This is a genomic window from Olleya marilimosa CAM030 (assembly GCF_000518485.1).
GTDB lineage: Bacteria > Bacteroidota > Bacteroidia > Flavobacteriales > Flavobacteriaceae > Olleya > Olleya marilimosa.
Map to the genome: position 1 here is coordinate 230,686 of NZ_JADR01000002.1, position 57,671 is coordinate 288,356.

Sequence of the window (57,671 nt, forward strand, 5' to 3'; positions counted from 1 at the left end):
TAATGCTTTTACATCTTTAGGAAAGCATGAACCACCATAACCTATACCTGGAAACAAAAATCGTTTTCCAATACGAGAGTCTGTTCCCATACCAATTCTAACTTTATCTACGTCTGCTCCTACTTTTTCACAAAAGTTAGCAATCTCATTCATGAATGTAATTTTAGCTGCTAAAAACGAATTTGAAGCGTACTTTGTCAGTTCGGCAGATTTTTCATCCATTACAATTATTGGATTACCTGATCTTACGTATGGTTTGTATAGCTTTTCCATTAGTTTTGTTGCACGATCACTACTTGATCCAACAACAATACGTTCTGGTTTTAAAAAGTCGTCTACAGCAAATCCTTCGCGTAAAAATTCCGGGTTAGAGACTACGTCAAAATCTACTGTAGCGTTTTTTGAGATAGCTGCATGTACTTTATCAGAAGTACCTACTGGAACTGTGCTTTTATCTACAATGACTTTGTAGTCTTTTATTAATTTTCCGATGTTATCTGCAACACCTAAAATATATTTTAAGTCTGCAGATCCGTCTTCATCTTCTGGTGTTGGTAATGCCAGAAAAATGATATCTCCATGCTCTAAACCTTCTTCTAAACTAGTAGAAAATTTAAGTCTATTAGCTTTAATGTTTCTTTCAAATAATACATCTAAATGAGGTTCGTAAATAGGAACCTCACCTGACTGCATTTGTTTTACTTTTTCCTGATCTATATCTATGCAAAGTACTTCGTTTCCTGTTTCTGCTAAACAGGTTCCTGTTACTAAACCAACATATCCTGTCCCAATTACTGCTATTTTCATTTGTATATATATTTAAACTATTTTTTTGTCAAAAATTTCAAAATCAGAATTCATACTTAAAAATTCAGGTACGATCTCTTTCATTTTTTTTACGATTTCATTTTTATTGTCTTCTTTAGCTAAAACAAATAGCTCATGAACGTCTTTGTTAATTTCTGTATAACTACAGTTTTCTACTTTTGCAATCATAATTTTACTATTGTAAGTAGGTAAAGTTGTTGACTTATCACTTAGCAACTCTTCATATAGCTTTTCTCCTGGTCTTAATCCTACAACTTTAATGTCGATATCTTTATAAGGTACAAAGCCAGCTAAACGGATAATTTTTTTAGCCAAGTCAATTATCTTAACAGCTTCTCCCATATCAAAGATAAAAATCTCTCCACCATTACCCATTGCGCCTGCTTCCAATACTAATTGGCAAGCTTCTGGTATGGTCATAAAATACCTAATAATATCTGGATGCGTTATAGTTAAGGGTCCACCTTCTTCAATTTGCCTTTTAAACAATGGTACAACAGAGCCATTACTACCCAAAACATTTCCAAATCTTGTGGTTACAAAGTTAGTTTTGTTTTTAGGGTCTGCCATTGCTTTAACTTGTAAAGCTTGGACATAAATCTCGGCAATACGTTTAGAAGCACCCATTACATTACTAGGGTTTACAGCCTTATCTGTTGAGACCATAACAAATTTTTCTGCTTTGAATTTATAAGATAAATCTGCTACGTTTTTAGAGCCCATAATATTTGCAAAAATGGCTTCCGATGGATGTTTTTCCATTAGTGGTACATGCTTGTATGCTGCTGCATGGTATACCACTTGCGGACTATTTTTTTTAAATACATCTTCTAAAACGTCTACTTTTCTGACATCACCAATAACAGCCTCAAAGTTTAGCTCAGGAAAATCGTGTTTAATTTCTTGTTGGATTTCGTATAAAGGCGATTCGGCTTGATCAAAAATCAATAGTTTGCTAGGTTTATAGCTAGCTACTTGTCTGACAATTTCGCTTCCAATAGATCCTGCTCCACCTGTTACTAAGATGCATTTATTAAAGATTTCTTTAGCAACTAATTTGTTATCTAATTTTATAGGTTCTCTTTCTAAAATATCTTCAATTTGTATTTTTTGGATTTGATTAGAAAGTGTAGTATTTTTTTCAATATCAGAAATTAAAGGCGCTCTAAAAACCTTGTAGTTAAACTCTAAACAGCTGTCTACGATTTTAATACTTTCCTCTTTTGTTAAAGTACTATCAGCAATTATTAATGCTTGTGCATTATATATTCTAAGTAAGACAGCTGTATTGCGTTTTAAATGAATAATTGGTAATCCTAAAATCTCTTTACTTCTATTTTTACCATCCTTATCAATAAATCCTAAAATTTTGTATCGAGAGGGTTTTTCAGATTTTAATGCACTAGCGATTGCGATTGCGTTTTCACCTGTACCATAAATTAAAACGTTTAATCTAGCTTCTTCGTCATTATAACGTTGGTACACTTCAAACACTTGTTTTACTAAAATCCTAAATAAGAATAAACCACAAAATGATACAATTGAATAAATGAATAGTTGCGGAATTGAGAATAACTCGTCACCAATTAAAAATAAATAACCGTAATAAAGTCCTAAAGCTGAAAGCAATGTAGCTATAGTAGCCAAGAAAAATTTGGCAGCATCTATAAAAGTAGAATGCCTTATAAGTCCAGCATAAGTCCTAAATAGAATAAAAAATAAGACATTAATGATGACTATGAGAAACTCTTCTTTAGAAAATCCTAAATTAAAAAAAGCTGCATTTTTAATTTTGCTTACAATAATTTTAGTAAAAAATAAGGAGATTATTAATATAAAACTATCAAAACAAAGGATTGCCCACCTTGGTAAGTAATTTATATTTTTAAAATCTATTTTTTTTTGACTAGATTCTAAAACTTGAAATAAAGCTTGTTTTAATTGTTTAAGCATTTGGATCTTTAATAAAAGTTAACAAATATCTTAAAATATAATGATAATATTACCAAATTTATATTTAAAGCCTTTACAACTCTAGTTTATGTATTAATTTATAAAAGCTTATTTAATGCTTTTTTAATTCTATCTAAATCGGTTTGCTGTAAATTTGATCCACTAGGTAGGCATAATCCTTTTTCAAAAAGGGTTTGACTTAAATGGTCACCAAAGTATAGCGCATTTTTAAAAATTGGCTGCATGTGCATAGGTTTCCATAATGGCCTAGTCTCTATGTTTTCAGCATCCATAGCTTCTTGAAATTGTGCTTTTGTAAAAGGTGCGTCTTCATGAATTAAAATACAACTTAACCAAAAATTTGAATAAAAATCTGCGTTAGGTTGTTTTTGTACTTCGACACCTTTTATATCCTTAAAAAGATTGGTGTAAAAAGCATTCATATCACGTCTTAAGCCAATGTGTTTATCCAATACCTCCATTTGGCCACGTCCTATACCAGCCGAAATATTACTCATCCTGTAATTGAAACCAATTTTGGAATGTTCATAATGTGGTGCATTATCCCTTGCTTGCGTAGCATAAAAAATAGTTTGTTTTTTATCTTCTTCTGTATTACAAACCATTGCTCCTCCTCCCGAAGTTGTAATAATTTTATTTCCATTAAAGGATAAAATTGAGAAGTCGCCAAAAGTTCCGCATTGTCTTCCTTTATAAGTGGATCCTAGAGCTTCTGCAGCGTCTTCAACAACAGCTATTTGATATTTATTAGCGACTGCCAATAGCTCATCTATTTTGGATGGCATGCCATATAAATGTACAATAATAATCGCTTTAGGTTTTACTCCGTTGGCTATCCTGTCTTTAATGGCTTCTTCTAAATGCTTTGGACACATATTCCATGTTTCTGGTTCGCTATCTACAAAAACTGGAATTGCACCTTGATAAGCAATTGGGTTTGATGAGCCACAAAAAGTAAAAGTTTGACAAATTACCTCATCGTTTAATTTTATACCTAGCTGCACTAAAGCTAAGTGTATTGCAGCAGTACCAGATGATAAGCACGCTACTTTTTTATCTTGGCCTAAATAATTTTCTAAATCGTTTTCAAAACCACTTACATTAGGACCTAAAGGTGCCACCCAATTAGTATCAAATGCTTCCTTAATATAATTTTGCTCTGTTCCTCCCATGTGTGGAGAAGATAGCCATATTTTTGTATTCATCATTTAATGAAATTTAATAGGTTTAGCTGGAATACCAACTGCTGTACAATTTGCTGGTAAAGATTTAGCAACAACTGCTCCTGCTCCAACAATAGTATTTTCTCCGATACTTAATTGATTAATGATTTTTGCACCTGTGCCAACGTAAACGGACTGATTGATGTCAACTTCTCCCGAAATATTTACACTAGGCATAAATGAGCTATAACTAGCTATTTTAGTGTCGTGACCAACTGTACAACATAAATTAAGTGTTATAAAATCTTCTAAATTTATATTACATGTTAAAATATTTCCTGCACAAATAATATTACCTTTTCCTAGTGATACATCGTCTTTAGAAATTAAGACAGATGGATGGATTAAATTAGGATAACTAACATTAGTGTTGTTAATACATGATATAATTTTTTGTTTTATCTCTGGCACTCCAATACCTATTGCTATATTTAGTTTGTAGTCAATTTTATTTAAATCGGTCAAACCTCCTAAAACTTTTAAACCGTTAATTAAGGTTCCCTTATCAATATTATCATCAAAAAAGCCAATCAAATCAAATTGATTTGACAATTGGTTAATACTATCAATTAAAGTTTTAACCTCTCTTCCAAATCCTCCTGCTCCTATTATTGCGATTTTTTCCATTTGAAATTATTTACCTGTAAATTTTGTTGTAGTTGCCTGATTAGCTGTATTTATACCTTCGGATTTAATTACTTTCAATATTGTTTTAAATAAAATTTTTGCATCTAGTTTAAAGCTAAGATGCTCTACATACCAAACATCTAATTCAAATTTTTTCTCCCAACTAATAGCATTTCGCCCATTTACTTGTGCCCAACCTGTTATTCCCGGCTTGACATCGTGCCTTTTACTTTGTATTGGATTGTAAAGTGTTAAATACTCTGGTAATAAAGGTCTTGGTCCAATTAAACTCATGTCACCTTTTAACACATTTATTAGTTGTGGTAATTCGTCTAGTGATGTTTTTCTTACAAATTTACCTAAATTAGTTAATCTTTTTTCATCTGACAATAGATTTCCTTGGTCATCCTTTTTGTCATTCATAGTTTTAAACTTTATGACTTTGAATAACTTTCCACGCTTACCTGGTCTAATTTGGTAAAAGAATGGCTGTCCGTTATTAAAATAAGAAAGTATTACTAAAATAATAATAAATATTGGACTAAAAATTATTAAACAGAGTAATGATACTATAAAATCAAAAAATGGTTTAAAGACGTTTTTATACATTTTGTTTTTTTGTGTTTTCAATAACTTTAACCACTTGTGGTACTAGGATAGACTTATCGTATTTAGTCTCGGCTAACTGTCTTGAGTTGATAGAAAATGAATTATATAAGTCTTTATCTTGCTCTAAAATCTGTATTTTTTTTACTAACTGCTGTGGACTAGTAATATCTGCATAAAAACCGCAATTATTATCCTCTATCATGGTTTTAGTCCAACCAGCAGAATTAACTATTATTGGCTTACCTGCAGATAAAGAATCAAACAATTTGTTGGGAGAATTAGTCTTTAAAATTTCAATATTAGCAAAACTTACAAGCGAGACATCACATGCATTTACAATTTCTGAAACTTCGATCAATCCTTTTGTGCCCAAAAACTTTACATTTTCTAACGCATTATCATTCACATATTTTTTAAAGGTTTCGAACATAGCTCCTTCGCCTAAAAACACAAAATCAATGGTTGTAATATTATTGTCTTTTGCATATTTTGCTGCTTCAAAAAGGTGTTCTAAACCGTTAGCCCTACCCATTGCTCCAAAATGAATACAATTAAACTTTTGTGGATTTAAACCTAAGTTTGTTTTTTGCTGGTCTGATACTGGTCTAGGAAAAAACTCATCAATCTTAGACATATTTGGTATCATACTAACTTTGGTGTGGTCTTTAATAAACTTTAACACCCCTTTTTCCATGCCTGGTGATAATGCAATAATATGATTAGCATTTTTATATATTGTTTTTTCAAAACCTACAGCTAATTTTATTAACAGTTTGTTTTTTAAAGCTCCCATTTGGATTGGCACTTCAGGCCATAAATCTCTAACTTCAAAAGTATATGGAATCTTTTTAAACCATTTACCTATTAATGCAGGAAAACCAACTGTTAAAGGAGTAGATGTTGCAAAGACTGCATCTACATTTTTTTCTTTTAACAAGTAATAACTTGACATAAACATAAATGACAAGAAAGACTTAGCTCTAGCTATAATTGATAAGTTATTAGAGTATGGTACGTTTAAGTATAATATTTTAATACCATCAACAACCTCATGCTTTTTTGAAGAATCCATATTGTTTTTAGTACTAATAACTAAAACATCATGGTTTTTTTTTATTAATTCTTTGGCTATCCAATAAGACCTAGTTCCACCAGATTCGGTTGGTTTTCTAAAATATTGGTGTATGTAGATTATTTTCATTTTTGTAAGCTTAGTTCATTATCATAATTAATAAATAGTATAGATATAATCATAATGACTATTGTATTAACACTTGTAAGTAAATTACCCGAAAATAGAGACGCAAAAATAAGACTAAATATTATGAAATTAGAATACTTAGTAGAACTTGTACAAAGATTTTTGAAGAACGAAACATATGCAACAACTCCAATAAGCCCAAAAAATAGGATTAAATCAAACAACTCTAACTCAACACGAATATTTGCAAATTTAGGTCCCCCAAAGATATAATTCAAAATGCCCCAATTTTCTTCAATATAAGGAATAAAATAGTTTTGTAAAAGCACATTCCTATATGATGTAAGGGATGTAAAAAAACCCTCTTCTAAATACACCCTATTAAATAACGAAAACTGCTTATAAAATACATCTTGAATTACATGTCTAAATAAAAAAATCGATAGTAAAATACCTGCTAAAAAATAGTACGTTATCTTTTGCTTCAACAATTTAATATTGTCAATAAAAAAATATGATAAGAAAATTAATGTTAATAAGGAGGCCTTTTTTGTTCCAATTAAAAAAGAGCACACAATGAGTAAAACTAAAATACTTCCTATTATTACGTCCTTTTTTTTACGATATAAAAAGTAGGCAACACATATTGCTATAAAATAAAGGTAACCAGCTTCGCTATGATATAAAAGTAATCCTTGAAATCCAAACCTAGTCCCTCCAAAAAAATAAGTTTTAAACACATTAAGATTTAATAAATAACCAATTAATATAGCAACAGAGTTTATTGCCATAAACCAAATAAAACCTTGTACTTGGTACTTTAAAACACTATATATTATTGTTTTTTTAAATAAAAAAACAAATAGCAACGCGAATAAACCACTTAAAAAATAGTGTCCATTAAATAATAAATTAGCCAAGTTTAGTGATGAACACAATGTTAATTGACTAACAATAAACGCAATGGACAGCAAAGCTAATGGTAGCATAAAATTATAATCCACTTTATGTTTATTATAAAAAACATAAGCACTAATTATAATTATTATTTTAAAAATAATACCAAATCTATAATAGGTTAAATTAGCTATATCGTGAGATACAAAAAGCTTTATAATAAAATCATGTGTAAAAAAAAGCAGTATAATGTTTTTTAATAAAAAAGCCTCATTATAAATTTTGTTCATTATTTTCCTCATTATAAATACTAATATGTCTATTTACAAAACTTTTCCAAGACAGGCTATTAGAGACTTTAATAACATTATTTTTATATTGATCTATATTACTATTAACAAGTAAACAGGCTTCTGCAAAGTCTTTAGCATTATGGCTTTTTGCCACCTGACCTACTTTATTAATATTTACATACATATCTAGTTGTCCATTAGGAGGTACCACTACAGGGACACCATAGGATCTGGCATCACTAACAGGTCCGCTGGCCGAAGGAAAACTATCACTATGTGTTGATAAAAAGATATCTGAAGCCTTAAAATTGTCTTCATATTCTTTTAAACTCAAATATTTTAGAGTCTTAGTTACTCTATTCTCTATTTTAGCCTCTTTTATTAGGCTTTCAATCTCTTCTAGCCTATAATCAGATAAACTTCCTGCTATAACAAAATGAAAATTATCTGGTAATTGTTTAATAGTTTGAATTGCAACCTCAATTTTTTTGTCACGTCTAATCATTCCTAAAAATGATATAATAGTTTTATCTAACGGTAATCCAAGTTCCGCTTTAAGCTTATTTTTATCGATTTGTGAATACGCATTACTTGGATAATCAATACCAGAAATTTTATTTTTTAATTTTGGAAATGATAAAACCAACCTATCCTTAATCCACTCTCCATGACATACAACATGAGCTGTTTTACTAAAACTTGTGTTAAGTAAACTTTTAACTAAATACTTGTAAACCGATCCAATAGAGAATGATTGCAAATTAAAATCTGAAGCATGTAATGTGTAAACTAGTTTTATAGGCTTATTTTTAAGTTTTTTAGCTAAATACCAATACGATATATATTCTGAATCAAGAATATGAACAACATCATAATTTTTAGTTTTTAAATATTTTACTAAATCTTTATGAAATTTAATACCATTAGAAACCCTGTCAAAACCCCTTTTCACCATCCCCAATTTACCATACTTGACATAGTTTTGCCTTGATACTTTAGAGAAGTTTAAATCACTTTTATGTATCCTATCTATGTCAATATTCGTGTCTGTTAAAATAGCATCATTCGGTACAAAAACATCTGTATCAATATCCTCTAGGTTTTTGTGTATATTTTTTAAATACACAGTTCCATGACCTGAACTACTTACACTCCCGCTTACTAATAAGACTTTCATGCTTTACTTTTTTTGATTGAATAATAATGACTAACAGACAATAATACAAAAAATATTTTGCGGAGGTCATACCCGAAGACACATTAAAGGGTACAAAATAAAATATAGCTAAATATAGCAATACATTGTTTTTATTATTAATAATAGCTTTAACCAAAATGTATATTATGAATAAAAAAAACAAAATTCCAAAAAAGTAACCACAGGTTATAAAATATTCTAGAAAAAAGTTGTGTGGAAGAAGTGAATCTTTATTTGGTGAAAAAGACAAATTAGGTAAAAAATTAATTTCTTGTATTAAATTTTCATAGATACTAAATCTAATCTGTACACTGCTTCCTCCACCAGATTTAATAGCATAGGTCATCCTTTTTAATGTTTCGATACCATTGTTATATGCAAAAATTTCAATTTTTTTGAAAATATAATCCCAATTCAAATAAATTAATAGCCCAATAAACGAGGCATACATAACACTTTTAAATCTAGAAACTAAAAGGTATATTAATAATGTAAAAACTAGCCCCACAAGCGCTTGCCTAGAACCTGATAACAATAATAAAAAAAAAACAATCCCAATACACACCCATTTATACCATTTAGATTTGATACCAAAAAGTAATATGGTTAAACCAGCCAATATATTACCTACATGCTGATACCTATTTTTAGATATTAATCCATTATAGTGTAAAAAGAAAATAAATAATCCTAGTATTATATAGGATAGCAATAGGTTTTTAAACGTTGTATTAATGTCGTGTTTATTAATCTCACAATAAAAAATATAACTCATCGGAAAAAAAAACAGAAACAAATACATTGCTGATTTTACACGCACCCCAAAGTCTAAACCTATTAAACCTCCAATCAATAATAATGATGCTAATATGCCTAAAAGCATGTAAAAGACAGAGGCTTCAAGGTTTATTATTAATTTTCTATTAAAAAATATATAAATTAAAAAAAAAGAAACAGGAACAATGTAAGTGACAAAACTAAATCTAAAAGAAAAAGAGTACAAAATCAGTGTTAACACAAAAATGTTCAGAAAAGATTTTTTAAATATGTTTTCTCTAAGAATACTAAAGAACTTCATTTTTCTTCTTATTTATAACGTTAGTAATTATATTTAATAATTCTGGTTGTTGTTTTAAATACCAAATCACTAATATAACGGATGCAATAAAGGCAAATATAGCGTCTAAATAAACATTATTAACTAGTAAAATAAGACTAATTGTAAAATTAAATATTAATATTGGCTTATAAATATATTTAAGCCATTCAAACGGATTTTTTACAATAACCTTAGCGGTAATAAAATTAAACATTGATGTTATAACTAATCCAATGTTTCCAATAATTACACCATAAAGACCAAAGGATTGACCCAATAAATATATACAGTACAATGCTAAAAAAGAGCCTAAAAGTTGCCAAAGCCCAATATGTTTAGTCTTTTTAATTGCCATAAGGGTATAAAACCCTGGTATACTTAAGGAGTTAAAAGCATAAATTACAATAGCTAGCTGGAAGGCCAAAATGGAATCTGGATAAACTTCTAAATTAATATCCATAATATCTTTTAACAAGACTCTATAAACAATAAGCATTAAAAGTGATGCAAAAAATATCAAAAAAGTATTAAACTGTATGGCGTGTTTATACTCTTTAACAAATTCATCTCTATGCGTTTTAACTTTTGTCCAATACTCAGTAAGTTTGGGTATTATTGGCTGTAATCCAACAGTTGCGATAGAACTAATATAACTAGTGATAGAAATTATTGCAGCATAAATACCTAAAATTTCTGGTGTTGTTATTTTACCAATGATTATTTTATCAAACTGAGTAAAAATAACACTTCCAAAATAACCAACCCAAGTTGTTCCAGAATAACTGATGATGGTTTTTGTGGTTTGATAATCAAAATGTGGTTTTATTTTAAAAATATTTAGCTTTTTAGAGGCTAAATAAATGTAAGTTATCAAGGTTAAAATACTAATTAAGAACATGTAAAATGTTAGGGTTACAAAGTCTTCTTCTAAAAAACTAAAAACTAGTAGGCCAACATTAATAACAAAAATATTAATAAATTTAATAATGTTAACCAACAAAAATTGATTGTAAGCTTGTATAATACCTGAAAACAAATGTTGAATTAACATAATTGAAGAGTATAATCCAATCCACCTTAAGGCAATAATTATATCATCACTGACTAAACTGTTATTTAAAAAAACATGTGCAATTTCTGTTGTAAAAAACAAAAAAGATATTGCTACAATTGCACTAAGTACAATATTAATTAAAAGCAAAACGGGGATTATCGTTTTAGTTTTATAGTCTACATCCTCCTTAGTTTCTAAAGCATTAATTTCTGACACAAAGTGCATTGTTGTAGAAGCAATACCCACATCAAGCATTAAGGCTATGTTACCAATAGAGGTAATTAAAGCCCAGACACCAAATTTTTCAACACCCATATAATTAACCATCAATGGGATGGTAAAAAGAAACAGAATAGCCCTACCTGCTCCTCCAAATATATTATATAGATTATTTTTAATACTCATTATTTAATTTTTGAGAATTTGTAACGTAATAGTAAAACAGTGAATTAAAGGCTGAAAAAAATATAATCCCGTTTAATCTTTCAAAAAATGTCTCTGTTAAAAACACAACCATTAATAACATTAAAAAAAAGAAATAAGCATAATTTTTAGTTTTTAAAGACAGAACCATATTATTAATTACTAAAACTAAAAATGCACAAAGTGTAATTAAACCACCAGACAACAATAAATAAAAATAGTTGTTATGAGTGTTTAGATTATTTTCGTACAATTCTATAAACTCCATGTCCAAATAGCAATTACTTAAATTATAACTTACATCTCCAATTCCGTAGCCTAAAAATGGATTATTTAAAAACAAATTGGTGTTGCATTGGTTTATAAAATATCTTACATCTATGCCACTTGTAGACACTGTAGCGTCCGTAAACCAAGCATACACTTTCTCTAGCTGTAGTACTAGCCTATAATTTAAAGAGAAATTATTCATCAATAAATAATAAAAACCAACTAAAAACGGAATAAATAATAACAGAAATATAATTCTTCCTTTTAATGTTTTGGTTTTTATAAAGAGGTATAAAGGAATAATGATAATATACGAATATACTACTGCTCTAGAATTAAGCATAAATAAGAACAAACTAAATACTACTATTAGTACTGTTGCTAATATTTTGTATGCGTTTTTATTTACATTATAACAATACTCAATCAATAAGATTATACTAGTCAATATAAAAGCACTAATGTACGTAGGATGCCAATCCTTGTAGGTGCCTGCATTTATTATTGATCTAAAATCAAAATTACTAGTAGCAACCTCTAAAACAGAGACGTTTTTTGACAGTTTAATGTACAAATAAATAACAGACAGCAGATTAGCTATTACAAATAATTTAGCTAAAATAATTAGTTGCTTTTTAGTAAGATTAATAAAATGAAAAATAATTATTGGAAATAATACAAAAGATAATTGTCTTGTAATGATTTTAAATCCTGTGTTTTTGTCCGATGTATAAATTATTGAAACTACTAATAGTAAAAAAAACAAACTATTTATTACCAACCCGTGAATAGTGCTATTTTTAATCGAATTAATTCCTGTTTTAAAATTTAATACTACACTAAAAATAAAAAAAAACAATATAATTTTAGAGTTTGTTTTAACCTCAAACATTGGAAAAAACATCAATAAACAAATAAGCAGAAAAGAAATTTTCTGCTTATTATTAATAATTTGGAATAAAACTGATTTCATTTATTGTGCTGTTTTATTCTTTATAAAAAACTTCTAATTTAGGCCTACTATCTACATCTACATGATTACTAGAGCAAAATCGTATACCTTTATAAGGCTTCTCTTCACTTTCCAATCTAAAAATGTAACCATAATTTGGATAGGTTTTATTAACTACATTTTTAACGTAATTAGTAACGTCTATTTTGTAGGGCTGCATTTTGTCTGTTGGTGCATCTATTAATATTTGATCGCTTTCCTCGCCTTCTGGTTGGTTCTCCCAATTAACATCTTTATTAATCCAAACCGATTTAGAACGTTGAATATAAAATGAATTTTTTTCTCCAAAATGTCCAGGTTCAATAGCTTTTAAATAAATAAAAGCTGAGTCTATTTTTGCAGTTTGAGGAATTGAAGCAAATCCGAAACGAATTAAAAAACGACTATCATTATCTATCGTGTCTTGAACTGAAATTGATAATAAATGTAATCTTTCTAAATGCGAATAGTTTCTAGTCTCATATGCTTCTGAAATCACTACATCTTTACCCGTTACTTCATCGGGTTGAAAAACAGCTTTTATTGTTTTGTCTTTATTACAAGAGCAAAAAAGCATAATAGAAAATAAAATTGTTGCTTTTAAAAACTTCATTTCGTCGTATTTAACTGTCTTTTTCTTGTTCTAAAAAAAATTGAAAGGTTTTTTCTAATCCTTCTTTTAAGTCTACAGAATGTTTCCACCCCAACTCGTGCATTTTAGAACTATCCATTAACTTTCTAGGCATACCGTCTGGTTTTGAAGTGTCTTTAACTATTTGACCTTCAAACCCTGTAATTTCTTTAATTATTTCTGCTAATTCTATAATTTGAACATCTTCGTCCGAGCCAATATTGATGTGTTGGTTTTCGTTGTAGTTATTCATTAAAAATAAACAAGCACTAGCTGCGTCATCAACATACATAAACTCTCTTTTAGCACTTCCTGTACCCCACATTACTACCTGTGCATCGTTATTTACTTTAGCAGTATGAAATTTTCTTAAAAGCGCTCCTATAACATGTGAATGTTCTGGATCAAAATTATCGTTTTCGCCATATAAATTAGGTGGCATAGCAGATATAAAATTTGTCCCGTATTGTTTGTTATAATATTCGCATAGTTTTATTCCTGCTATTTTTCCTAAAGCATAACCTTCGTTAGTTGGTTCTAATTTACCATCTAAAAGGTACTCTTCCTTCATAGGTTGTTGTGATAACCTTGGATATATACAAGAACTTCCTAAAAATAATAACTTAGACACTTTGTTTTGGTATGCTGCTTCAATGATATTGGAATTAATCATTAAATTATCATATAAAAACTCTGCTGGTCTTTCAATATTTGCTCCGATACCACCAACTTTTGCTGCAACAAGAAATACATATTCTGGTTTTTCGGTTTTAAAAAAACTATTAACCGCTTCTTGATTTTTTAAATCTAATTCAAAAGATCGTCTAAAAACAAGATTGTTGTAACCGTCTTTTTTTAGAGCTCGTACAACAGCTGATCCTAGCATACCATTATGTCCAGCTACATATATCTTAGCGTCTTTATGCATTTGAAAAAGATTTAAGGCAACTAATTAAACGGTCTACATGCTCTTTATTATCCTTTGAGTGATTTCCTACAAAAAAGGCTTCATCATGGATGTAATCAGCATTTTTTAATGTATTATGTACACTATAATCTAAATACTCGACTGCTTTATTTCTAACAAAGTTACCTGCAACTACTGGTCTTGCATCAATATTATTTTGATCCAAAAGCTTAACTAATTGGCTTCGTTTACCTATATTTTTTCCTTCTAAAATTATTGCAAACCCAAACCAAGAACTATCCTCTGTTTCTTCTTGGAATCTGTAACCTTCTAAATCGTTAATTTGAGATTTAAAGTATTTAGCATTTTCACGTCTTTGAGCAATAATATCATCTAATTTTTTTAATTGCTCAATACCTAATGCGCCTTCCATTTCGATTGGTCGTAGGTTATAACCTGGCATTATAAAGTTGAAACTTTCGTAAAAAGCATCTTCTTTTTTCTTATAAATTTTACTGTCTTTAGGCAGATTTCTAGTCCAACCGTGAGCTCTAATAGACAACATGTAATGATAAAGCTCTTCATTATCGGTTACAGTTACCCCACCTTCCATTGTACAAAGGTGGTGAGAGTAAAAAGTAGAAAAGGTTCCCATTTCTCCAATTGTTCCAGCTGATTTACCTTTATAAAAGGCTCCCATAGACTCACAGTTATCTTCTAACAGAATTAAATTGTGTTTTTTGCAAATGCTATTTAAAACGTCAAAATCATTTGGATTTCCAAGTAAGTTTACTGCAAAAATAGCTTTTGTATTAGGTGTTATTGCGGCTTCTACTTGAGTAACATCCATATTTAAAGTTTTTGCATCTATGTCAATAAACTTTAATTTCAAATTATGCTGTGATAATGGAAAATAGGTTGTACTCCAAGATACCGCTGGTACTAGAACCTCATCACCTGCGTTTAGTTTTTTTGAATAGACTAAAGCTGCGATTGCTAATAAATTAGCTGATGATCCAGAATTAGACATCACAGCATATTTTGAATTGAATTTTTTAGCAAAATCCTGTTCAAAAGCTTTTACTTTTTCTCCCATTGAAAAGAATCCAGATGCTATAACTTCGTTTAAAGCTTCAAACTCTTTATTGTCCCAAGTATTATCAGATAAGGTATATCTCATTATAGAAAATTTTTAATCAAATGATTTTTTAATTGTGTGTTCTTTTTTAGCTAATTGAAGGTCATGTTTCATCATGATTTTAACTAACTCTTCGATTGATGTTTTGCTAGAGTTCCATCCTAATAATTTATTAGCTTTTGATGGATCACCCAATAAGGTTTCAACTTCTGCAGGTCTAAAGTATTTTGGATCTACTTCAATTAATACTTTACCAGTTTTTTTACATTTTCCAATTTCCTCTACACCTTTACCTTCCCATACAATTTCAATTCCAACTTCTTTAAAAGATAATTCACTAAAGTATCTAATTGAATATTGCTTTCCTGTTGCAATGACAAAATCTTCTGGCTCTGGGTGTTGTAACATTAACCACATACACTCTACGTAGTCTTTAGCGTAACCCCAATCTCTTAAAGAGTCTAAATTTCCTAAATATAATTTATCTTGAGTTCCTTCCGCAATCCTAGAGGCTGCAAGGGTGATTTTTCTAGTTACAAATGTTTCACCACGTCTTTCAGACTCATGATTAAACAAGATACCATTAACAGCATACATGCCATAAGATTCTCTATAGTTTTTTGTAATCCAATACGCGTACATTTTTGCAACTCCGTATGGTGATCTTGGATAAAAAGGAGTCGTTTCCTTTTGAGGGATTTCTTGTACTTTTCCATAAAGCTCTGAAGTAGAAGCTTGATAGATTCTAGTTTTCTTTTCTAATTCACAAATCCTAACAGCTTCTAATAAACTTAACGTCCCTAAAGCATCTGTTTTAGCAGTATATTCTGGCAAATCAAAAGACACTTTAACATGCGATTGTGCTGCTAGGTTATAAATTTCATCTGGTTCAATTTGCTTAACTAATCTTATTAAGTTTGAAGTATCCGTCATGTCACCATAATGAAGTGTTATTTTTCTGTTTGAGTGTAGGTCTCTAATTAACTCATCAATATACAAGTGCTCTATTCTTTCGGTATTAAAAGAAGAACTTCTTCTAATAACTCCATGTACTTCATACCCTTTTTCAATTAATAACTCAGCTAAAAATGATCCATCTTGACCTGTTATCCCTGTTATTAGTGCTTTTTTTTGTTGCATTTTATTTCTGTTTTTTAACTAATTGGTTACCAACTTACCATAATTTGGGTCAAAGATATTGATTTTAAGCCGAAAACCAATTATTACTATTTTTGATTGAACTTTAATTAGGTAGTAATTAGAGTCTATGTTATCTAAATTAAGTATTAGTTTTGAATCATACACTACACTTTTTGCATTTTGCATCTAATTCAATACTTAATTCTAACTATTGATGCTTTATTAAATTAAAGTTTGTTAAAATGTTTTTTTAGACTTTTTTCCCAATTTAAAATATTTAAATCAAAAGTTTTTATAATTTTTGTTTTATCTAAAACACTATATTTTGGCCTAAGAGCTTTAGTTTTATATTGCTCTGTACTTATTGGTGTTAGCTTAATATTTGTATTTGTTAAATCAAAAATTGCTTTTGCAAATTCATACCATGTTGTTTCACCTAAGTTACTAAAATGATATAATCCATATTCTTTTTTTTCGCTAATAATTATTTTTAATATAGCTTCTGATAAATCATTTGCATTAGTAGGTGTCCCAAATTGGTCATTAACAACACCTAAAGCGTCCATTTTAGAGGCTAAGTTTAACATTGTTTTTAAAAAATTGTTTTTAAACTCTGAATATAACCATGAGGTCCTAATTATGTAATATTCTGATAATTTAGATTGTATTTCCTTTTCACCTTCCAGTTTTGTAGACCCATAGACTCCTAAAGGATTTGTTATATCAGTTTCTTTATATGCTACTTGTGCTTGACCATTAAAAACAAAGTCTGTTGAAACATGAATTAATGTAACTTTATATTTTTTAGAGGCTTCAGCTAAATTTTTAGCTCCTAAAGTATTTATATTATACGCAATATCACTTTCGTCTTCTGCTTGATCAACTGCGGTATATGCAGCGCAATTAATGCAATAATCAAAGTTATTATTACTAAAAACTTCATCAATTTGCTTACTATTAGTAACATCTAATCCTTTACTATCTAAAAAAACAAAATCTAAAGTTTTTTGCTCTTTAGATTTAATTTTTATACACGATCCTAGTTGTCCGTTTGAACCTGTTACAAGGATTTTTTTCATTTGTAAAGTGTTTTTATGGTTGGAAGGATTTTATCTTTTTCTGAAATTATAAATTCATCCTGTTTAAGTTTCCAATCTATATTTAGGTCTTTATCGTTGTATATTACTCCGCTTTCAGAATCTTTATTATAAATATTATCACATTTATAATTAAATACTGCTGTGTCACTTAAAACAATATAACCATGTGCAAATCCTCTAGGTACAAAAAGTTGTTTTTTGTTGTCCGCAGATAACTCTACAGCTATATGCTGTAAAAAAGTTTCGGAATCTGGTCGCAAATCTACTGCTACGTCTAGTACCAAGCCTTGTGTTACCCTAACTAATTTAGCTTGGGCAAATTCTCCTTGCTGAAAATGAAGTCCTCTTAAAGCGCCTTTATTAGAAAAAGCTTCGTTGTCTTGAATAAAATTTACGGATTTACCTATTAAAGATTCAAATTTGGCCTTATTATAACTTTCAAAAAAGTAACCACGATTATCACCAAAAATGGTAGGCTCAAAAATGAAACAATCTTTTAGATTTGTTTTAACTATCTGCATAAATTATTGTTTAACTAAACTAATTAAATGCTCTCCATAACCACTTTTAAGTAGTGGTGTTGCCAAGTCTATTAATTGCTGTTTAGATATAAATCCACTACTATATGCTGCTTCTTCAATTGCTCCAATTTTTAGTCCTTGACGCTCTTCTATTACTTGTACAAATTGAGAGGCTTGCATTAAAGAGTTAAATGTACCTGTGTCTAACCAAGCGGTACCTTTATCTAAGATAGATACTTGTAATTTACCTTGATTTAAATACGCTTTATTTACGTCTGTAATTTCTAATTCACCTCTATGACTTGGTTTGATGTTTTTTGCAATTTCTAACACACTATTGTCATAAAAATATATCCCTGGAACTGCGTAGTTTGATTTTGGTTGTTCTGGTTTTTCTTCAATTGATAACGCTTTTCCGTTATCATCAAAATTTACAACACCATAGCGTTCTGGATCTGTAACATGATATGCATACACGATACCTCCATCTGGATTTATGTTAGATTTTAATAAATCTGTTAATCCTGTTCCGTAAAATATATTGTCGCCTAAAATAAGTGCTACTTTATCTTGACCAATAAAGTCAGCGCCAATAATAAATGCTTCAGCTAGGCCTTTAGGCTCTTCTTGCACTTCGTATTGGAAATTACAACCTAATTGGCTTCCGTCTCCTAAAAGTTGTTTAAAAAGTGGTAAATGATCTGGTGTAGAAATAATTAATATTTGATTTATACCTGCACTTATTAAAGTAGACAAAGGATAATAAATCATTGGCTTATCATAAATAGGCATTAACTGCTTACTTAAAACCTTTGTTAAAGGATGTAGCCTTGTTCCTGATCCTCCTGCTAGTATAATCCCTTTCATTAACTATTATATTTTTTTAGGTACCAGTCAATTGTTTTTTTAATTCCAGACTCAAAATTTTCATCTGCTTTCCAACCTAACTCAGTTTCAATTTTAGAGGCGTCTATTGCATATCTTAAATCGTGACCAGGTCTATCTTTTACAAAAGTTATTTGCTTTTTGTAAGAGGTCTTACTTGGTACAAGGTCATCTAAAATTCCACAAATTACATCTACAATATATAAATTATTCCTTTCGTTTCTACCTCCTATGTTGTAAGTCTCTCCAGATTTACCAAAGTTAAATACTAAATTAATTCCTTTACAATGGTCTAGCACATACAACCAATCTCTTATATTTTTGCCATCTCCATAAATAGGTATAGCTTCTCCTGATAACGCTTTTCTAATAATTGTTGGAATTAGTTTTTCATCGTGTTGTTTTGGTCCATAGTTGTTAGAACAATTAGTTGTAACCACATTTAGACCATACGTATGAAAATAACTTCTTACTATAAGATCAGAAGCTGCTTTGGAAGCACTATAAGGACTGTTAGGAGCATAAGGTGTATCTTCTTTAAATAAACCGGTTTCGCCTAAAGTTCCATATACCTCATCAGTGGATATGTGATGAAATCTGTTATACTCTTTTCCTACTTTATATTGAAAAGGAGCAGACATCCAATAAGTTTTAGCGACGTCAATTAAATTGAAAGTTCCTGTAATATTGGTGTCTATAAAAGCACCTGGATTAGTGATTGAATTATCTACATGAGATTCTGCTGCAAAATGTATAACACCATCAAATTGGTACTTATCAAACAATCGCTCGATTAGACCTCTATCGCATATATCTCCTTTAACAAATGTATAATTTGGGTTATTTTCAACTTCTTTTAAATTAGTTAAATCACCTGCATATGTTAAGTTATCTAAATTAACTAGATTTATATTAGGGTTATCATTTAAAAAATATGACACAAAATTAGAACCGATAAAACCTGCTCCTCCTGTGACAAGAATTGTTTTATTCTTCATATTTTAAAGTAAACACAATTATTTTTCTAATCATGAAAAATAATATTAATAAAACTAACGATGCTATTGGGAAAATAATAGAATATTTTTCTTTCCAATGACTTGATATCTTTCCAACTTCTTGAAAGCTGGATATTACCTCGTATACTACATCTTCTTCAATTTTTTGTTCCTCTAACTTTTTTAATTCGTTTCTTATTCTCTGTTCTTCTTGTAATAGCTCGTATTCTCTAGTTTTTTGACCATCACTACCTGAGATAGATATATCGCCAATTTTAAAGCTTTTTTCTTTATTATTAGATTCTCTTTCAATAACATTTATATAAATATTTTGTAAATCTTTTACTTGTTGTAATTGATCTTCAAGATTCTCTTTTTGAATATTAATTAAATCATCACGCCTTTTCATGGCTTTATTTGAATAATTATTTACAAAAGACGTTAATATACCATCTTCCAAATCTTTAAATACATTAGCTTTTGAAGCATATGCTTTAATTAAAAAGAACTTTCCTGCATATTCACTTCTATTATTAATAAAGTCATCAAAAGAATATTCTTGAGCTCTAACACTATCTAGCTGCGCAATAAATTTCTCATATTGTAACAACTTGTCATTTTCTGTTTCGGGTCCAGGCTCGATACTAAATCCATTGATAGCATTTACAGTCTCTTTATCAATCTTAAAAATTTTTTGTAAGGATAGTGTTTCTCCATTGGCTATTAATGCATTAAAATAATTAATATTGTTTACCAATTGAAACTTAGAATTAAAATAAGGCTCTACAAGCATCTCGGCTTGATAAGCAGTGGGTTTTGTTTTCTCTAAAGCATAACCAATAACAGCTGCTACTAATATAATACCTGCTATAATTTTCCATCTACTTATAAAAAACCTAAGTGTATATATTATTACTGAAAATATATATTTAAGTATACTAAATATGCTATTTAGTAATTTATTAAAAGCGTTACCTATTAAGTTAAAAAAAACAATTAAATCAACTTCTTCGTTTTTTGATTTTATTTCTTTATCATTTTCACTCATTGTTAAATATTGTAATATTTAATAATTATTTATAATTGACTACATGCTTATAAAACTTTATAAAAGAGCCTACCATAGCTAGTAAAACTAATGCTATAAGAGGGAATATTATTTTATATTTTTTGTACCATACGTCTTCTAACAGTCCTTTTTCTTTAAATGAAGAGATTTTTTCAAATATTTCGTCATTAACAACTAGTTCTTTTTTAAGTCCATTTAATTGTTTTAAAATGTCTAATTCTTTTGTTAACAATTGGTCCTCTTTTGTTTCTGTCTTCTCTACTTGAAAGCCTAAAGAACTTCCTAGATTAGAAGATACTATATTCTTTTCTGACTCTTTTTGTAATACATCCAAGTACGCATCTTTCATCTTTCTAACTTCAACTAAAGATAATTCTAAGTTTTCTTTTTCTAAAATTAAAACAGAGTCTCTTTTTTTCTTTTCTATATCAGAAAAAACGTTGTTTATAGATTTAGACAAACCTCCTTCCAACTTTTTAAATATCTTATAGTTGTGGGAACGCGCTCTTAACAAAAACACATTAGCAGTATAAATATTTCTATTATCTATATAGTCTTCAAAAGTAATTTTAGTCTTTGTTGTACTATCTAAAGTTTTTAAAAACCCATTAAAGCTTTCTAATTGCTCATTTTTAGACTCTGGTCCTATCTCTACTTCAAATCCTATAAGAGATTTTGCTTCTGTTTCATTTATATCAAATTGAGACGTTAATTCTTCTGTATCACCAACTTCAATCAGCGAATTATAATATTTTATACTATTTATTAATTCATATTTTGATTGAAATTTAGGCACTACAAACATTTCAGAATAATAGACCTTTTCTTTTTGGGTATCTAATACATAACCTATAACGATTGCCACAACAGCAACTGCAAGTATAATTTTTATATTAATAAATATGGCTCTAATAAAAGCTATAAAAAGACCATAAATACCAACAAAAATTGACTTTATAAAAACTAATAGTTTATTAACCGTATTTCCGATTAAATTGAAAAAAACAATTAAATCTACTTCATCCTTATTGTTTTTTTCGGGTTGTAATTCTTTACTCATAGTTTTTTTATAATTAATTAAATATTTGTTGTAAAATCTTCCTAGTTATTAAGTAGGTTGGCTTTACTCCTGAAGTACCCAGTCCTCCAGAAGCTAACGTTCCACCAGATTCTAATGGATTATCACTAGCATAGTATGCGTATCTTACTTTTACATTTGGATTTATACTACCTCTAACTTTTGATGCTGCTTGTATTGCTTTTTGGTAATGTGCGCCTTCCATTTCAAGTCCAATAACATTCCAAGTAGAATTATAAAAAAACTTTAATATGTCTTTATTTTGAAGCGATGTTCCTAAAACGGTAATCATACTTCCTTCATATACTGCAACGCCTTGATTTTCCAGATCTGATTTATTTAACTCGTTTTTAAATGGATAATTATCTGCTGTTCCTTCAAAAATATGAGCAGAAGGTATCATTATATCTCCTTTTGACCCTTCTAAAATACCTGCTTTACCCATTATAGAAATAGACTCGATATTAAGATGTGTCTTAGCATCACCTTCTCTAAATGGTTTTAAAAACTCATCTATAGTTTCATAGGCTTGCTCTCCAAAAGCATAGTCCATTACAAAAAGTACTGGTGCTTCTGATTTTTTATCTTGTTTTGGTAAGTTTAAGTCTGTTTTTGATAAATCAAGTTTAGCAGTATCAAAAATCTGAACATCTATATTGGTTCCAGACGTGTCTGGAATAAAAATCATGCCTTGTTGCAGTGCTTTTTGGGTAACTTTGTTACGCAATGCTTTGTTGTCACTTTGACTTAAGGCTTCATACACTTTAAAAATCTCTGTTTTGGAGGTTTCAGCTTTTAATGCAATTGGCGAGTATAGTGTGTTCATTACACTATGTAAATTGGCACTAATAATATGGATTGGTCTTTCTAAAAGGCCTTCTTTTTTAAGTGTGTTTTTAATTGTATTAGCCCAAATCTCTCCATGTATATGGTGTCCTAATCGTTCTCTTAAAACTGGACTAAACGTGACTGTACGTTTGTTATTATTTACAACCTCATCAATTGCTAATTTACCTAACCAATAAACAATATGTAATAAACGCTCTGGTTTATTTGGCAATGCAAAAACGTTATAAACAGTTGACAGCTCTTTAAACGTGCGTCCTAAAATATTTGCGGTATGCGTGATTGCAATTTCACGTTCTTTTTGCGTTAATTTTTTCTTGTTTAATACTGCTGCTTCTAGCTTTTGCCAATCTCTTGTAGTTGCACCATTTTCATCAATAATTACACGCTTACTAATTTTATGAGACTCGACAAATAAAAAAGTTAAATGCGTTAAAATATCATAAATCTCAGAGCGACCTCTAGTGATTTCAATATTCATTTGCTCATCATCTATACGATAGCAGTTTCTTCTTCGTTTAGGCGGAATTATAGCTTCAAAGTGAGAATCCTTATAGCCTTCATCACTAGTTAGATTAATAAAACGACACTCTTCAATACCGTGTGGTAATCTATCGATGACGTAAAGTAATCCTTCTAACTCTGCTTTTTCTTCAGATATAGACCCATAAATTTCTGGTCTTAGTACCAATAATGCCTCACGCAGTGTCTCTCCAGACACACCCATTGGCTTATAAAACCCTCTGTTAAATAGGTGACGCATAGTAATATACATACGTTCTATTGCATTTGAGCTTTCTTGAGCTCTCGTTCTTTCATGTTGTTTTATCATACTACTCATGTAATGTGTTTAATGGCCAAAGATAATATTATTTAGCTAAAATGTGTGGTTTTAAAGCGTCAGCTATTTTACGGTCATTAGCTAGACGTGGTATTTTATTTTGACCACCTAATTTACCAATAGATTTCATGTAATTTTGAAATCCATTTTTGTTTACCTTACTAATTTTTAAAGGTTGTAATACTTTTCCCTCTATCAAATCTAAGTAATAACTGTTTTGTTTTTGTAACGAGTTGTCTATTTTTTTTGCTAAAGCAGAAATATCCTCTGGTTCATTTTCAAATTCTATAAACCATTCATGATACGGTAATCCTGATTCTGGATTAATTTGTGGTGCAACTGTAAACTCATTAATACTAATATTTGTTCCTTCTGTTGCCTCTTTCATGGCTTGTTCTACCTCTTTACCAATAACGTGTTCGCCAAAAGCAGAAATAAAGTGTTTTATTCTTCCAGATACAATTACTCTATAGGGTTTAGTATCTGTAAACATTACAGTATCTCCAATATTATATGCCCACAAACCAGCATTTGTAGATATAATCATAACATAATTTACACCTACTTTGACATCTTTTAATGTGATACGTTTTGGGTTTTCATCAAAAAACTGGTCTGCCTTTACAAACTCGTAAAACATACCAGAGTCTAATTGTAATAACATCCCTTTTTGATCTTGTTTATCCTGAAATGCAAAAAAACCTTCGCTAGCTGGATACAACTCAATACTATCCACTTTACGACCTATTAAGTTTTCAAATTTTGCGCGATAAGGTTCAAAATTAACGCCTCCAAAAATAAATAGGTTGAAATTTTTAAATATGTCTCCTACTTTTTTACCTGTTTTTTGTTGCAGTTTTTCAAAATACATTTGTACCCAAGAAGGAATTCCGGATATGATTGACATGTCTTGATTAACTGTCTCTTCTACTATTGCTTCTACTTTAGTTTCCCAATCCTCAATACAATTAGTTTCCCATGATGGCATTCTATTTTTTTGAAGATATTTAGGCACAAAGTGCGCAACAATACCTGATAGTCGACCTAGTTGTATCCCATTTTGTTCTTTTAAAATTGGGCTTCCTTGTAAAAAAATCATTTTTCCGTCAACAAACTTCGCGTTTCCTGTTTCATGTATATACAGTAAAATAGCATTTCTAGCTGCATTGACATGGTTAGGCATACTGTCTTTAGTTAACGGAATATATTTTGCACCTGAAGTTGTACCTGAAGTTTTTGCAAAATATAATGGTTTTCCTGGCCACAAAATATTCTCTTGACCAGCTACAACCTTGTCCACATAAGGTTTAAGGTCTTCATAATCCCTAATTGGTACACGTTTTACAAAGTCTTGATAATTATTAATACTAATAAAGTCGTGATCAATACCAAATGTAGTACTTGTGGCTTGGCTAATAAGGTCTTTAAACACTTTATCTTGTGTTTGGATTGGGTTATTAGCCCATTTTTGCACTTTTTTATAAATGCGTTTTGCAAATGGTTTAGCTAAAGCTGCTTTTATTGATGGCATTATTTAAAATCTATAAAATTAGTTGGATTTACTGGATAACCGTCACTCCATAATTCAAAATGAAGGTGTGGACCTGTAGATAACTCGCCTGTATTTCCTGCTGTAGCAATCACTTCACCCGCTTTAACCAAATCACCTTGAGACTTAGTTAATGTGGCATTATGCTTATACACCGAAATTAGTCCTTGACTATGTTCTATTATAATTACATGACCTGTTTGAGCTGTCCACTCAGCAAAAATTACAGTTCCATCTGCAGTAGATTTTATTGGTGTGTCTTTAGCGACGACAACATCCACAGCATAATGTTTAGTTTTAACGTTATAGTTGTCGCTAATTGTACCATTTACTGGAGGAAATAACACAAAATTTGCTTTAGATGTAGCGGTTTCAAATAAGCTATATTTATCTTCTTTATCTACTTTTTGTCTAAGAATAGAATCTTCTTTAATTGGATTTAAGTCAATTTGACTAGCCTCCAGTTTAGCAGCTTGTATTATAGAGTCTTTATTAAACTGAACTGTACTGACTTCGCCTTGCAATACTTGCTTGATTGAAGCAAAATACTTTTCGTTTAAATCAATAGCACGTTGTAAAGAATCAGTCTTAAAACTTAGTTTAACAGCTTTCTTTTTAAGTGTCGTTGATGAGTATCCAGGAATATATTCCTTTAAAGGTGTAAAGGCAATTAAGATTGTTGTAGCTACAATTAGTATAATTGCAGATATTGTTCCTAGTATAAACACGTTTAAACGTGTTAAATTTAGCGATAGACGCTCTTCAAAAGTGTCATCGTTTAAAATAACTAGACGATACTTGTGAAGTAGTTTCTTCTTAATTTTTTTAGATTTTTTTTCTGATTTTGCCATATTAAAAACAAAAGTAAATAAAAATTTGTGCTAACATCTTTAGCTAAAGCTAAAGTTAGTGTTTTAACGTTATTATTAAAGTTTAATTATTAACTTTGTGGTCTAAATTTTTAGTTATGATTTCAGCAAATATATTTTTAGGTATGCCAGGACCAACATCAATGATAATAATTGTGGTAGCGATATTGCTTTTGTTTGGTGGAAAGAAAATTCCAGAATTAATGCGTGGACTAGGTAGCGGAATTAAAGAGTTTAAAGACGCTAGTAAAGACGAAGAAGACAATAAAGATAAAAAGTAATCTTACTTTATTATAAAAAAAGCCAATGCATTGCATTGGCTTTTTTTATAGCTTATAATTACTTTAATTAATTTTTAATGATTTGATAATAGACTCTAACTCTAAAATATAATCACGTTTATTAACTGAAGGTGCAAAAGTAAAACCTTCTAATACTACATAACGGTTATTAATTTTATCTTCTACCATATAGTTTACAAATGGTCCTGCGTTATATGTGCCTTCAATATCCCAAGTGCTTCTTACTTCGTAAGTAGGCTTGTTATCAATTATAGTTGTGAATAAAAAAGGTGTATAAGCTTCTTCTGTTTTCATGTAAGACCCATCTATTGGTCCAGGAATATACTTTTTACCCACACTATCTCTAATAGTTATAATTTGCTGTGTAATATCACCTTCTTTATCAATTGCATCTAAAGGGACTTGATAAACCATGAAATTATTAGTTCCGGTTGTTAAGTTTTTTCTAACCCAGAAAAAATCACCATCTTCTTTAGCTATTCTGTATATAGATGGAAACTTAATAGAGATTCCTAATTTTTTTTCAATGTTATTATTTGTATGCAGCGAGTTATTAGTTAAGGCTTGACGCGCTTCAATTTCTTGATTTTTAAACGTATCTAAAATTTTATCTTTATTATTCTTTAATACCTCAATTAGCTTAGTATCATTTGGTCCAGATACAACTATAACTTTTTGTGGTTGTGCATAGGCATCTGTTGCTATTTTAATTTCGGACTTGTCGCTTTTTTCTATTTTTAAAACAATTCTGTTTTTTGCAGCAAATCCAGAGAATACTTGTGGCGGAATTTGATTAATATCAAACATTGGTTCTGGTTGTGGTAAACCAGGTACTACAGTAGTTAATACGTCTCTAATAGCGTCTCCAACATTACCATTCCATAACTCGTTATCTACAACAACACTAACATTATACAAGTTTCCTGAAGACTTTGGAACCATACGTTGGTTTTGTTTTGTCCCTTCGTTGCACGATAATATTGTGCATACTAATACAATTAATACAGCTAATTTTTTCATTTTATTATGCTATTTAAATGATTACTTACCCTTTAGAAACTAAAAGTTTCATTCCTGGTTTTAATTTAGTACCACTAATATCGTTCCAATCTTTAATATTTTGAACAGAAACTCCCGAAAATTTTTGTGAAATACTCCACAGACTATCTCCTTGTTGCACTGTATACGTTTTACCGTTTACAGGTTTAGTACTTTTTTTAACCGAAGCTACAGCTTTAGATTGACTTACTGGCACACCGTTTCTTGGATATATGGTTAGTCGTTGTCCAATTTTTAAGTTATTGTTTCGTAAACCATTCCATTGCTTAATTTGACTAACTCTAACACCAAATTTCCTGGCTATTTTACCTAGATAATCACCTTGTTTTACTTTGTAGCGTGTTTTGGTATCAGAATCTAAAAATTGAGGTAATGGTTTTTCTCGCTTATCAAATTCTGCTTTAGCATGAGCATATAATTGGTCTTCATTATTTACAAAAGCACCAATAATATTTCTAGGTAAACGTAAGGTGTAATTTTTTCCTTCAATAAAAGGAATAACATCTAATTTATAGGCTGGATTTAAAAACTGAAGTGTTTCTATCTCTACACCTGTATACTCTGACACTTGATCCAAAGTAATCATTTGTTTAACGTGTATGGTATCTGTTTCAATTAAATGAAACTCTGGCTTATGTTGTACAAAACCATGCTCCTTAGCATATTCAAAAATGTACATTGTTGCTAAAAAAGCTGGCACATAACCTGCTGTTTCTCTTGGTAAATTAGGTCTAATATTCCAATAGTTTTGATAACCTCCAGAACGTCTAATGGCTTTACTTACGTTACCTGGACCAGAGTTGTATGCAGCCAAAGCTAAATCCCAATCTCCAAATAATTTATACAGTTTAGATAAATATTGTGAAGCTGCAATAGTTGCTTTAATTGGATCACTACGCTCATCCACATAACTACTAACATCTAATCCATACTCTTTACCTGTTGCAAACATAAATTGCCATAAACCAGTTGCTCCAACTCTAGATCTAGCTCTTGGCTTTAAAGCAGATTCTACAATTGCTAAATACTTCATTTCTAAAGGAATGTCATAATTATCAAGTTCGCGCTCAAACATAGGAAAGTAATAATTACTTAATCCCATTAAACGCTCAAATGATTGATGACGATTTTTTAAAAAAGATTTAATAACACTTTCTAAACCAGGATTATACTCGACATTAAAAGGTGTTCTAGCATTTAAGCGTGCAAGCCTTGCTTTTAATGTATCTGTAGTTAACTCTGGATAATAAACAGCATCATATTTTAAATCGGAAACGTCTCTGTAAATGGTGTCATAAAGTGTATTACTGTATAATTCTTCAAGCCATTTTTTATCAATCTCTGATGCAAATTTATGATCCTCTAATACTTTTGGCAAAGGTTGTAAGCCTTCTACTGTTTTTTTAAAGTAAGCTTGACCATCAATTATTGTATCAATAACGTAGTTTTCCCCTTCAATTAATTTATCCTGAGTTAGTCTTGTTTGCGCCTGAAGTGTATCTTGCGCTACAGTTATTGTTAACCCAAATAGGACTAATAAAAAAGTAATATATGTTTTTAAATGCTGCATTTATTATTTGTTAGGTTTTATGCTATAACGTTTTCTTTTAGTCTAAAATTGCAGCAATTCCTGGAAGGGTTTTACCTTCTAAACTTTCTAGCATAGCTCCTCCTCCTGTACTTACGTAGCTTACTTTGTTTTCAAATCCAAATTGTTTTACAGCAGCTACAGAGTCACCACCTCCAACAAGAGAAAACGCTCCATTTTTAGTTGCTTCTGCTATAGAGTTACCTAATTCTATGGTTCCATTAGCAAAATTTTCCATTTCAAACACACCTAAAGGACCATTCCAAAGTATGGTTTTACATTGCATTACTACATCATGAAATATAGCTTTGGATTTTGGACCAGCGTCTAAACCTTGCCATCCATCTGGTATTTTATTAACATCCACAACTTGTGTGTCTGCGTCATTACTAAAAGCATTTGCTGCCAAAACATCTACAGGTAAATGTATTTGTACGTTTTTAGCTTTAGCTTGCTTTAAAATATCTAATGCTAACTCCATTTTATCATCTTCGCAAATAGAATCTCCTACACTACCACCTTGGGCTTTGATAAAGGTAAACGTCATACCACCTCCAATAATTAAATGGTCCACTTTATCTAAAATGTTTTCTATTATTGTAATTTTTGAAGATACTTTGGCTCCACCAAGTACTGCTAGTACAGGTTTTTCGCCAGTTTTCATTACTTTTTCAATACTTTTAATTTCTTGTTCTAACAGGTATCCAAAACATTTTTTTTCTGGAAAAAACTGTGCAATTATTGTTGTAGACGCGTGCGCTCTGTGTGCAGTTCCAAAAGCATCATTTACATAAATGTCTCCTAGTTTGGCTAATTTTTCCGCGAAAGCGACATCTCCTTTGGTTTCTTCTTCATGAAAACGCAAATTTTCTAAAATAAGTATTTTTCCTGGCTCAAGGTTAGCTGCAGCTTTTTCAGCATCTTCACCTACACAGTTAGACACAAACTGAGTCTCTACTCCAATAATATCTTCTACTTTATTTACAATGTGCTTTAATGAAAACTCGTCTTGCACGCCTTTTGGTCGACCTAAATGTGACATTAAAATACAACTTCCGCCATCTTCTAATATTTTAATTATGGTTGGTTTTGCTGCTTGTATTCTGGTCGCATCTGAAACATTAAATTCCGCATCTAAGGGAACATTAAAGTCTACACGGATTAAAGCTTTTTTGTTTTTAAAATTAAAGTCGTTAAGTGTTTTCATTTGTTTTCTATGTTTTTAGTCTAGGTTTGCTTTTAAAACCCAAGTATCTCTATATCTATAATTTGTTTTTAAATCTTCTGCCATTTTAAAGGCTTCTTCTGCTGTATCACTTCTTAGTAAATACACATAATTCCAGCTATTTTTGGGATTAATAAAAGCATTAGCTTTAAATCCTTTTGTTATTAAGTTATCAGTCCATTTTTTTGCTCTCAAATTTTCTGCAAAAACACCAGTAACAACATAATAACCGCCTTCAATACCTGCAATAGCAGTAGATTTTTTGTTTTGTAAATATCTAAAGGCTTTAGATTTAAGTCCTCGTTTGGTGTAGCTGTATGGCTGACGTTTCTTTTTAGTGTTATAACTTGGTACTGTTTCTGGTTGTGATCTTACAATCTCTGGAGATACATTAGCTGTTTGGCTTGCGTTTGGGTTATTATCTTGTACAATGTCATCAAAATAATTTTGAGCAATTTCGGTTTGAAATGCTGTAAAATATAGATAAAATCTATCTGATTGTGTTTTTAACCTAAGTGTTGTTTGACTGGTATTGTTATTAATTATTGCGTTGTTATAGTTTGGTATATCTAGCTTAGCAATGTCAAAACCCAAAGTATTCTCACTGTTGGGTAGTCGATCTCTGTTTTTTATACTGTTATTTGTAATTGAACTATTAAAAAAGTTTTGTTGATAACGTGCACCATTACTTAAAGATTGGAAACTTCCATCACGTTGTTTTATAATTGCAAAATCGTCTCCTTCTAGTGAGGAATCTCCTTCTAGAGCAGACAGGACTACAGTTGTTTTTACACTTCCTTTTTCTACGGATTTAAAATTGTTAAACTCTAAATCTAAAGGTTCTTGTTTATTAATTAATGCAAAACCATGATAGGTGGATATGTATTTAGGATTATCCGTAGGTGATTGGTACACCACGTATAACATCCAACCTGCTGCACTACCACCAGACAAATAGCCTTCTGTAGCCTTTACATTTGCAACGACATAATCTCCTGATTTGTTTTCTGCTTGTTTTAATAATGATGTTACATCAGCATAACAAACATATGGCGCATTAATAGCATGTGTTGGATCTGTCGACCCATCGTAAATAACTTCACCAGTTATATCCTGATACTCTTGATTAGGTAATTTAAATTTTATCTGATTAATTATTGTAGATCGCCCTCCACTACCACGATAATCATAATTACCCTTTTGTTCTTTACGAGTTCCTTTCTCGTAGGCATATGTTGCTGTCCAATACAATCCTGCATATGCTATTTTTTTAAAGTCATCTGGTAACGTTAAAGTGGCTTGACTAGAGCTAAAGGTTTCAGTATCTCTATCAATATCAACATAACGCATTTTAGTGTCGTCGTTATTAACCGTTAAATCATTAAAAGCATCCTTATCGTCTTGGCTTAAAATGTTATTTCCAATGACAGCTATATCTCCAAAAATATAAAACTCGTTTTGAGATTTAAAGGCAAGCCCACCATTAGTAACTGAATTTAATTGTTCAGTTTCTTGAGCCATAACATGGTAAGTTCCTGTTATTATAAAAAGTAAGCCAAATAACTTTTTCATTTTAAAGATATTGAACGATTAATAATCCTCAAATATATACAAATACTGCCATACTTTAAATTTGTTAAGCTAAAATCAATTTTTAATAAAAATAGTTTTTCAATAATAGGAAAACTATATTTGCGTTATGCTTTTTAGTGATATTTTAGGATTAAATCATATTAAAAAACACTTAACAACAAGTGCTAATAATGGTCGTATACCACACGCCCAACTATTTGTTGGACCTGAGGGTTCCGGAACCTTACCTATGGCTATTGCTTATGCACAATATATTTTGTGTAAAAATAGTACAGGAGAAAATTTAGGAGAAAACGAAGCTTGTAACTTAAGGTTTAATAATTTTTCTCATCCAGATTTACACTTTGCATTTCCTGTAACTACAACAGATAAGGTAAAAAAACATCCCGTTTCTTCTTATTTTTTAGAAGAATGGAGACAACTTTTAAAAGAACAACTTTACGGAAATTTATTTGATTGGTACAGATTATTAGGTGTTGACAATAAACAAGGTCAAATTGGTGTTGACGAAGCTTTAGATATTGTCAAAGCTTTAAGCCTTAAGTCTTATGAAGGTGGTTATAAAGTCATGCTAATTTGGATGGCTGAAAAAATGAATACACAAGCTGCCAATAAACTGCTTAAACTAATTGAAGAACCACCAAATAACACGGTTTTTATTTTAATTGCTGAAGAAGAAGAACAGATAATTAACACGATTAGGTCACGTTGTCAAATTTTACATTTTCCACCATTAGCGGAAGATGATATTAAAGCAGGACTAGTTAAACAATTTAATCTTGATGATGCAACTGCAACCAAAATTGCACATCAAGCAGATGGTAATTACAATAAAGCTTGCGATTTAGTCTATCATGATAGCGAAGATGACCAATTTGAAAAATGGTTTATTTTTTGGATTCGTGCTGCTTTTAAAGCAAAAGGAAACAAAGCTGCAATACATGATTTAATTGGATGGAGCGAAGATATTGCTAAAACTGGACGAGAAACACAAAAACAATTTTTAAACTTTTGTTTGGACTTTTTTAGACAAGCTATGCTATTAAATTATGGTGCTGAGGAGTTAGTTTATTTTGAAACTAAAAGCAAAAATTTTGACATCGCTAAATTTGCGCCTTTTATTCATAACAATAATATTATGGATATTTCCACCGAGTTAAATGATGCTATTTATCATATAGAACGTAACGGTAATTCTAAAATAATACTAACAGATTTAAGTATTAAATTAACACGATTACTACACGCTAAACAAGATTAAATTGACAGTAAAACGCAATTTTTTTGTGATCATTAATCCTGTTTCTGGTAATGGACATGGAAAAAGGGTTTGGCAAAAAATACAACCCAAACTAAATCTTTATTATAATATAACTTTTTGTTTTACCTCACATCAAAATCATGAGATTGACATCACACACGAAGCCTTAAAAAATGGTCATAAACATTTTATAATTATTGGTGGTGATGGTACATTAAACAATTTTATTAATGGTGTGTTTTCTCAACAATACATAGACACAAAATCCATAACTTTTGGAATTATACCTATTGGCACAGGTAACGATTGGGTTAAAACACATGGTATTTCTAAAAATATTAATAAAGCCTTAGACATTATTATAAATAACAAAACTAACACACAAGATGTTGGTTGCATTAATTACCTAAATAAAAACATCCAAAATAAATATTTTATAAATCTTGCAGGTATAGGGTTTGATGGATTAGTGGTAAATATTGTTAATAAAAACAGGACTTTTGGTAAATTAACTTACATTTTAGGAGCAGTAAAGGGATTATTTAAATATCATTTTTTTGAAACTAGAGTATCTTTAAATTCTGAAGTAATTACAAGTAAGGCTTGCTTTATGATACAGATTGGAATCTGTAAATACACAGGATCAGGAATGCAATTAACACATTTGGCTAACCCAAAAGATGGTTTGTTTGACATCACCATTGCTACTAGCTTTTACAAATGGGATATTATAAAAAATATTTTTAAATTATTTAATGGTAAAATTGTCAAGCATAAACATGTTAAAACTTTTAAAACCAAAAGACTAGTAATAGAAACCAGTAATAAAAACACTTATTTTCAAGCTGATGGAGAGCAAATTTGTTCAGGTAAAATAGAAGCTTTTATCCTACCAAATGCGATCCAGTTTTACAGCTAATACTTAACCATTAATTATAAACTAACCATACTTATGAATAACTTACTTAATAACATTACAGAAATAATTTTACTACTTTTTTTAGCCATTACTTTTTTACAATCTGGATACGACAAAATATCGGATTGGAAAGGTAATATTGAGTGGTTAAAAGGTCATTTTTCTAAAACTTTTATGGCTAATATGGTACCATTAAATGTAGCTATAATATTAGTTTTAGAGACTATTGCTGGTCTTTTTGCTATAATAGGTTGCATTACTTTGGTTATAGATAGTAATACTAGTTTTGGCTTCTATTCGGCAATTTTAAGCGCTATAACCTTATTGCTATTACTGTTTGGACAACGTGTTGCAAAGGATTATGATGGAGCAAGAACTATTGTTATTTATTTAATACCAACCTTAATGGCTTTATACCTTCTAAAATAATTAATACTCCTCCATATTTACTTTAAACACCCAATTTTGTTTAAAAAGCGGATGACTAAGTAGTGTTTTATGTTGCATGTAAGCGTCATAAAAATTTTCGGTTTGAAAGACATAAACATAAAATAACTGCTTAGACTCATCTATTAAAATTTGGCTATCATAACCTTTTTCTTTTAAATGTTTTTGCCAATTCACAGCATTTTTAGCTTCAGAAAACAGCTTATTAACAACGTAATAACCCTTTTTAGCACCTTCTATTAACGCTGCGTTTTTTTCTAATAATAGCTTAAAAGCTTGTGTTTCAAGTGGTTTATCTTCCAATTTTAATGCTTTTGCGTAAGATGAGGATGTAATTAAGACTTCCCCTTTTGCTAAAGTTTCAATTTGAGATTTTGATGTGGCTATCTCACTAGTCATAGGACTTACAAACTCTTGCTTTACAGGTTGTATTAATTTTTCCGGCTGCTTTAATGTTACCGGTTTAACTGTTATTAATGCTTTTTGGGCTTTATCAATAGTTTTAGTTTCTGTTTTAGAAATGACTTCAATGGGTTGTTCCATAACCTTAACTTCTTTTTTTAAAGGTGTTAAATCTGGTTCCGGAATTATTTTTTCAGAAGTTAATACTACCGCATTAAGAGGAGTATTTATTTCAATTTCCTTAAAAAATGATTCACTAATTTCAGTTTCAAATGCTGCAAAAAACAGATAAAATCGGTCTTGTTTTGTATTAAAAATTAATTCAACTGTCTCTGTTCCGTTAACAATCACAGCATCCTTATTAGTTGGCAAAGTTACAGTTGCGATATCAAAACCTAATGTATTACTACTATTAGGATATCGTGTACTATCAAGCGTATTGGAGGATGTTATTTGGCTACTAAAAAAGTTATCTTTATCTCGTTCCTCAGAGCGTAATTGCCAGGTTTTTTTAGTCGTTGGATTAGCTAAGATACATTGATCATCTGTTAATACAGAATCGCCTTCTAAAGTTGCTAAAACTAAGTCTGTAGTAGTTAAACCTTTTTCAGGTGTTTTAAAATTATCTAAACCTATTATTTCAGGGTCATTACCAATGTGTGAAAACCCATTAAATGTGGTGATATATTTAGGTGTTTTAGTTGCAGTTTCATAAACCACATATAACATCCAACCAGCAGCACTACCACCAGACACAAAACCTTCTGTTGCATTTATATTAGCAACAGTATAAGTACCATTAATAATTTTAGCGTTTTGTAACTGTTTAGTCACATCTGCATAGCAAACATAAGGCGCATTTAAAGCAAAAGCAGAGTGTTTTGCACCATCAAATAAGACTTTACCTGATATATTTTGATAGTTATCATCTGGTAATTTAAGCTTTATTTTGTTAATTAAAGACCTGTTTCTCTGGCGATTACCTTGAAAATAATATTGAGAATTTTCCTCTCTTCTAGTTCCTTTTATATAACTATATGTAGCAGACCAATATAACACTGCATAAGCTATTTTTAATTGATTATCAGGTAGTTGTAGATTTGCAGAACTGGAAGAAAACGTGGAACTATCCTTATCAATATCCACGTATACCATATCAATATCATCGTTGGTTAATAAATGATCATTGTAGGGTGTTTGTTTCTCCTTACTTAATATGTTATTACCTATTGCTGTAGCATCACCATAAATATAAAACGCCTTTTGCGTTGTAAAAGGGACTGCTTGTTGAGCATAAGTAAATGAAAACATAGAAAACAAGATAGCACAGTGCACAAGCAAGCCTCTCATAGTTTGTATTGAATATAATTAATAGCGCACTAAATATAACTATTTATAATAAAAGGACTGATATTTAAAGTATTATAAATAAAAAAAGGCGATTAACCGTAGTTAATCGCCTTTTAAAAAGTTGTATGACGTCTTATTTTTTATAAGCCGCATTAAGATCTTCAATGACCTTTTTAGTAATATCATTCTCTTCTTTACCATACATTACGCTTGGAGAATTCTCTACTGTACCTAATATATAATCGTAATTATTAGTTTTCCCATAATTTTTAACAAAACCTTTAACCTTAGAGATTAGTGAGTCTATTTCTACTTGATATTCACTTTGAAACTTTTGTTGTTCTGCTTGCCAAGTTTGTTGTAAGCCTTGAGCTTTTTGATTTAAAGCTTGTAATTCTGATTCTTGTTGACTTTTAGAAAGCGTTGCCACTTTTTGATATTCTACTTGAAAAACTTGACGGAAGCTATCAACCTTTCTTTTGAAAGCTTCATCCTTTTGATTGTATTTTTCTTCTAAATCTACTTTTTCTTTAATTTCATTAATAACAAGTCCATTATCAACGTAAGCAATTTTTTGTTTTTGACAAGATGTAAATACTAATGCAACTAAAGCTAATCCTAATATTTTTTTCATTTTAATTTATTTTTGATTTTGAGCAAATGTAAATAATTAAATATGTCAAATTTTATTTTTTTTAACAGATTTTAAAACAATAAGAAATTCTTATAAATATTTAAAACATATATAAGAAATAGTTATTAAAAACAGCTTCAAATAAGCCCTTTTAAGCGACTTTTATAAAAAAGCAATATGATAACACATTCACTACCCTATTTTGACAACAGCCATTCTTAAATTAATTTTTAAGTGTTTTTTAAAACATAAATCAAGGAAGAATGCTCTTTTGTAGATCTTGCTTTATAATTTGATACAAATCCTGTCCAAAAAGCTTTAAAAATATTCATATGTCCAGATTTATATTTTTCGGACAATAGACTTACATAATACGAATCAAAAAGCATAGGCTTAGTAAATTCTATTTTTAAGTTTACTGGTTTAAATAAATTAGAAATAGAAGTTTGATTAAAATGCCATAAATGTCTTGGCACATCATAAGCTGCCCAAAACTGTTGATAATGTTTAGCGTCGTAACTATTATAATTTGGTACAGCAATTATTAAAACACCATTAGGTTTAAGTAATGATTTTAATACTAAAATCTGTTCTTGTAAATTTGGAATATGTTCCAAGACATGCCACAATGTAATGACATCAAAACTTTGAGGTTTAAATGTTTTTATTTGCGACAAATCTAAAACAGCCTGATTTGTTTTTTTATTAGAAATTAACCTTGCATCCTCATTTGGTTCGATTCCTGAAACGTGCCAACCATTTTGGTGTGCAGTTTTTAAAAAATCTCCTGTTCCACATCCATAATCCAAAAGGTTTTTATGAGTTGTTTGAAACGAATCAATTAATTTTAATTTTTGTTTTAAAGATATTTCTCTAACAGAATGGTATACTTTTTCAAGTAGATTTCTTTTAGAATCTGTATGAGAAATATAATCTTCGGTTTTATAATATTCTGGTAATTTATCTAAACTTGGTTTAGGAACTGTTTCCAAATAACCATAAGTTTTATTTTCAATTAGATCAAAAAGTTCTCCTGAAACAGAATGATCTTTAACTTTTATAAATACGTTTTGATTATTTTGACTAGCCACACTTGTTGTTTTTTGATCTTTAATTTTAAAAGCAAGATCATTTAATTATAGTAATATGAAATAAAAAATTTCAACGTTCCACGTGGAACGTTGAAATTATTAAATAATTTTATCGACCCATATAAACCAATAAAACTGATATATCTGATGGTGACACACCACTAATTCTTGATGCCTGAGATATGGTTACTGGTTGTATTTTTTTAAGTTTTTCTCTAGCTTCAAAACTCATAGATTGTAATTTTGAATAATCAAAATTTGGTGGAATTTTTATATTTTCAAGTCGTGTTAACTTGTCTGCATTATTTTTTTCTTTAGCAATATATCCTGAATATTTAACTTGAATTTCGGCCTGCTCTATCACTTCACTATCCAAATCATGTTCCTTAATATAATCAGAAACTGATTGGATTTGCTTCATGTCGTCAATACCAATATTAGGTCTAGCAAACATTTTAAACATCTTATCCTGCTGTCTAATTGCAGCAGAATCTTTAGCCTCTAAAACAGGATTAATCTCGTCTGGAGTAACACTAGTATCTCTAAAAAATTGTACAAATTTTTCAGCAGATTCATGCTTCTCTTCCATCCTGCGCAAACGTTTTTCGCTAGCTAAACCTAAATCAAAACCTTTAGGTGTTAATCTAATATCTGCATTATCTTGACGTAATAACGTTCTATATTCTGCTCTAGAAGTAAACATTCTGTATGGCTCTTCAGTTCCTTTAGTTATTAAATCATCCACTAAAACACCTATGTAAGCTTCATCTCTCTGTAATATAAAAGGATCACGTTCTTGCACTTTTAAAGCTGCATTTATTCCTGCCATTAAACCTTGAGACGCTGCTTCCTCATATCCTGTTGTACCGTTAATTTGACCAGCAAAATATAAACCATCTACTAACTTAGTTTCTAAAGTATGCTTTAATTGTGTTGGTGGAAAATAATCATATTCAATAGCATAACCTGGTCTAAAAAACTTTACATTTTCAAAACCAACTACAGAGCGTAATGCTTTAAATTGAACATCTTCTGGAAGTGAAGTTGAGAAACCATTAATATAATATTCGCAGGTATTCCAGCCTTCCGGTTCTACAAATAATTGATGTCTATTTTTATCTGTAAAACGATTAATCTTATCTTCTATAGAAGGACAATATCTAGGTCCTAAACTTTTAATACGACCATTAAACATTGGCGAACGATCAAACCCTTCTCGCAATAAATCATGAACCTTTTCACTTGTGTAAGACATGTGACACGAACGCTGATTAGTTAATGGTTTTGTAATGTCTAGATATGAAAATTTTTCAGGATTAACATCTCCAGGTTGCTCTACCATTTTAGAAAAATCTAAAGACCTTCCATCCACTCTTGGAGGTGTTCCAGTTTTCATTCTTCCAGATTCAAAACCTAAATTAACCAACTGTTCTGTAATACCTGTAGCAGCTCTTTCACCAGCTCTACCTCCACCAAAGTTTTTATCTCCAATATGGATTAAGCCATTTAAAAAAGTTCCATTTGTAAGCACAACACTTTTAGCTTTAATCTTAACACCAAGCGATGTAGTTACACCTGCAATTTTTCCGTTTTCTACAATTAAACCAGAAACCATTTCTTGATAGAAATCTAAGTTTTTAGTTTGCTCTAAAATTAAACGCCAATCTTCTGCAAAACGCATTCTGTCACTTTGCACTCTTGGACTCCACATTGCAGGTCCTTTAGATTTATTAAGCATTTTAAATTGAATAGCAGATGTATCACTTACAATACCTGAATAACCTCCAAGCGCATCAATCTCTCTTACAATTTGTCCTTTAGCTATTCCACCCATTGCAGGATTACAAGACATTTGTGCAATGTTTTGTAAATTCATGGTAATTAGTAAAGTCTTGCTTCCCATATTAGCTGCAGATGCAGCTGCTTCACTTCCTGCGTGACCAGCTCCAACTACAATTACATCATATACTTCGTTAAACATAATGTTATATTGAATTAATATTAAGTCTAGCTTAATACTATTTAATTAATTGTTCCACGTGGAACGTTTTATATTATTCTACTTTTAAAAGCGTGCAAATATACAACAAACAATTACATTGCTTTTAATAAAGCCAAAGCTTCATCTTCTTTGCTGCGCATTAAAGCAGCATCAGCTTCGGTTTTATCTTTATAACCACAGTAATGTAAAACTCCATGAATTATTACACGATGTAACTCAGTTTCAAAATCAACCTTAAAATCTTTAGCATTATCTGCTACTCTTTCTATAGAAATATAAATATCTCCTTGTAATATTTTTCCTACTGAATAATCAAAACTAATAACATCTGTTAATGTGTCGTGTTGAAGAAATTCTACGTTTAATTTATGAAGATATTCGTCATCACAAAAGATGTAGTTTATCTCGTCTTCCTTGCAGTTTTCTTTTAAAATAATAGAAGATATCCATTTAGAAATTTTAGCCTCTTCTAGAAGCTTAAAATCGGTTTCGTTATTAAAACTAATCATTTTATTGTTTAAAATACTGTTGTGCTTTTTGTTTATAAATTTGCTGCAAAGGTAAGCTTTGCTTATTCAAAATCTCGGTTGTATTAAAATATTGTTTAGCCTTATCCACTTGAGTATTAGTTGTGTTTTTAAAAGCTTTAGTATTAGTTTCGGATTGACGTTTTTGTTCTTGACCTTGTTGCAGTACTGCATTTTCTAATTTTAATAACTGATGCTGTAAATTCATCATTTTACTTAGTGTCTGATTAGTAAAACCTTTATTAATCAAATCTAGTTCTACTTGTTCCATATCTTTAAGTAATTGTCTTGCGTCCCTACTTTCTCCTAATCCATCTTTTTCCAGACGTTGTTCTAAAGCTTGACGCAACAATTGTTGCTCTTGATAAATTCTGAATAAATCGGCATTACCTTCTTCATTTAATCCATTTTCACCATATGGATTATCGCCTTGGCCTTGACCGTTTTGACCTTGCTTACCATCTTTTCCTTTACCTTGTCCTTCTCCTTCTCCTTCTCCTCCTTCTTGACCATCTTTTCCGTTTTCTCCTGATTTACCATTCTCGCCTTCTTGACCTTTATCACCTTCTTGTCCCTTTTTACCTTCTTTCCCTTTTTTCATGGCTTCACCCATTTTTTTAGCTAACTCTTCTTGACTAATAATAATGTCTGGCATAGGCATACCTCCTTCACCTTGTCCTGGAGATGGCATACCCATTTGGTTTTGCATATTATCTAAAGCTCCACTTAAAAAATCGGCTAAATTATTAGCAGAGGTTATAACGTATTGTTGAGAGGAAACACCTTGATATAATTTGTTTTCTGAAAATTCTTCTAAAGCCATATCTATATTATAGTATACCTCGTTAATTTCTATATTTATGTCTTCTGAGAATTTTGGTTGTCTTAATGAAATTGCAAATAGGCTATCATCTACATGCTCAAAATGTGTGCGCAATTCTTTTTGCTTTTTAAGATAGTTGGCATATTCGTTATGGTTAATTTCAATACTTTTAAATTGCATCATCAAAGCTTCTTCATCCATAGAAAATATCACCAAATTATCTAATATCTGACGTAACATAGCAATATCTTCTTCCAACTGTTCTTGAGCTGCTCCAGCCATTTGCATCTGCATACTTTGGCTCATTTTTTTCATTTTTTGAGCAGCACTTTTTTGCTTTTGTTTTGCAGATTGTTGCTTATCTTTTTTTTGTTGAGCGTCCTGAGAAGCTTCTTTTTCTTGTAAATTTTGGCTAGCGTCCTGCTGCTCTTCCTTAATGTTTTCCTCGTTGTTTTTATCTCTTGGGACATCCATTGGATTTTTTAAATCTTGGTTGTCTTTTTCTAAATCTTCTAATTGTTTTTGAAGCGCTTCAAATTGTTTATTAATCTGGTCTTGCTTCTCTTTGGTATTTTGATCGTCTTTACTGTTAGCTAACTTATCTTGTTCTTTTGCTAATTTATCAAGATCGTTACTAATTTTTTCCATTTTTTTGGTGACATAGTAACGCTTTGTTAACTCGACTAATTGCTCTAAGCTTCGTTTTTGGCTTTTTGCTTTTTTTGCAAGATTATCTAATTTTTCTGAAAATTTCTCTTTGCTAAATTTCTCTTTTAACTTTTCTAACTCTTCCAGTAATTTTTCATCTTGTTTAAGTTGTTCTTCGTTATCTTTTAAACGTTGTTTTAAGTCTTCTTTAAATTGATCTTCTTTTTTATTATCTTTTTGAAATTCATCTAAATTATCCTTCAACTTTTTATTAAATTGTTTCATCATTTGCTCTTGCTCCTTTTGACGTTTTAAAAAGTTTTCAAACTTTTTCTTATCATTAAAGTTAAGCTCAGATTTTTCTTTTTGCGTTTTAGATAACTCTTGTAATTCCTTTTGTTGTTTATCAAATATTTCTAGGGACTTATTTAAATCCTTAACGGTTTGATTTTGCTCTTGTAACTGCTTTTGTTCTTCCTCGTCTTTGGTACGTTTTCTGTAGCTAAACACATTACTTTTTGTGCTTTTACTTTTATTGACAGCATCATTATCAAAAACCTCAAAATATAAATCGTAGGATACACCATCTTTAACCACTAAATTATTAGGAAAAGCGCTAATAAATTGATCAAAATTGGATTTAGAAATAGGAATAATTACCAATTTTTTATCTGTATCATTATCCTTTGGGTAATAGACAAGTTGCAATTTACTTATACCGTAATCATCACTAACTTGTCCTTTAAAATAAAGGGTTTGGTTATCCAAACTATCTACTTTAACATCTAGCTTTAAATCAGGATATTGGTCTTTTATAATTGTAATACTATAGGCTAGATTCTCATAATTTTTTAGCGTTTTATTACTTGTACTAATACTATAATCAAAATTGTTATATATGTGTTTACTAGTTTTAAAATAACCTAATGTACTACTTGAAAATGCTATGGTGTCAGTACTAATTAAATCTACATTATCAGTTGCTTTGGTATTAAGTTGCCATGTAATTTTAGTACCTTGAGGTATCACAGCATTACCAATACCTTTTAAAGTTTCGTTACGTTTGTTAGTATAATTTGGATAGTTTAAAACCATGTCAAACCCTAATAAAGTTGGCACTTCAACAACTTTTAAAGTATAAGGCTTACTTACTACACCATTAGCAGTAAAATTAAAAGTGATGTCTGTTTTAGGCTGTTCAAAAACATACTCAAAAGTTCCGGATTGACGTTGTTGTAAAAAATACGTTTGATTATTATAGGTAATCTTAACATTATCAGGCACAACTTTACCTTGGGTTGTTGCTAGTAACCTAAATTCTTTATTTTCAGTGGTTTGTAAGTTTTCGTTTAATACAAAAAAGGTAAAAGGTGCAGGAGGCTCATAGGCTGTTTGATAATTAACGACACGTTTGTAACTGTCACTAAACCAATTTAATTTACCAGAAATAGCAGCAAATACAAATATTAAAACTGGTATGGCTGCATATTTTAAATATTTTATGTTCTGTTTAAAATTAACAGCTAATTTAAACGGAATTGGACTTAACTCTTCTGCCTTTTGATTAATACCTGCTAATAATAATTCTGACTGACTATTGTCTTCTTTTAATTGCAATACGTTAAGCAACTTATCGCTAACTTCTGGAAAATGATTTCCAATAATTGAGGAGGCTTGTTTATAATCAATACCCTTTTTTAGCTTAAATAATTTAGCTAGTGGTAGGATAATAAATCTAACAAATAATGTAAATTCTACAATAATAAACATCCAAAATAAAATGGTTCTAGCTGTAGAGTTTAACCATAAAAAATGCTCTATTAATAGTGTGAAAATAAAATACAGTAAGCCAATACTAAAAAATAATATGGCACCTTTTATCAACTCATTAGTATAATATTTTCTAATAAATTGTTCTAATTTGGTTTGTATTGTATTAAAATTATTCAAGTAATTGCTATTTAACTGACTAAAATACATTTTTATTTTTACACCTAAATATTTAGGATTATAAGTTATTGTTAAAGGTATACGCTTTCGCGGAAAAGAAGCCAGGCTTTAAACTGTTCTTTATCTGTATTTCTTTGTTGTTTCTACTACTCTATTCTATCTTTGTAATCTCAAACAAAACAAGATGTCAAAACAAGTCAGAGTGCGTTTTGCACCAAGTCCAACAGGACCTTTACATATTGGAGGTGTACGTACAGCTCTTTTTAACTATTTATTTGCCAAAAAGCATAATGGAACTTTTGTGTTACGTATTGAAGATACAGACCAAAATCGTTATGTAGAAGGTGCAGAACAATACATTGTAGATGCCTTAAATTGGTGTAATATTCCTTTTGACGAAGGACCAGGTAAAAACGAAAAATTTGGACCTTACAGACAAAGTGAGCGTAAAGATTTATATAAACAATACGCAGACCAATTAGTTGCTAGCGGAAATGCTTACTATGCTTTTGATACCTCTGAAGAATTAGATTTTCATAGAACTCAAGACGAGTCTAATGGTAAAACATTTATCTATAATTGGCATAATCGCTTAAAATTAAGCAATTCGTTATCCCTTACAGAGGCACAAGTCCAAGCTAAGTTAGATGCTGGAGACGATTACGTTATTAGATTTAAAAGTCCACAAGATCAAACACTACACTTAAAAGATATTATTCGTGGTGATATTAAAATAGATACCAATGTTTTAGATGATAAAGTATTATTTAAAAGCGATGGTATGCCAACCTACCACTTAGCAAATATTGTAGATGACCATTTAATGGAAATTACGCATGTTATACGTGGTGAAGAGTGGTTACCTAGCTTAGCTTTACACTATCAATTATACCAAGCTTTTGGTTGGGAACAACCGGAATTTGCACATTTACCTTTAATATTAAAACCAACAGGAAAAGGTAAATTAAGTAAGCGTGATGGAGACAAATTAGGCTTTCCAGTGTTTCCGTTAGAGTGGAATCCAGAATTTGGTGATAGTGCTACTGGTTATAAAGAAGAAGGTTATTTTGCAGATGCAGTTATTAACTTTTTAGCCTTTTTAGGTTGGAATCCAGGAACAGAACAAGAGATTTTTGATTTAGAAGGATTAGTTGCTGCTTTTGATTTAAACAGAGTAAATAAAGCAGGAGCACGTTTTGATCCAGATAAAATTAAATGGTTTAATCACCATTATATGCAAGAGCAGTCTAACGACCATTTAGCAGAAGCTTTTCAAAAAAACCACAAACAATTAGAAACTATTGATGTAAATTATATTGCATTAGTTGTTGGCTTAATTAAAGAACGTGCCACATTTGTTAATGACTTTTGGGATTTAAGCAGTTACTTTTTTGTTGCTCCAAAAAGTTTTGACGAAAAAGCCTCTAAAAAAGCATTTAAAGACGATACTAAGGCTATAATGACAGATGTATTAGCTATTGTGTCAAATATTAATGATTTTGAGGTAGAAACCCTTCAAACAGAAATTAAAGGTTGGATAACTAAAAACGACATTAGTTTTGGAAAAGTAATGATGCCTTTACGTTTAGCCTTAGTTGGTGCTTTACAAGGACCTGATGTTTTTGATATCATGTATATGATTGGTAAAAATGAAAGCATTAAACGATTAGAAAAGCTTATTCAAGCGCTATAAAACAAAAAAAGCCATCTAATTTTAGATGGCTTTTTTTATGTCTTTTATGTTATTTTAAAAAGTTAGCATTCCTGTAAAGGCAAACATACTTTGGTTTCCTTTAAAATCTCTACCTAAAACTTGGTTAAAATCAGAGTCATTTAATGCACCTAAAATATTAGTAAAACCATAAATATATTGCGCTCTTAATTTAAAAAAACCAATACCTAAAGTTGCACCAACAGTACCATTAACATTAAAGTTGTTTAAATCTTTAACAGCTTTAGCCTGAACTGTATCAAAATCTGCTAGAATAAAATCTTCTTGCTGCTCATCACTTAGCTCTAAATCACTATTGTATTGCAACATTGGTCCAAAATCAATAGTAAAATGAGAGCTTCTAAAAGGTTTAGCATGCCATAAAAATTGTACTTGAGCAGTAAAAATTTTATACTCAACATCTTGAGCAATACTGGATAAAGGTGTATCAAAACCTGAAGTACTAATAGTGTTTTCAGACAATTGCATTCCATAACTAACATTAAACCATTTTTGAGGTATATCCACTGTAGCAGTCATGTTGGCAATCCAACCATCACCTTTTTTAGTTTCAAAATTATCTGTAATGATGTCAAATTGAGTGATTCCTCCACCCAAAGAAAATCCGTTTTTAATCTTGTAATTAGTATGTTGTCCAAAGTTTTTTGTAACAAAACCTATAGTTAGTGCTACTAATAAGATGAATTGAATTTTTTTCATAGTAAATTAAGGGGTTAGTCCGCAAATATAACTTAATTTAGTAACCATAGTAGTATAACCATTAAATCCATTTTTCATGAATCCAACTTTTATTATCCTAATAGTCCTGGTACTATTTGTCTTTTTATCCTCATTTTTTGTTGTAAAACAACAAACCGCTGTTATTATTGAGCGTTTTGGTAAATTCCATAGCATACGCCAATCAGGTTTACATTTAAAAATTCCTGTAGTAGATAAAATAGCAGGTAGATTAAGCCTTAAAATCCAACAATTAGATGTCATTATCGAAACTAAAACCTTAGATGATGTATTTGTACGTCTTAAAGTATCTGTACAATATCGTGTAATTAGTCAAAAAGTATATGATGCTTTTTACAAATTAGATTATCCACATGAGCAAATTACAAGTTATGTATTTGATGTGGTACGTGCCGAAGTACCTAAAATGAAATTAGATGATGTTTTTGTTAGAAAAGATGATATTGCAATTGCAGTAAAAACTGAATTAAATGATGCTATGTCAGACTATGGTTTTGATATTATTAAAACACTTGTTACAGATATAGATCCAGATGCACAAGTTAAAGCTGCAATGAACCGTATTAATGCTGCAGACAGAGAAAAAACTGCTGCGCAATTTGAAGGAGATGCTGCTCGTATTTTAATAGTAGAGAAAGCTAAAGCTGAAGCTGAAAGCAAGCGTTTACAAGGTCAAGGTATTGCAGACCAAAGACGTGAGATTGCTAGAGGTCTAGAAGAGTCTGTAGATGTATTAAATCGTGTTGGTATTAACAGTCAAGAAGCCTCTGCTTTAATTGTTGTAACACAACATTATGATACATTACAAGCTATTGGTAGTGAGACTAATAGTAACTTAATATTATTACCAAACTCGCCTCAAGCAGGAAGTAATATGTTAAACGATATGGTTGCAAGTTTTACAGCAAGTAATCAAATTGGAGAAGCAATGAAAAACGCAAAGAAAAAGGAAAACTAATCCTTTAAATTATACTAAAAAGCCTCACAAAATGTGAGGCTTTTTTTATGAATTGGATTTATATTTTGCTACCATTTCATTTAAACTATTTAAATAATTTTGTAATGATTCCGTATCCACTTTAGCAGCACTATTATCACCATGTGGTAAGGTAATTCTGGTTTCATCTAGATACTTTTGAAGTTCTGGATAGTGTTCTTTAATTTCAATTGTTTTTTGAGATATTTTTGTCAATAATTCTTGAGACGTAGTCATAGCTATATGATTTTAAGTTATTTACCTAAATTAACCTAAAGGTCTTTCAAATCAAAAAATATAATGCTAAAGATTTATTAAAGTCTTATTTAAAAGGATGTCTTTCCTCCCACTTTGAAGCCGGATTTAATGTGTTTACAATGTACTTTAAAGTTGGATTTAAAATAAAATTATCAGTATGCTTAATATAAATACTCATAGCATTAGGCTTAGCTCCAACTGAGCTTTTAATCTCCATAGCAGTTCTAGCATAAACCACCTTTTTAAACCCATTTACAATTGCAAAATCTAACATATCATACAACATATTTAAATACAATTGGTACTTGGATTGAAAATCCGGATTATAACCTAAAAAGTAAGTTTCTAACTGGTTATTGTTTAAAATTAAGGTATAAAACCCTATTAATTGATCATTTAGATAATACCCAAATAGCCTAAAATCTTGCTGTAATTCTTTTTTTAAGTAGAAAAAATGCCTTATATCCAACACAAAGGAATTAACCTTGGCATTATCCGAAACATTTTTGTACAAACTATAAATATCCTTCGAAGCTGTATTAATTTCATTTAAATCTAATTCTTTTTTAATAACATTAGTTGCTTTTTTTAAAGCAGATTTATAACGACTTCTATACTTTTTACTTAATGCTAAAACGTAATCTTTACTACTACTCCAACTTGGTATTATATCTAAAACCATATTAGGCTGGACTTGTAATTTATACAACTTGTTTTTAGTAAATAAATGTTGATTTTGATGAATGTTATCAGTTTCAAAATAGTCTTTAAAACATATCATTCTAACACGCTTATTGTCTTCTTTTTTAATTTGAATTGATAACGCGTCAATAACTTTAAAAATAGTATCCAAAAACAGGGTTTGAGAAATCATTTTAGTATTATAATACAGACCATGTTGACCAGTATGCATCAAATTACCAATAATTAAAGCATTACCTCTAACTACAGTAGCTATTAAAGCTTTTGTAAGGCGTTTTAAGGCATTATCTGTAGGATTTCTAAAGACATCATCAAGGTAAAGTTTAACGCGTTGTATAATTGCTATTCCTACCAAACTATTATCCTTAAATAAGCCAATATAATTTGTACTAATATTTTTTGGACAAGAGTGCTCTAAGGCTTTTAAAAAAGGAGTTTTTAAAAACAAATCATTAGTCGGTAAAGTATCCCAAGTATCAGGTAAATCTGTAACCGATTTATAAATTTTAAAGTGTATCACTGGTTTAAATAAAAGACTAATTACTAACTAATCAGTCTTAATTAACATAAAACGTTACAAAATAAAGGTTTAATAAAACATTATATAATTTCCAACTACCACTTGCTACATCTCCAGAATAACTACTGCTTGAAGATGATAATCTAAACGAAAAATAAGACGACGAGGAATAGCTTGATGCTACTGAAAAGGAATACCCTCTAGCAGAAACTGGATTTAATGTAATAAATAATTTAACATCACGCTTAAAAAATGAAAATCCAAATGATTTATTATATTCTACTTTAAAAACACTTTTATTATCATTATTATAAATAATATCAAGCAAAAAAAAGACTAATTATGGTATATAAAACAGATAAATAACAACGCCTAATTGTCGTGTAAATAGAGTCTTAAAATAAGTGTAGCCTTTGTAAAAGCTAATTTTAATACTAAAAAAACCTATCAAATTTTTACATTTGATAGGTTTTTAAATTGTTAGTTAAGCGCTTTAGCTTCGTTTACTAGCAACTCGTTTTTGTCTTCCAACGCTTTGTTAATAAAGTCGGTTATCGCTTCGTTTTTATCTAAACCATTATCTAGTAAAACACCTAAGGTTATCATAGTAATAACACGTGTTCCTACTTTTTTAACTGCTGTACCAAAAAGTGGTTCTAAATCTTGATAGGCGACGTCCTTAGCTAGTGCTTGTATTTCGGCTTTAGCCTTATCTTGTTGTTCTGGTTTCATCCTATCATACTTTTTACCGTATGATTTTATTTGCTCAATAGCTGGACGATTGTTTTGTTGTGGTTGTTTTTGTTGGTTATTTTGTGCATTAGCAGCTGGTTTTTGTTTTGCCCAACTATCACGTAAACCAACAGTTTTATTAAATACTAAAGCGTCTGCTTTAGAGTCGTTATCCACATTAAAATATCCTAAACGTTGAAACTGAAACTGCTCTCCTACTTTAGCATCTTTTAAACTTGGCTCCACAAATGCTTGGGTTATTTTTAAAGAATTTGGATTAATAAACTCCATAAAATCTTTATCCTCGTGGCTATCTGGTGCTTCGTCTAAAAATAATCTATCATATTCTCTAACCTCAGCTTTAATTGCATGTTTAATACTTACCCAATGTAAAGTTCCTTTAATACGACGTTCTGTATCTTCAGAATATGTACAATGTACTTCGGTAACATTTCCATCTGCATCTTTAACAACGCTATCTGCCTTAATAATATAAGCGTTTTTAAGACGCACTTCTCCACCTAGTTTTAATCTAAAAAACTTGCTACTAGCTTCTTCTTTAAAATCTTCTTTTTCTATATATATTTCTCTAGAAAAAGGTACTTTTCTAAAACCTGCTGCATCATCTTCTTGGTTATTTTCTGCTTCTAACCATTCTTCTTTATCTTCAGGATAATTAGTAATAACCACTTTTAAAGGGTCTAAAACAGCCATAACACGTGGTGCTTTTTTGTTTAAATCCTCACGTATACAAAACTCTAAAAGTGCAACGTCAATAATATTATCACGTTTTGCGACTCCTACAGTTTCAACAAATTTTCTAATAGCTGTTGGTGTAAAACCACGACGACGTAACCCAGAAATTGTAGGCATACGTGGATCATCCCAACCATTAACAATACCTTCTTCTACTAACTTAAGTAACTTACGCTTACTCATGATAGTATAACTAAGGTTTAAACGTGCAAACTCACGCTGTTTAGGTTGCATAGGATACTCTGATTTAGAATAATCATATACTTGCTCCTTAAACCAATCGTAAAGCTCTCTGTGAGGCTTAAACTCTAGTGAGCATAAACTATGCGAAATTTGCTCGATATAATCACTTTCTCCATGCGTCCAGTCATACATTGGATATATACACCAAGTATCACCTGTCCTATGGTGTGCTTTCTTTAAAATACGATACATTAAAGGATCACGCATTAACATGTTAGGATGTTGCATGTCTATTTTTGCACGTAAAATATGTTCGCCTTCATCAAACTCGCCATTTTTCATGCGCATAAAAAGGTCTAGATTTTCAGCTACAGATCTATTTCTATAAGGTCCATCCACTCCTGGTTGTGTTGGTGTCCCTTTTTGTTCTGCCATAGCAACAGAAGATTGAGAATCTACATAGGCTTTACCGTCTTTTATTAACTGTACAGCCCAATCAAATAGAATTTGAAAATAGTCAGACGAGTATAACTCGTTTGCCCATTTGTAACCTAACCAAGAGATATCCTCTTTAATAGCATCTACATACTCCTGCTCTTCTTTTGCTGGATTAGTATCATCAAACCTAAGGTTAACAGGTGCGTTATATTTTTCACCTAATCCAAAACTAATACCAATAGCTTTAGTGTGACCAATGTGTAAATACCCATTTGGTTCTGGCGGAAATCTAAAACGTAGTTTGTTTTGATCTAAACCATTGGCTAAATCTTCTTCTATAATTTGCTCTAAAAAATTGAGTGATTTTTTATCTTCAGACATAAGTATTTTGCTTTATTGTAATTGATTATTGCTATTACATCAACTTAATAATAAGCTGTAAAATTAGTTATTTTTTAGTTGAAATGAATTTAACCACACTTTAAAAATTTAGTAAACTACTATTTTAGGTACTTTTGCTCAAAATTTAAAGAAAATGGGAATAATTAAAGTTGAAAATATACGCGTTACTGCATATCATGGTTGTTTAAAAGAAGAAACTGCTATTGGAAGTGACTATTTAGTAAATTTAAAAGTAAAAGCAGATTTACAAAAAAGTACAACATCTGATAAATTAGAGGATACAGTAGATTACGTATTTTTAAATAAAGTTGTGGTTGAAGAAATGGCGACACCAAGTGCACTTTTAGAGCATGTTGCTAAGCGTATTTTGGACCGTATTTTTAAAGAAGATACCTTAATTACAATTGCAACAGTTGCTGTAAGTAAAATAAACCCTCCAATTGGTGGTGATGTACAGATGGTTACAGTAGAATTAACAGAAAAAAGAAAAAACTAACAGAAATAGGGTAAAACGGTAATTATTTTTATATTTGCTGTCCTATTAAGGGTGTCGTGGCCGAGTGGCTAGGCAGTGGTCTGCAACACCATCTACAGCGGTTCGAATCCGCTCGACACCTCAAGAAAGCGTTACTATATAAGTAGCGCTTTTTTTTATGTCATTTTTTTAGATCAATTTTAAACTATTAAAAGCAGGTAACACAATAACAATCAAGTAAGTATAATCTTAGATAAAACATTAATTTTTTCTAATAATGATTGAAAATTATGAAAAGATTGCTTCGTACCTCGCAATGACAAGTTAATTAAACCACACTGCATATTTCTTTCGACGTAAGTCTAAAGCTAATACTTCTTCCATTTTTAAAGCTTCTGCTCTAGTTGCAATTGGACCAATATGATTGTATAAACTAGGTCGTAAATACATACCATATTTCTGGACAATATTTGACGATAACTTGTGTCCTTTTTTATTAATGTAACCTGTTTTATGTTGTAAAAAACGTTCCTTAGGTGTTTTGCTTGTCATGCCAACATACAAACATTCTAATACACCATTAAACTGTGGATTGGCAGCTCTAAACTTTGTATTTTGAGTAAATACTTTTTTAGATAATTCCACAACGTATATATGATATTGCGTTTTAGACATATTTAGTTTTACGTCTTACAAAATAGTCTACAATTAGTAATATAGAAGCCAAAACAACACCTAAAGTAAATAAGATATTAGCGTAAGGCCAATGTTGAATTTTAAAAATTGAACCAAAACCTATACTACCAATACTAATGGCTATAAAACCGTAATATACCTTTTGTGAGATAGTTGAAAGGATTAGTTGATTATTACTAAAATAGCGAGCACTATCTATTAATAACCACCAACCAAACAGTATTAAAAGACCTCCAAAACTAAATACCTGATTAAATCCAAGAAGAAAATTTAAACACCATAAAACAATCATAACAACTTTAATATAATCCATGGTTTCTTTGTCTTGTTTAAAATAAAACCTAATGGGATATACTATCAAAATACCACTAATACCAATAGTCATTAGTTGATAAGCATTTGGCCAATGCATAATTTTAAATAAGTTACCTAAAAGTATTATTGAAATACAAATACGAAGTAGTAAACTAAATTTTTTAGGTGGACAGGTTTTCAAATAATTGAAATTATAATGGGTTAATTTGCTCAAACTTTTCTTTAAGTTTTTCCTTTTCTTCTGGAAAAAATCCCTGAGCTAACAATAAAATCCCAAAACCTAAAATAACTAAAGCGATAATTTTTTTAGTTTTAAAAATAAGACGTGGTGTAAGTTTATTTTTTAAACGTTTAGCTGCAATAATTTTTACTAAATCTGTAACAAAATAAGCCACTATCATTGTGGTTATAAAAACAATAACTCCGTTTTGAGAGGTTGTAATTTTACTAGCTAAAACTATAAAACCTAACCAACCTAGTAACACACCAATGTTAATAAAGTTAAGTAAAAACCCTTTTATAAAAAGTTTACCATAGCCTTTTTTTAATTCAACTTTATGATATTCTTTAACAATAGATCTAAAGGATTTAGATGTTTTAATAAATGAAATAATACCATAAAATACCAACAAAACACCACCAAAAATTACAAAATTAGGATCGTTTTCAATTTTACCTAAAAGTTTTTCGGTACTAAAAAAAGCCACAACTATAAATAAAATATCTGCTAAAATGACTCCAGAGTCAAAGATTAATGCACTTCTAACACCTTTGGTAGCACTAGTTTCTAACAATACAAAAAATACAGGACCTACGGTAAAAGAAAGTATTATACCAAAAGGAATTGCTGTAAGAATATCGTCTAACATGGATTGTTTAAATGCGTGAGTTACAAAGTAAAGAAATTATTTAATTAACACATAGAAGTACTGCTACAAAATGAAAAAGCTTCAAATTAGATTTGAAGCTTAATAATATTACATGTTACAAAGTTTAGTCGTTTTTTACTTTTATAGAACCACCAAAGGTTTGCTTTTTAGTTACTATTTGCGGATCACCATAAATATCTATATTTCCACCAGCTGTAATACGTGCATCTACAGAATTGCTAGCTTTAACCTCTGCTTCACCAGCTGCTCTAACTTTAACGGTAGTATTTTTTGTTTCAAAATCACGACCTTCATAAATACCTCCTGTATTAAGCGTAATGTCTTGGGTGTTGGCTTTACCTCTAGTTTCAATAATTCCGCCAGAAACAGCCCTTACATTAACTGTATCGACATCTAGACCAACAATTATAGATGCGCCTTCCTGTGCACGTAACTCTATATTATCCTGAGTTATTAACTCATTACCAACAACAATTGCTCCTTCATTTGCATCGATGACCTTTAAATCTGTGTAATGTACAGCTACAAAAGTTTTGGTACCATCAAAACTACGATCAAATTTCATGCGTACTTTTAAGGTATTATTTTTAATTATAATCTCTACATCATCCACATCCTCTCCAGTTATCATAACTTTATTTTCGTCCGATTTTACAAGGCTTACTTTAATTAAATCAAAGACTTTTACTTCGTTAAAATCACCAACGTTTTTGTTTTTTGGATTTTGAGCAAAAACTAAAGTCGTTGCAAAAAATAAAACTGTAACTAATAAATTTTTCATCTTAAATAAGGTTTTGTTTTAATAAAGAGGCTTCTATTTTTGGTTTGTTACAGTTCTTAAAAAAATAGTCACTAATTACAACTATAAAGACCCACTTAAAACAGTTTAAAGTCTACTTTTGAGCAGCCACATTAACTGCTGTTCCTGTTACTGAAACAAAAAAATAAGAACCATTTACGGTTTCAAAATCAACATTTATGCCAACTACAGCATTTGCATTTAAATTGCTTGCATTGGTTTGTAACTCTTGAAAAGCATGCTCTTTTGCTTCGTTTATAACGTCTGTTGTTATCTCTTTATTTTTTTCGGTTTTAAAAGAAAATTTTGTTTTCATCTCAAAAGAGGTTCCAGTAATTATTCCTTTGTATTCAATGATTCTAAATCCTTCAATAGAATTTGTTGTTGTTAATATCATGGTTATGTGTTTTAATTATTAGTAGTTAAATGTAATAAAAAGTTACTGTTAATAACTTAAACCATAAATTTAACTAACAAAAAAATGCATCAAAAACTTATAGTTAATTGATGCATTTTTTAAAATTATTGAGGCTTTAAAAAAGCTAATTACTATTAACCTTCGTGTTTACCTATTAAGTTAAAATCAAGATGACGTTTTACTAAATCAGCTTGTTTTACTTTAACAATAACTTCATCTCCAAGTTGATATACTATTTTAGTATCACGTCCAACTAATGCAAATTGGTCTTGGTCAAAATCAAAATGATCACCTTTAATATCTCTAATTCTAACCATACCTTCACATTTATTAGAGATAATCTCTACATAAATTCCCCAATCGGTTACACCAGAAATTACACCAACAAATTCCTCGTCTTGATGGTCTTGCATAAATTTAATTTGCATGTATTTAATCGAGTCGCGCTCTGCTTTAGTCGCTAAATATTCCATGTTACTAGAATGTTTACACTTCTCTTCATATTCTTCTTGATTAGCACTTTTTCCGCCATCTAAATAACGTTGTAATAGTCTATGTGCCATAACATCTGGATAACGTCTAATTGGAGAAGTAAAATGTGAATAATCGCCAAATGCTAATCCGTAATGTCCTATATTTTTAGTAGTATATTCTGCTTTAGACATGGTTCTAATAGCTAACGTATCTACTAAATTTTGTTCTTTTTTACCTTGTACATCTGTTAATAACTGGTTTAAAGATGCTGCAATTCCGGTTTTACTATTAAAATTTAATTTATGACCAAATTTAGCAACTACACCTTGTAAAGCAGCTAATTTACTTTCATCTGGCTCATCATGCACACGATAAACAAATGTTTTTTCTGGTTTCATTTTAGATACAAATTCTGATACTTTTTTGTTAGCCAGAAGCATAAACTCCTCTATTAACTTGTTAGCATCTTTACTTGTTTTAAAATGAACACCAATTGGATTTGCATCTTTATCTAAAGAGAATTTAACTTCTACTTTATCAAAACTAATGGCTCCTGATTGCATACGTTTATTACGCATTTTTTTAGCAAGCTCGTCTAATTTTAAAACCGCTTGTGCTATTTCTGGAGTTGTATTATACTGTTTACCAGTTAATGATACTTCATCTGGAATGGTTGTATCTATTTTTTCTGGATTAGAAATAATTTCGGTTTTATTAAAAGTAATGTTATTTTCAATGATTGCCTGTGCCTCTTCGTATGCAAAACGAGCATCACTATACGTTACTGTACGACCAAACCACTGGTCTTTAATTTCGGCTTTATCATTAATTTTAAATACTGCTGAAAACGTATATTTTTCTTCATGAGGACGTAATGAACAAGCACCATTTGATAAAATTTCTGGTAACATAGGTACTACTCTATCTACTAAGTATACTGAAGTTGCACGCTCATAGGCTTCGTCATCTAAAACAGTATTTTCCTTAAGATAGTGTGATACATCTGCAATATGGATTCCTATTTCATATAAACCATTATCTAAAACTGTAAATGATAACGCATCATCAAAATCTTTAGCATCTTTTGGATCTATGGTAAAGGTTAAATCCTTACGCATATCTCGACGTTTTGCTATTTCTTCTGCAGTAATATTTAAATCAATGGAATTTGCATAATCCTCTACTTCGGTTGGAAACTCGTATGGTAAACCATATTCTGCTAGTATAGAATGTATTTCTGTATTATGTTCTCCAGCTTTACCTAAAACTTTAATTACACGACCATTAGGTGAATCTGCTTTATCTGGCCAATCCTCCATTGTAACCACCACTTTATCACCATCTTCGGCTTTAAAAGTTTTATTAATTGGCACAAAAATGTCAGTTTTCATTTTATTGCCATCTACTACAACAAAAGCAAAGTTTTTCTTTTCGTGAATTTGTATAATACCAACATACTCGGTTTTAGCACGTTTAATAATATTAGTAATCTCGCCTTCTAATTTACCTTGTTTTCTTCGTTTATAAACGTATAATTCAACTTCGTCACCATTTAATGCTTTGTTAACATTGTTAGAAGCTATGTATATATCTGTATCAAAAGCATCGCAAATAACGTAACCGTTACCACGTTGAGCTGCATCAAAAATACCTGTATGATACTCTGTGTTAACAACTGCTTTAAATTTACCACGATCTGTTTCTATAATCTCCTCTTTAGCTTTAAGTTGTGCTAATTTTTTTATAATTTGATTTCGGCTACTTGCGTCATTCACTCCAATTTTAGCAGCAATTTGCTTATAATTAAAACTTTGGTTTCTATCTTTTTTTAAAATACTAAGAATTGTATTTGTAAGGTTGGAAATCTTATTATTTGAAGGTTTCCTGTGTTTCTTTTTTGTCATTTAATTTGTAATCTATTGAATCTCTAAGATACTTGAAATTCGGTTATTGATAACTTAATATAAGGAGAAGATTGGTTATTAAGTTTTTACAAAGCTACGTTATTATAATTAAATGAATATTAAACTAATATTAAATCTTAATTTTAGACTTATTCACATATATACTATATATCATTTATTTTC

52 protein-coding genes and 1 tRNA gene (1 of these 53 running past the window's edge) are annotated in these 57,671 nt (G+C 30.2%); 8 read left to right on the top strand and 45 right to left on the bottom strand.

The window, feature by feature from the left end; all coding sequences use genetic code 11:
* The 24 genes from M890_RS0105055 to M890_RS0105170 all read right to left on the bottom strand — a co-directional run.
* Positions 1–807: the 5' portion of a UDP-glucose dehydrogenase family protein gene (locus M890_RS0105055; protein ID WP_028282490.1), read on the bottom strand. 492 nt of this gene lie to the left of the window's left edge; only the first 807 of its 1,299 coding nucleotides appear in the window; it begins with the start codon at positions 805–807; its stop codon lies beyond the left edge, outside the window.
* Between the two features lie 12 nt (positions 808–819).
* Positions 820–2,781, bottom strand: a complete 1,962-nt coding sequence (locus tag M890_RS0105060) for a polysaccharide biosynthesis protein (protein ID WP_028282491.1) — start codon at positions 2,779–2,781, stop codon at positions 820–822.
* Positions 2,782–2,879: 98 nt separating this feature from the next.
* Positions 2,880–4,007: a DegT/DnrJ/EryC1/StrS family aminotransferase gene (locus tag M890_RS0105065; protein WP_028282492.1), complete on the bottom strand. Its 1,128-nt coding sequence runs from the start codon at positions 4,005–4,007 to the stop codon at positions 2,880–2,882.
* A 3-nt stretch (positions 4,008–4,010) separates the two neighbouring features.
* Complete coding sequence (locus M890_RS0105070; RefSeq protein WP_028282493.1) at positions 4,011–4,652, bottom strand: acetyltransferase; 642 nt, start codon at positions 4,650–4,652, stop codon at positions 4,011–4,013.
* A 6-nt stretch (positions 4,653–4,658) separates the two neighbouring features.
* Positions 4,659–5,261, bottom strand: coding sequence for a sugar transferase (locus tag M890_RS0105075; protein ID WP_028282494.1), 603 nt, complete (start codon positions 5,259–5,261; stop codon positions 4,659–4,661).
* Positions 5,254–6,462, bottom strand: a complete 1,209-nt coding sequence (locus M890_RS15770) for a glycosyltransferase family 4 protein (protein WP_051437452.1) — start codon at positions 6,460–6,462, stop codon at positions 5,254–5,256. The genes M890_RS0105075 and M890_RS15770 overlap by 8 nt, the downstream gene beginning before the upstream one ends.
* Positions 6,459–7,382, bottom strand: coding sequence for a hypothetical protein (locus tag M890_RS0105085; RefSeq protein ID WP_157243258.1), 924 nt, complete (start codon positions 7,380–7,382; stop codon positions 6,459–6,461). The genes M890_RS15770 and M890_RS0105085 overlap by 4 nt, the downstream gene beginning before the upstream one ends.
* Positions 7,383–7,632: 250 nt before the next feature.
* Entirely contained in the window at positions 7,633–8,829 is a 1,197-nt protein-coding gene (locus M890_RS0105090; protein WP_028282496.1) for a glycosyltransferase family 4 protein, read from the bottom strand.
* The gene (locus M890_RS16835; protein ID WP_198018197.1) at positions 8,795–9,733 is read right to left on the bottom strand and encodes a hypothetical protein; all 939 of its coding nucleotides are present in this window, start codon (positions 9,731–9,733) and stop codon (positions 8,795–8,797) included. The genes M890_RS0105090 and M890_RS16835 overlap by 35 nt, the downstream gene beginning before the upstream one ends.
* Before the next feature lie 181 nt (positions 9,734–9,914).
* Positions 9,915–11,408 carry an oligosaccharide flippase family protein gene (locus M890_RS0105100; protein WP_028282498.1) on the bottom strand — a complete coding sequence of 498 codons (1,494 nt, stop codon included), beginning with the start codon at positions 11,406–11,408 and terminating at the stop codon, positions 9,915–9,917.
* Complete coding sequence (locus tag M890_RS0105105; protein ID WP_198018198.1) at positions 11,398–12,462, bottom strand: O-antigen ligase family protein; 1,065 nt, start codon at positions 12,460–12,462, stop codon at positions 11,398–11,400. The genes M890_RS0105100 and M890_RS0105105 overlap by 11 nt, the downstream gene beginning before the upstream one ends.
* A gap of 220 nt (positions 12,463–12,682) precedes the next feature.
* The gene (locus tag M890_RS0105110) at positions 12,683–13,300 is read right to left on the bottom strand and encodes a DNRLRE domain-containing protein (protein ID WP_028282500.1); all 618 of its coding nucleotides are present in this window, start codon (positions 13,298–13,300) and stop codon (positions 12,683–12,685) included.
* A gap of 10 nt (positions 13,301–13,310) precedes the next feature.
* A complete protein-coding gene (locus tag M890_RS0105115) occupies positions 13,311–14,246 on the bottom strand; it encodes a GDP-L-fucose synthase family protein (protein WP_028282501.1) in 936 nt (311 codons plus the stop codon).
* On the bottom strand, positions 14,239–15,405 hold the full coding sequence (locus tag M890_RS0105120) for a DegT/DnrJ/EryC1/StrS family aminotransferase (RefSeq protein ID WP_036597170.1): 1,167 nt from the start codon (positions 15,403–15,405) through the stop codon (positions 14,239–14,241). Before M890_RS0105120 ends, M890_RS0105115 begins: the two co-directional genes overlap by 8 nt.
* A 12-nt stretch (positions 15,406–15,417) precedes the next feature.
* Positions 15,418–16,503 carry a GDP-mannose 4,6-dehydratase gene (gene gmd / locus M890_RS0105125; RefSeq protein ID WP_028282503.1) on the bottom strand — a complete coding sequence of 362 codons (1,086 nt, stop codon included), beginning with the start codon at positions 16,501–16,503 and terminating at the stop codon, positions 15,418–15,420.
* 227 nt (positions 16,504–16,730) lie between these two features.
* Complete coding sequence (rfbD, locus tag M890_RS0105130) at positions 16,731–17,582, bottom strand: dTDP-4-dehydrorhamnose reductase (RefSeq protein ID WP_028282504.1); 852 nt, start codon at positions 17,580–17,582, stop codon at positions 16,731–16,733.
* On the bottom strand, positions 17,579–18,124 hold the full coding sequence (gene rfbC / locus M890_RS0105135) for a dTDP-4-dehydrorhamnose 3,5-epimerase (protein WP_028282505.1): 546 nt from the start codon (positions 18,122–18,124) through the stop codon (positions 17,579–17,581). The genes rfbD and rfbC overlap by 4 nt, the downstream gene beginning before the upstream one ends.
* A gap of 3 nt (positions 18,125–18,127) precedes the next feature.
* Complete coding sequence (gene rfbA / locus M890_RS0105140) at positions 18,128–18,991, bottom strand: glucose-1-phosphate thymidylyltransferase RfbA (RefSeq protein WP_028282506.1); 864 nt, start codon at positions 18,989–18,991, stop codon at positions 18,128–18,130.
* Complete coding sequence (gene rfbB / locus M890_RS0105145) at positions 18,991–20,007, bottom strand: dTDP-glucose 4,6-dehydratase (RefSeq protein ID WP_028282507.1); 1,017 nt, start codon at positions 20,005–20,007, stop codon at positions 18,991–18,993. Before rfbB ends, rfbA begins: the two co-directional genes overlap by 1 nt.
* Complete coding sequence (locus M890_RS0105150; RefSeq protein ID WP_028282508.1) at positions 19,997–21,055, bottom strand: hypothetical protein; 1,059 nt, start codon at positions 21,053–21,055, stop codon at positions 19,997–19,999. Before M890_RS0105150 ends, rfbB begins: the two co-directional genes overlap by 11 nt.
* A gap of 25 nt (positions 21,056–21,080) precedes the next feature.
* The gene (locus M890_RS0105155; protein ID WP_028282509.1) at positions 21,081–22,136 is read right to left on the bottom strand and encodes a hypothetical protein; all 1,056 of its coding nucleotides are present in this window, start codon (positions 22,134–22,136) and stop codon (positions 21,081–21,083) included.
* 13 nt (positions 22,137–22,149) lie between these two features.
* Complete coding sequence (locus M890_RS0105160; RefSeq protein ID WP_028282510.1) at positions 22,150–23,841, bottom strand: DUF6909 family protein; 1,692 nt, start codon at positions 23,839–23,841, stop codon at positions 22,150–22,152.
* Between the two features lie 28 nt (positions 23,842–23,869).
* Positions 23,870–25,372: a GH3 auxin-responsive promoter family protein gene (locus tag M890_RS0105165; RefSeq protein WP_028282511.1), complete on the bottom strand. Its 1,503-nt coding sequence runs from the start codon at positions 25,370–25,372 to the stop codon at positions 23,870–23,872.
* Positions 25,372–26,241, bottom strand: coding sequence for a M23 family metallopeptidase (locus M890_RS0105170; RefSeq protein WP_028282512.1), 870 nt, complete (start codon positions 26,239–26,241; stop codon positions 25,372–25,374). The genes M890_RS0105165 and M890_RS0105170 overlap by 1 nt, the downstream gene beginning before the upstream one ends.
* Before the next feature lie 116 nt (positions 26,242–26,357).
* Here M890_RS0105170 and M890_RS0105175 point away from each other — a divergent pair, with 116 nt between their 5' ends.
* Entirely contained in the window at positions 26,358–26,540 is a 183-nt protein-coding gene (locus M890_RS0105175) for a twin-arginine translocase TatA/TatE family subunit (protein ID WP_028282513.1), read from the top strand.
* 63 nt (positions 26,541–26,603) lie between these two features.
* On the opposite strand, the gene M890_RS0105180 is transcribed toward M890_RS0105175, so the two are convergent.
* From M890_RS0105180 to M890_RS0105195, 4 genes are read right to left on the bottom strand one after another with little or no spacing between them, the layout of a single operon-like run.
* Positions 26,604–27,581, bottom strand: a complete 978-nt coding sequence (locus M890_RS0105180; protein ID WP_028282514.1) for a DUF4837 family protein — start codon at positions 27,579–27,581, stop codon at positions 26,604–26,606.
* Between the two features lie 25 nt (positions 27,582–27,606).
* On the bottom strand, positions 27,607–29,190 hold the full coding sequence (locus M890_RS0105185) for a lytic transglycosylase domain-containing protein (RefSeq protein WP_028282515.1): 1,584 nt from the start codon (positions 29,188–29,190) through the stop codon (positions 27,607–27,609).
* Positions 29,191–29,227: 37 nt separating this feature from the next.
* Positions 29,228–30,415 carry a phosphoglycerate kinase gene (locus M890_RS0105190; RefSeq protein ID WP_028282516.1) on the bottom strand — a complete coding sequence of 396 codons (1,188 nt, stop codon included), beginning with the start codon at positions 30,413–30,415 and terminating at the stop codon, positions 29,228–29,230.
* Positions 30,416–30,430: 15 nt separating this feature from the next.
* Positions 30,431–32,005 carry an SPOR domain-containing protein gene (locus M890_RS0105195; protein ID WP_028282517.1) on the bottom strand — a complete coding sequence of 525 codons (1,575 nt, stop codon included), beginning with the start codon at positions 32,003–32,005 and terminating at the stop codon, positions 30,431–30,433.
* A 127-nt stretch (positions 32,006–32,132) separates the two neighbouring features.
* Here M890_RS0105195 and M890_RS0105200 point away from each other — a divergent pair, with 127 nt between their 5' ends.
* The 3 genes from M890_RS0105200 to M890_RS0105210 are packed head-to-tail and all read left to right on the top strand — an operon-like array spanning position 32,133 to position 34,635.
* The gene (locus tag M890_RS0105200) at positions 32,133–33,287 is read left to right on the top strand and encodes a DNA polymerase III subunit (RefSeq protein ID WP_028282518.1); all 1,155 of its coding nucleotides are present in this window, start codon (positions 32,133–32,135) and stop codon (positions 33,285–33,287) included.
* 1 nt (position 33,288) lies between these two features.
* Positions 33,289–34,206 carry a diacylglycerol/lipid kinase family protein gene (locus tag M890_RS0105205; RefSeq protein WP_036597173.1) on the top strand — a complete coding sequence of 306 codons (918 nt, stop codon included), beginning with the start codon at positions 33,289–33,291 and terminating at the stop codon, positions 34,204–34,206.
* A gap of 33 nt (positions 34,207–34,239) precedes the next feature.
* Positions 34,240–34,635 (top strand): DoxX family membrane protein, encoded by a 396-nt coding sequence (locus tag M890_RS0105210; RefSeq protein WP_028282520.1) that lies wholly within the window; start codon positions 34,240–34,242, stop codon positions 34,633–34,635.
* On the opposite strand, the gene M890_RS16390 is transcribed toward M890_RS0105210, so the two are convergent.
* The 6 genes from M890_RS16390 to M890_RS0105240 all read right to left on the bottom strand — a co-directional run bounded on the left by M890_RS16390 (position 34,636) and on the right by M890_RS0105240 (position 44,080).
* Positions 34,636–36,366, bottom strand: coding sequence for a hypothetical protein (locus M890_RS16390; protein ID WP_051437453.1), 1,731 nt, complete (start codon positions 36,364–36,366; stop codon positions 34,636–34,638). It lies immediately after the preceding gene.
* 172 nt (positions 36,367–36,538) lie between these two features.
* Positions 36,539–37,039, bottom strand: a complete 501-nt coding sequence (locus M890_RS0105220) for an OmpH/Skp family outer membrane protein (RefSeq protein ID WP_028282521.1) — start codon at positions 37,037–37,039, stop codon at positions 36,539–36,541.
* 230 nt (positions 37,040–37,269) lie between these two features.
* Positions 37,270–38,130 carry a class I SAM-dependent methyltransferase gene (locus M890_RS0105225; RefSeq protein WP_028282522.1) on the bottom strand — a complete coding sequence of 287 codons (861 nt, stop codon included), beginning with the start codon at positions 38,128–38,130 and terminating at the stop codon, positions 37,270–37,272.
* 109 nt (positions 38,131–38,239) lie between these two features.
* Positions 38,240–40,111 (bottom strand): tRNA uridine-5-carboxymethylaminomethyl(34) synthesis enzyme MnmG, encoded by a 1,872-nt coding sequence (gene mnmG / locus M890_RS0105230; RefSeq protein ID WP_028282523.1) that lies wholly within the window; start codon positions 40,109–40,111, stop codon positions 38,240–38,242.
* A 113-nt stretch (positions 40,112–40,224) separates the two neighbouring features.
* Entirely contained in the window at positions 40,225–40,641 is a 417-nt protein-coding gene (ybeY, locus tag M890_RS0105235; RefSeq protein WP_028282524.1) for an rRNA maturation RNase YbeY, read from the bottom strand.
* 1 nt (position 40,642) lies between these two features.
* Positions 40,643–44,080, bottom strand: coding sequence for a coiled-coil domain-containing protein (locus M890_RS0105240; protein WP_028282525.1), 3,438 nt, complete (start codon positions 44,078–44,080; stop codon positions 40,643–40,645).
* Positions 44,081–44,264: 184 nt separating this feature from the next.
* On the opposite strand from M890_RS0105240, the gene gltX reads away from it, so the two are divergent.
* Positions 44,265–45,773: a glutamate--tRNA ligase gene (gene gltX / locus M890_RS0105245; RefSeq protein ID WP_028282526.1), complete on the top strand. Its 1,509-nt coding sequence runs from the start codon at positions 44,265–44,267 to the stop codon at positions 45,771–45,773.
* Between the two features lie 54 nt (positions 45,774–45,827).
* Here gltX and M890_RS0105250 read toward each other — a convergent pair whose 3' ends face one another.
* Complete coding sequence (locus M890_RS0105250) at positions 45,828–46,511, bottom strand: hypothetical protein (protein WP_028282527.1); 684 nt, start codon at positions 46,509–46,511, stop codon at positions 45,828–45,830.
* 76 nt (positions 46,512–46,587) lie between these two features.
* Between M890_RS0105250 and M890_RS0105255 the strand changes: the two genes are divergently transcribed.
* Complete coding sequence (locus M890_RS0105255; protein ID WP_028282528.1) at positions 46,588–47,508, top strand: SPFH domain-containing protein; 921 nt, start codon at positions 46,588–46,590, stop codon at positions 47,506–47,508.
* A gap of 45 nt (positions 47,509–47,553) precedes the next feature.
* Here the strand turns inward: M890_RS0105255 and M890_RS0105260 are convergent, their stop codons facing one another.
* From M890_RS0105260 to M890_RS0105275, 4 genes are all read right to left on the bottom strand, one after another.
* Positions 47,554–47,763 carry a hypothetical protein gene (locus tag M890_RS0105260; protein WP_036597175.1) on the bottom strand — a complete coding sequence of 70 codons (210 nt, stop codon included), beginning with the start codon at positions 47,761–47,763 and terminating at the stop codon, positions 47,554–47,556.
* A gap of 85 nt (positions 47,764–47,848) precedes the next feature.
* Positions 47,849–49,006 carry a GNAT family N-acetyltransferase gene (locus M890_RS0105265; protein ID WP_028282530.1) on the bottom strand — a complete coding sequence of 386 codons (1,158 nt, stop codon included), beginning with the start codon at positions 49,004–49,006 and terminating at the stop codon, positions 47,849–47,851.
* A 37-nt stretch (positions 49,007–49,043) separates the two neighbouring features.
* Complete coding sequence (locus tag M890_RS0105270) at positions 49,044–49,334, bottom strand: hypothetical protein (protein WP_028282531.1); 291 nt, start codon at positions 49,332–49,334, stop codon at positions 49,044–49,046.
* A gap of 152 nt (positions 49,335–49,486) precedes the next feature.
* Positions 49,487–51,496: a glutamine--tRNA ligase/YqeY domain fusion protein gene (locus tag M890_RS0105275; RefSeq protein ID WP_028282532.1), complete on the bottom strand. Its 2,010-nt coding sequence runs from the start codon at positions 51,494–51,496 to the stop codon at positions 49,487–49,489.
* Positions 51,497–51,650: 154 nt separating this feature from the next.
* Here M890_RS0105275 and folB point away from each other — a divergent pair, with 154 nt between their 5' ends.
* Both folB and M890_RS0105285 read left to right on the top strand, forming a co-directional pair.
* On the top strand, positions 51,651–52,013 hold the full coding sequence (gene folB, locus M890_RS0105280) for a dihydroneopterin aldolase (RefSeq protein WP_028282533.1): 363 nt from the start codon (positions 51,651–51,653) through the stop codon (positions 52,011–52,013).
* Between the two features lie 50 nt (positions 52,014–52,063).
* Positions 52,064–52,134: transfer RNA gene (locus tag M890_RS0105285), tRNA-Cys, on the top strand.
* A gap of 182 nt (positions 52,135–52,316) precedes the next feature.
* On the opposite strand, the gene M890_RS0105290 is transcribed toward M890_RS0105285, so the two are convergent.
* The 6 genes from M890_RS0105290 to M890_RS0105315 all read right to left on the bottom strand — a co-directional run bounded on the left by M890_RS0105290 (position 52,317) and on the right by M890_RS0105315 (position 57,488).
* Positions 52,317–52,667, bottom strand: a complete 351-nt coding sequence (locus tag M890_RS0105290; RefSeq protein WP_028282534.1) for a hypothetical protein — start codon at positions 52,665–52,667, stop codon at positions 52,317–52,319.
* Positions 52,660–53,217 (bottom strand): GldL-related protein, encoded by a 558-nt coding sequence (locus tag M890_RS15780; protein WP_394331859.1) that lies wholly within the window; start codon positions 53,215–53,217, stop codon positions 52,660–52,662. Before M890_RS15780 ends, M890_RS0105290 begins: the two co-directional genes overlap by 8 nt.
* A complete protein-coding gene (locus M890_RS0105300) occupies positions 53,195–53,872 on the bottom strand; it encodes a LysE family translocator (RefSeq protein ID WP_028282535.1) in 678 nt (225 codons plus the stop codon). The genes M890_RS15780 and M890_RS0105300 overlap by 23 nt, the downstream gene beginning before the upstream one ends.
* A 124-nt stretch (positions 53,873–53,996) precedes the next feature.
* Positions 53,997–54,674: a head GIN domain-containing protein gene (locus M890_RS0105305; RefSeq protein WP_028282536.1), complete on the bottom strand. Its 678-nt coding sequence runs from the start codon at positions 54,672–54,674 to the stop codon at positions 53,997–53,999.
* Positions 54,675–54,786: 112 nt separating this feature from the next.
* A complete protein-coding gene (locus tag M890_RS0105310; protein WP_028282537.1) occupies positions 54,787–55,089 on the bottom strand; it encodes a YbjQ family protein in 303 nt (100 codons plus the stop codon).
* A gap of 155 nt (positions 55,090–55,244) precedes the next feature.
* A complete protein-coding gene (locus tag M890_RS0105315) occupies positions 55,245–57,488 on the bottom strand; it encodes a ribonuclease R family protein (RefSeq protein WP_028282538.1) in 2,244 nt (747 codons plus the stop codon).
* Positions 57,489–57,671 lie beyond the last annotated feature (183 nt).

What these genes read in the sequence shown, in the direction of transcription:
- M890_RS0105060 (WP_028282491.1), bottom strand. Translation starts at nt 2,781, where the DNA reads ATGCTTAAACAATTAAAACAAGCTTTATTTCAAGTTTTAGAATCTAGT.
- M890_RS0105065 (WP_028282492.1), bottom strand. Translation starts at nt 4,007, where the DNA reads ATGAATACAAAAATATGGCTATCTTCTCCACACATGGGAGGAACAGAG.
- M890_RS0105070 (WP_028282493.1), bottom strand. Translation starts at nt 4,652, where the DNA reads ATGGAAAAAATCGCAATAATAGGAGCAGGAGGATTTGGAAGAGAGGTT.
- M890_RS0105075 (WP_028282494.1), bottom strand. Translation starts at nt 5,261, where the DNA reads ATGTATAAAAACGTCTTTAAACCATTTTTTGATTTTATAGTATCATTA.
- M890_RS15770 (WP_051437452.1), bottom strand. Translation starts at nt 6,462, where the DNA reads ATGAAAATAATCTACATACACCAATATTTTAGAAAACCAACCGAATCT.
- M890_RS0105090 (WP_028282496.1), bottom strand. Translation starts at nt 8,829, where the DNA reads ATGAAAGTCTTATTAGTAAGCGGGAGTGTAAGTAGTTCAGGTCATGGA.
- M890_RS16835 (WP_198018197.1), bottom strand. Translation starts at nt 9,733, where the DNA reads ATGCTTTTAGGCATATTAGCATCATTATTATTGATTGGAGGTTTAATA.
- M890_RS0105100 (WP_028282498.1), bottom strand. Translation starts at nt 11,408, where the DNA reads ATGAGTATTAAAAATAATCTATATAATATATTTGGAGGAGCAGGTAGG.
- M890_RS0105110 (WP_028282500.1), bottom strand. Translation starts at nt 13,300, where the DNA reads ATGAAGTTTTTAAAAGCAACAATTTTATTTTCTATTATGCTTTTTTGC.
- M890_RS0105115 (WP_028282501.1), bottom strand. Translation starts at nt 14,246, where the DNA reads ATGCATAAAGACGCTAAGATATATGTAGCTGGACATAATGGTATGCTA.
- M890_RS0105120 (WP_036597170.1), bottom strand. Translation starts at nt 15,405, where the DNA reads ATGAGATATACCTTATCTGATAATACTTGGGACAATAAAGAGTTTGAA.
- gmd (WP_028282503.1), bottom strand. Translation starts at nt 16,503, where the DNA reads ATGCAACAAAAAAAAGCACTAATAACAGGGATAACAGGTCAAGATGGA.
- rfbD (WP_028282504.1), bottom strand. Translation starts at nt 17,582, where the DNA reads ATGAAAAAAATCCTTGTAACAGGTTCAAACGGACAACTAGGATCGTGT.
- rfbC (WP_028282505.1), bottom strand. Translation starts at nt 18,124, where the DNA reads ATGCAGATAGTTAAAACAAATCTAAAAGATTGTTTCATTTTTGAGCCT.
- rfbA (WP_028282506.1), bottom strand. Translation starts at nt 18,991, where the DNA reads ATGAAAGGGATTATACTAGCAGGAGGATCAGGAACAAGGCTACATCCT.
- rfbB (WP_028282507.1), bottom strand. Translation starts at nt 20,007, where the DNA reads ATGAAGAATAAAACAATTCTTGTCACAGGAGGAGCAGGTTTTATCGGT.
- M890_RS0105150 (WP_028282508.1), bottom strand. Translation starts at nt 21,055, where the DNA reads ATGAGTGAAAATGATAAAGAAATAAAATCAAAAAACGAAGAAGTTGAT.
- M890_RS0105155 (WP_028282509.1), bottom strand. Translation starts at nt 22,136, where the DNA reads ATGAGTAAAGAATTACAACCCGAAAAAAACAATAAGGATGAAGTAGAT.
- M890_RS0105160 (WP_028282510.1), bottom strand. Translation starts at nt 23,841, where the DNA reads ATGAGTAGTATGATAAAACAACATGAAAGAACGAGAGCTCAAGAAAGC.
- M890_RS0105165 (WP_028282511.1), bottom strand. Translation starts at nt 25,372, where the DNA reads ATGCCATCAATAAAAGCAGCTTTAGCTAAACCATTTGCAAAACGCATT.
- M890_RS0105170 (WP_028282512.1), bottom strand. Translation starts at nt 26,241, where the DNA reads ATGGCAAAATCAGAAAAAAAATCTAAAAAAATTAAGAAGAAACTACTT.
- M890_RS0105175 (WP_028282513.1), top strand. Translation starts at nt 26,358, where the DNA reads ATGATTTCAGCAAATATATTTTTAGGTATGCCAGGACCAACATCAATG.
- M890_RS0105180 (WP_028282514.1), bottom strand. Translation starts at nt 27,581, where the DNA reads ATGAAAAAATTAGCTGTATTAATTGTATTAGTATGCACAATATTATCG.
- M890_RS0105185 (WP_028282515.1), bottom strand. Translation starts at nt 29,190, where the DNA reads ATGCAGCATTTAAAAACATATATTACTTTTTTATTAGTCCTATTTGGG.
- M890_RS0105190 (WP_028282516.1), bottom strand. Translation starts at nt 30,415, where the DNA reads ATGAAAACACTTAACGACTTTAATTTTAAAAACAAAAAAGCTTTAATC.
- M890_RS0105195 (WP_028282517.1), bottom strand. Translation starts at nt 32,005, where the DNA reads ATGAAAAAGTTATTTGGCTTACTTTTTATAATAACAGGAACTTACCAT.
- M890_RS0105200 (WP_028282518.1), top strand. Translation starts at nt 32,133, where the DNA reads ATGCTTTTTAGTGATATTTTAGGATTAAATCATATTAAAAAACACTTA.
- M890_RS0105210 (WP_028282520.1), top strand. Translation starts at nt 34,240, where the DNA reads ATGAATAACTTACTTAATAACATTACAGAAATAATTTTACTACTTTTT.
- M890_RS16390 (WP_051437453.1), bottom strand. Translation starts at nt 36,366, where the DNA reads ATGTTTTCATTTACTTATGCTCAACAAGCAGTCCCTTTTACAACGCAA.
- M890_RS0105220 (WP_028282521.1), bottom strand. Translation starts at nt 37,039, where the DNA reads ATGAAAAAAATATTAGGATTAGCTTTAGTTGCATTAGTATTTACATCT.
- mnmG (WP_028282523.1), bottom strand. Translation starts at nt 40,111, where the DNA reads ATGTTTAACGAAGTATATGATGTAATTGTAGTTGGAGCTGGTCACGCA.
- ybeY (WP_028282524.1), bottom strand. Translation starts at nt 40,641, where the DNA reads ATGATTAGTTTTAATAACGAAACCGATTTTAAGCTTCTAGAAGAGGCT.
- gltX (WP_028282526.1), top strand. Translation starts at nt 44,265, where the DNA reads ATGTCAAAACAAGTCAGAGTGCGTTTTGCACCAAGTCCAACAGGACCT.
- M890_RS0105250 (WP_028282527.1), bottom strand. Translation starts at nt 46,511, where the DNA reads ATGAAAAAAATTCAATTCATCTTATTAGTAGCACTAACTATAGGTTTT.
- M890_RS0105255 (WP_028282528.1), top strand. Translation starts at nt 46,588, where the DNA reads ATGAATCCAACTTTTATTATCCTAATAGTCCTGGTACTATTTGTCTTT.
- M890_RS0105260 (WP_036597175.1), bottom strand. Translation starts at nt 47,763, where the DNA reads ATGACTACGTCTCAAGAATTATTGACAAAAATATCTCAAAAAACAATT.
- M890_RS0105275 (WP_028282532.1), bottom strand. Translation starts at nt 51,496, where the DNA reads ATGTCTGAAGATAAAAAATCACTCAATTTTTTAGAGCAAATTATAGAA.
- folB (WP_028282533.1), top strand. Translation starts at nt 51,651, where the DNA reads ATGGGAATAATTAAAGTTGAAAATATACGCGTTACTGCATATCATGGT.
- M890_RS0105290 (WP_028282534.1), bottom strand. Translation starts at nt 52,667, where the DNA reads ATGTCTAAAACGCAATATCATATATACGTTGTGGAATTATCTAAAAAA.
- M890_RS0105300 (WP_028282535.1), bottom strand. Translation starts at nt 53,872, where the DNA reads ATGTTAGACGATATTCTTACAGCAATTCCTTTTGGTATAATACTTTCT.
- M890_RS0105305 (WP_028282536.1), bottom strand. Translation starts at nt 54,674, where the DNA reads ATGAAAAATTTATTAGTTACAGTTTTATTTTTTGCAACGACTTTAGTT.
- M890_RS0105310 (WP_028282537.1), bottom strand. Translation starts at nt 55,089, where the DNA reads ATGATATTAACAACAACAAATTCTATTGAAGGATTTAGAATCATTGAA.
- M890_RS0105315 (WP_028282538.1), bottom strand. Translation starts at nt 57,488, where the DNA reads ATGACAAAAAAGAAACACAGGAAACCTTCAAATAATAAGATTTCCAAC.